The organism is Candidatus Poribacteria bacterium, assembly GCA_028820845.1.
Taxonomy (GTDB): domain Bacteria; phylum Poribacteria; class WGA-4E; order WGA-4E; family WGA-3G; genus WGA-3G.
Window position 1 is genome coordinate 1 of the sequence record JAPPII010000015.1, and the last position, 57,671, is coordinate 57,671.

A 57,671-nucleotide genomic window follows, 5' to 3' on the forward strand; every position below is an offset into this window, starting at 1 on the left:
AAGAGGGAGATTGGGTCCCTCTATTATCCTTTCATTATTTTACCGAAAACCCTCCTATATATAGGATTCGCAGAATGCTCTTTTGTAGCATAACCTGTTAGGTTGTGCATCCGAAACGCTTGTGTCTCTGAGGGGTCTCCCTCTCACAAAGTAGCCTGCCCCCAAAATTGCGTAAATCCTACTCTATACAAGATGATATGCGCAAAAATTGTATAGACAAAAATTGTCTATGTGCAAAAATTGCTTAAGACAAATAACCGCATTGTGGCATTGTGTTTTTTATTTGCATAAAAGCGCGTTTTGCAGTATCATTTCTTAATGCGGACGCGACACTTACGAAAGATACACATCTATCGCACGGCAAACAACAGAGAACCTTGCTGATAAAGCGTTTAAGGGAACAACCTATGCAGAACGGATCACAACCCATCGCCTTGCAATCACCACAGATGCAACAGATTTATCAACAGGTGCAGCAGGCGGCACCGACAAAAGCGACGGTGCTGATTACGGGGGAAACGGGGGTCGGAAAAGAGATTATCGCGAAGGACATCCATCGCACAAACTCGCGAAGCCGTTACCCTTTCAAAGTTGTCAACTGCAGCGCGTTTCCTGAAAACGGACTGCTACAGAGCGAACTCTTTGGACACGAGAAAGGTGCCTTCACGGGGGCGACAGCACAGCGAGCCGGTATGTTTGAACAGGCGGACGGTGGCACGCTTTTCCTTGATGAGATCGGTGAAATGTTTTTTGGCGTGCAGGCGATGCTCCTGCGCGTTTTAGAACACCAGCCGTTTACACGAATCGGCGGGAATAAAAACGTCAAGGTGGATGTCCGAATTATCGCAGCAACGAACAGAGACCTCAGGGCAGCGGTCAAAAACGGGACGTTCAGGCAGGACCTCTACTATCGACTCAACAGTTTTCATATCCACATCCCACCCCTACGCGAGCGGCGAGAAGATATTGCACCCCTGGTACACGCTTTTATTTCGGAACTTAGCGCGGCACATCAGAAACGGGTTACCGGGATTACATCAGCAGCCCTCTACTATCTCGAAGCAGCTGCGTGGCAGGGAAATATCCGGCAACTCAAGAATGTCATTAACAGAGCGATTCTCACCACACAAACAGAGGAATTAGGTGTTGGAGATATACCCGCGGATATTGCCCTCACCTCACCGTCAACAAAGACAGCAAGCTCGGAAAGTGGTCAGCAAAACGTCCAAAGCACACTGCCTATAGAGGTGCGTAAGATTCTGGAGCGACTCTCTGTGGTAGAGTTCATCTCGATTTTCGGGGGTATACCGGTTAACGTCTGGCAGCGGCTGCCAGCGCAGACGCAGAATAGCGTTATTCGTGAAGCCTCCTTTAAGTTGGGGGAATGCTTGGGGAGCCTCCAAGATACGATTGATATCGCAGGCAAGGATCGCCAGCAAATTCTGACAGCGGTCGCCCAGCAGCGGTTCGAGAAATATGGGAACTATACACAGACCGCAGAAACGTTAGGGATAGATCGGCGGACGCTTAAGACTTACCTGGAAAACGATGATGATAGTGGATAACGTGAGTACCTCCCCAAAGGAGGCACCCACAAAAATTGTCGCCGCCTACGCACCAAAACTCTTCTCAATATTTGATCGGAGACGGGCGATAATGTCTGCGGCTAATGCCTCGGAGAATTCGCTATCTTCTTCGGCTGTTAGCGCAGCAATGACGTTTTCAAGATCCTTCCGCTCTTCCGAACGGAAAGAGGTTTGTTTGCCCATAACCTCGCTAATTTGGGGCAGCACGTAAGCCCTGAAGCACGGCGTTGCCCACTGAAGTTCGTTTGCGATTTCGTTCAGTTCCGCAACACGCCGTTCCAATTGCGCCTCCAAGTCTTTTAGCCCGTTCGAGTCGGCAGTCGAGTCATCCGCAACTGCCCGCGCTTCAAGGACTCGATTTTCAAGGTCAACCAAGCCTCTCACCTTATCCACAACGGCATCTGCCCGTTTTTGCGCTGCTAACATTTCCTGTTCCGTCATTTCAGTCATCTTTTTGCTCCTTGATTGTAGGCGGGATTTCTAATCCCGAAACGTGCGATAAATCGCACTACTACGAACCTACCCTCACATTCAATATTGAGTTTATAGGTGATCCTGTTTGTAGTAGGGCAATTCATTGCCTGTTTATTACCGAGAGACAAACAACAATATCTGCTCAAACAAAAAAATAGCCCGCAGCACACCTGTCTCAGACAGGCTACTTGCGGGCACAAAGATAGATTAAAGGTTAAAATCAAAACAGAAAACCCCGAATTGGAATTTCCGTTTAATGCTTCGATGGACGCATGAAGCCAAACACTTAACTGATATAAAGTGGGAGGGGGGGAGGGGAGGGTGGAGCGGAAGGGGTGAGTTACGAAGCGATAATAGGATAATAGTATATAAGGGTAGTATGCTATTAGAAATGAATTTTGCTGTGTTGAGATGCCTCATAATTGAAAATTTCATTGGATGATTTATTTTATATGCGGCGGCAGCCGCAGCGAGTCTCGAACAGCCTGCTGCACTTCAGAACAGATGCGCATCGCGTGTTGCGCCTTATCAGCCGTTGCGGAATCACCCGGATAACGGGAGTCTACTGCATACTCGGTGATTATCTTAAAATCCGATTGCCACTGCTCCCAAGCCGGTAGTGTTAGCACAATCAACATCAGCAGTTCTTCAAGATCGTGCGTTCTTGGCACAGGAACGTTTGCCTCTTGAAGCCATGCCTTGAGATATTTCTCAATACACTGTTGTGCGTGGAAACAGATAGAATTATGTACAGGCTCCGGAGCTTGTTGCAGCCATTTCGCCGAATTATAATCTTCTTCAGCCTTCTCTATCCACTCCAGCACCAATGGATTCATGCAATCCCTTTCCTTTTTGACCGAACGCGGTGTCTTTTGCAGTGCTTCAAAATCGTGATACCTTTCGGATGTATGCAGGCACTCACCTTTTTCTGTGATCTCGCGGAGGAACCAATCGTTATATGAAATGCGGGACGCGATTTCTTCGGGTGAACGTACCAAAAGGTCTAAGCCAAAACGGTATGGGATACGCTGCCGGATTTCTATTGCTTTTTCGCTAAATTCTGATTTCGGAATATCCATCACCACGAGCAGATCCACGTCCGAGTCTGCTGTCGGCGTGCCATAGGCATAAGAGCCGAAAAGGATTACTTGCAGCGGTTCAAATTCGCGCACGATGTCATCAGCCATCGTCTGAATATCTTCTCGAGTCACCATCTGTTCCTCCTGATTGAAAGTATATTTAAACACATCTGAAAAAATTTGTCAAGGGTGTGTAAATATTTTGAGAACGTGATATACTAACACCACTGGAAAAATAAAAAAAAGAAGTGAGGCGGTAAAAACGCTTGATTCAACAAAAAACACCGGATAGTTTGACATGGCGCGCAGTGCTCATCGGTTTGGTGTGTGCTACTACCGAATGCCTCCTCGCGCCCTATAACGATTACGTTATCCGTAACATCTTTCTTGCCGGTGGACACTTTCCCGTCGCCCCGTTCTTTGTCCTGACGATTTTTGTGTTAGGTATTAACGTTCTCCTGAAACGGGTGCATCCCGCCTCGGCTTTTTCACCCGGCGAACTCGTCACAATCTGGTGTATTATGCTCGCGCCAGCAGGTATTCCGTCTTCAGGGATGATGCGTTATGCGCTCAGCCCGATGGTGGCGTATCAGTACCTTGCAACCCCGGAAAACGACTGGGAATCCTTATTTCACCACTATATTCCACACTGGCGAGTTGTGCAAGATGAAACTGCAGCACGTTCCTTCTTTGAAGGGCTGTTCGCAGGTGAATCCGTGCCGTGGGGTGCATGGATAACCCCGATCCTAACGTGGAGTGCCTACGTTCTCGTTGCCTATTTCGTGATGATCTGTCTCTCCGTACTACTCCGTAAGCAGTGGGTAGAGTACGAACGTTGTGCGTTTCCGCTGGTTAAGTTGCCAGTAGAAATGGCAGCACAAGGTAGCGGGAGTCTCGGTCCGATTTTTAAGAACAGTGCGCTCTGGTTCGGATTTGCGTTTCCAGTCTTCTTGCACACAATGAACGGTTTACATACGTTCTTTCCTGCCATGCCACATATCCCACGCGATTTTTGGCTCAATCCGTATCTCGTCGAACGTCCTTGGAATGCCCTCCGTCCATTCCAGATTGTTATTTTTTGGTCGATGGTCGGGTTTAGCTACCTTTTGACGCTGGAGGTGTCGTTTAGCATCTGGTTCTTCTTCATCTTTTACAAGCTGCAATGCCTCTTGGGTGTAATGATGGGGTTCCAACTCACTTCGGGCCCCGGGGTTCAGTGGACGGGTAAGTCATTCAGTGCGGCACAAGAGGCGGGTGCGTGCCTGGCGTTTATCGCTATTGCGCTCTGGAAGATGCGGCACCACATTAAAAACATGCTCCAGTTCCGTCCGTCCGATGAAGCACTCCCGCATAGCGTTACAATTTTTGGGCTGCTTGGCGGTATCTGTGTCCTCGTATTCTTCAACCATTTGATGGGTATGACCATCTTATTCGCGTTCGGTTTCGTCTTGTTTCTGCTTGCAATGTATGTCGTGTTGACGTGGCAGGTGATTAACGGGGGTATTCCGTTCATTAATCCGTCATTTTCACCACAGAGTTTCTTCCTCACGACGCTCGGCACTTCAAAAATCCATCCGTCTACGGTGACCTCAATGATGATGCATCCGGTCTGTATGACGCTGGATCTCCGTGAGTTTATGATGCCTAACATCATGAACGGATTGAAAGCGGCAGACGATGCCCGCGTCAAACGGCGGCAGCTGCTCCTTGCGATGGCGGTTGCGATGGTGATTGGACTTGCTGTCTCCTATTACTCGGCAATCAAGATTAGCTACGCACACGGCGCGCCTTATACCGGAGGTAGTTGGTTCATGCGACAACTTGAAGGCTTACTTACAAGTCCGAAGACGAGCACGAACTGGACAAACACTACATTTATACTGGTCGGCAGCGGTTTCACAGTCTTTTTAATGTGGATGCGCCAGACTTTTGTGTGGTGGCCCCTACATCCACTCGGTTATACAATGCTGAGTTCCTGGGCGACGTTTAAACTTTGGTTCTCAATATTTTTGGGTTGGGGTCTGAAGTTTAGTATTGTGAAATACGGTGGACTGAAAGCGTATCGGAGCGCGAGACCGGTCTTCCTCGGACTCGTCATCGGAGAGATGACGTGCGCTGGCCTCTGGGCAATCATCGGAATGGTTACGGGGATCAGCACAGGATATCGTATTTTGCCGGATTAGCCAATAGCCATTAGCCGTTAGCCAATAGCAGTTAGAAACGTTTTGCCTTGACACTAAGACAAATACCGCGTATCATATATAGGACTTACGCATCTCCTCTTAAAGTCCCCCTGATAAGGGGCGGGGAATGCCATAAGGCATTCATACCGTTGATTTTTTAGGGGGTTAAGTCACTGAAATAACGCCTTTTTCGGTAAAATATATTGCTTTTTTACGCAATTTGCGTAAGGCCTGATATACTAAGACCTACACAATTTTCTCACGTTAAATACAAAGAACGGAACACATCCATGAAAAAACACCTTGTTATCTTACCATTTTTATCCACCCTCTGTCTGCTATGCCTCGGATTGAATCTGGCTTTTCCCGTAGACTTTATCCAATTAGAACGCGAATTCGCCGGTAAAGGAACAACACAAGGACGGTTCAGCAAGGCTATTCATCTCGCCTTTGACCGACAACACATTTACGTCAGCGACACCGAGAATCGGCTTATCCAGAAACTATCAGCAACCGGAGAATTTTTACTTCAATTCCCGGAAGTTCCTACGTCTCCCGACAATATTTTGCGTAAACCCGGACATCTCGCTGTGGATAACACCGGGAACATCTACGTTGCCGATGAGACTGTGCATCACATCGCTGAAAGCACGGATCCGAAAGTCTATATGTTCGCGCCGTGTGTCCATAAATTCAGCGCAACAGGTGAGTTGTTAGACACTTACTTTGTTGATCCGGTGGATGTCCGTCCAAAAGTCGTCCTACCGGTAAGCCTCATCATTGACGAAGAAGGGAAAACTGCTTTCGCGATTCAACCTAAAGGTTATAACAGAGCCCTTCGTGTTGCCCTCAATGCCGAAAATGAACTCTACGTTTTGGACGCAGAACGCGGACGCATCTACAAGTTTGGTGCTGATGGAGAGAATTTGCTTGCTTTCGGTAGGTACGGTTCGGGGGACGGCGAATTCGATATGGATGCTTCAGACATCGCGATTGACGCACGCGGAAATGTCCTCATCGCAGATACTGGGAACCATCGGATTGTGAAATTTGATGCAGCGGGCAAATTTGTCCGTAGTTTCGGTAGAAAAGGACGTGGAAATGGAGAATTCACGAAACCGATGGCACTTGTCACGCTGCCTACGGGTGAGATTTTAGTTAAAGATGCCAGCCAATTCCGCAGAAAGATAGGTGGACTTCCAGAGATCATCGCGCTCTCCCCGACACTGACGCAGCTGACGGAGATTACACCGGGGCAAGCCGAACTCGCCGACACAATCGCGAATGCGACCCGTCCACAATACGGACCCTTTGCCCAGAGTCCCGCGGCTGCTGCCGATACCGCTGCCCTGAATCGACGCGTACGATTGCTGGAAGAGGCAGAATACAACCGTTACTATGCTGACGAAACTGATGAGGAAGGCAAGGCAGAACTCGCTGAAGAACTCAAGCGGGCAGACATTCGTCTTACGCTCTTCCATAACGTCATCTCACGTATTCAGAAGTTTGACAATAATGGACGGTACTTGGGACGCATCATCTACGAAACCGATCAACTCAGCGAAGAAAAACACGATCAGACCTTCTTAGACCTCGATAGCTCTGGGTATCTCTATTTGCGAGATGCCAGCGATTTTACGATTGCGCAATATTCGGTTACAGGCTTTACTGTAAGACCTTCCCACATGAACGGGTTTTACACCACTCGCGCTGCAATCCTAAACAACAATTATTTGGAAGACTATGAAGATATCGACTTTTCAACAGATGTCCAAGATGAACTCAGCCAATTAGAACTGAAAAATATGTTTGGATGGACGTACAGCCTCTCTGAACGGTGGCAGCTGACCTTCCTTGATGAACTCACCTATGGCGAGCAAGATGAACGCTATGTCACGCCGGCGAAGGTAGAGGACAGTTACGATTTCGAGACACAGGCATTAGAAAACGCATTCGCAGCGAATCTGAAGTTTATCACCAACCCAAATCCGTATCGCTATAAGGAACTAAATCTGTCTGTTGGACGTATTGACGGTACGTCTGACTTGACACAGGACGCACTCTTTCCTGAACTCAATAGACAGCACAGAGAGGACACTGGCGATGCAAGTTCTACAGTGATTGAACTGAATTGGGATATATGGTCACGCGGAAACCTATGGCTGCGGTATGCGGATTTGAATCCTGCCGAAACGAGTCGGAATTTTGTCCGCCGATTTTATGATGTTTCCGGGGACCTCTATGAAGTCTTTGGAAGTCGCAACGAAGCCCGGCAGTTTATCGGTGAACTAACTATAAAGTTTTAAATGGATAAAACCAGAATCGTAGCCTGCAACATCGGCGCAGGCGGATCTACGGCGGGTATTTTTGTTTAACCAATCCTGCTGATCGAACCGCAAGGAATAATTAAAAAATGGAATTTCGTGCGCTTTATCCTGATGAATTAGAGACGTGGTTGGACCATGTTACATCTGTCTTTACAGGGGGTCGCAAATACTTTTCAAATCACTGGCACAACGACCCGTGGCGGGACGCTGAAGGCATCCGAATTGCCCTCGACAAGGGGACTATTGTCAGCACAGTTCGCGTCTTTCTTCGGAAGATGTTTTTGCACGGCGAACCCATAACTGTCGGTGGCATTGGAGAGGTCAGCACGCGTCCAGAATATCAACGACGCGGACTCGCTACACAGCTCCTTAAAGACGCTATCAGATTCATGGAAGATCGTGAGATTGCTATGTCTTCGCTCCACGGAAGCCAACGCATCTATTCGATTGAAGGATGGGAAAAAGTGCCGCGCTATCACGCGAGACAACCTTTCAGTGCTGAAAAGCGGTCGAAATGGGAAGTCCGCCGGGTCAATTTCGATGATGAGGCTGAAGTCAAATGGATTGCTGAACTCTATGATGGATACGCACGAAAATTTAACGGGACCTTTGTCAGAGATGAATTGACTTATTGGACAGAGTGGGTGCGGACGGAGTCTCCGAACGCTTGGGTTGCCGAACGCGATGGGAACATTGAAGGCTATATTTCCCTCTACCAGGATGACAACGAACTGAATGTTGAGGAGTTTATTGCTTCAGAGCCATCTTTTGAAAAAGACAAAGGCAAAGAACTCTTTGAAAGTATGCTTTCTAATGTCATAGCACAGATGGATACAGAATCGTTTGAGGTTGTCTATCCTGCCCCAATTGCCGATGGCTTTAACGCATCAACGATTGAAGAACGCGGGAGTACGATGTATCGTATCAATCAGTCAACCGTCCTTTCGGATGCATTCAAGTCAATTCCCGATCTATTACACAACCAACCTAAACCTTTGACGCAAGACATGAAGTCTCATCACGTTTTTTGGTATACGGATGGATATTAAGGCATTTTCTGGCATTTTTTCGATAAGTTAATTTGGAATATGGCAATCTCAAGTCGCGAGGTCGTAAAAAGATTAAGGAAAGAAAAGTGGATGTTATACCATTTCTAAAAGTTTATCTCGCATTAACCGAACCCACTCACGTCACACCCGGTAGGTGCGGTTTCTAACCGCACCGAGCAGTGCTGAAAAATAGCCAACCTTTTAAGAGGAATTATCAATTAGAATTGGTATTAGTTCATGTTGTTGGGAGTCATCACCACTACAAACACCCTAACAAGCCTGGTAGAGTAACTGTTCCTCATCCCAAGAAAGACCTACGGAAACAGACTTTGCTAAGTATTTGTAGACAAGCAGGATGGAATGGTTGGGATCCAAATTGGAGAAAAAGAAAGAAAAGCACACGAGGCGTTCTATGTATAGGCATTACCCTATTGTGATTCACAAAGACTCAGATAGTGATTACTGTGTAATCGTTCCAGATCTACCCGGCTGTATAACGGCTGGAGATACATTGGAGGACGCACAAAATCAAGCCGCCGAAGCTATCCAATGCCACGTTGAAGGCATGCTACTTGATGGTGAACCAATTCCTGAAGCAAAAGAGATTGCATTCCACCAAGATAATCCAGACTATACTGATGGGGTGTGGAAATCTATAACAATAGTTCTGCCCGACATTTCCGAAATTCGGGTCTCTCGCCCTGGACGGATTCAGAAATTTTTCCGATGGTTCAGCCAAACGACGCAAATTTTGCGGTAAAATTAATTTGGACTATGAAATTATAGGATTCCAAAATATCTGTTGTTTCCGATGGATTCAACGCCTTATATCGAACAACCCGAGAAGCAATGTTGACATCAGCAACAAGTGGTGGGAGCATTGCTAAGAATCTCCATCCCGGTCTGAGACAACATCAATAAAAATTTCATTGCGGAGGGCTTTTGCCGCATAACCGAGCACGGCTCGAATGCTTTCTTCCGTTAAAAGCGGATAGTCCGCTATGATCTCTTGATTTGACATGCCGCTTGCCAATAAACCTAATATATGTTCAACGCTGAGACGGGTGCCCTCAACGATCGGCTTTCCACCAAGAATTCCGGGATTAGCAATTATTCTAACCATAATTTTTTACCTCTTCATCTAAAAAGTTGATTCCTTTGTCTATATAACCCAAGTTTTTATACACATAGCACTCCGAAATCAACGGTATGAATGCCGCATGGCATTCCCCGGGAGTGCAATTCGCTTAAATACGCCTTTCTATAGACATATCACCCCGCTGGGGTGAGGAAAAAGACGAAAAAGCTTTCTGAAATGCTCAAAATCTGTTAGTAGCAACCTGGGTTATATAGTTTATCAAACTTCTGGCGCAGCTTGCAAGCCAAAACACACGAAAACAAATTGACTTTCAATTCGACACAGGATATAATCCTTGCCGTGGTGAAATAGGAACTTGAGGTAAAGAATAGAGGAGGACACGAAAATGGCAAAATTACGCGTAGGGGTCATCGGTTGTAGTGGTATCGGCACAACACATGTATCGGGTTTAGTGGATATGCCAAACGTTGAATTAGCCGCTGGCTGTGACTTCGTTCAAAGCACATTGGATGCTTTCAAGGAAAAATATCAGGACACCTGGGACAACATCTCTCTGTATACCAACCATCAAGAGATGCTCGCCGCTGAGAATTTAGACATCGTAACAGTAGCGACCTCTGACCATCGACACGCCGATCTGGTCGTTGATGCCGCAAACGCTGGCGTGAAAGGCATCTTCTGTGAAAAACCGATGGCGACAAGTATCGCAGATGCAGACAGGATGATGGAAGCAACAGAGCGCAACGGCACTATCCTGTCGATCGATCATACCCGCCGGTGGCAGCCGCTGTGGCGGCACACGAAAGAAGTCATTGTGGGTGGTGGTCGTATCGGGGATGTTCAGTATGTTATTGGTACGTTGAGTGGTGGTCGTGCCATGCTCTTCCGCAACGGGACCCATCTCGTCGATGCTATCTGCTATTTCGCTGATTCAGAACCCGAATGGGTTTCTGCTGAGTTAGAGGACGGCTACGAAGACTACAACGAGTATAAAGGCGATGGTGGACACGTCCCGGCAACGGAACCGTCTGCACACGGTTATATCCATTTTGCGAACGGCGTGCGGGGCTATTATGCTGGCGGTCCAAAGACAACCCTCTCTGGGTTCCGTGTGGAGATTGTTGGCAACAACGGTTATATTCTTATCAGTGACCGAGGGGCAACACTCCATCAAGACGATGTTGTTGAGACGATCGAGGCACCGACATGGGACATTTTTGGTATCCCTGCTGGACCACGAGAGCTGGTAGGTCTGATTACAGAAGGTGGAGAACCCGTCTCGCCCGGCAGTGAAGGATACAAGGTCGTTCAGATTATTATCGGCTTTTTAACCTCGCAACAACGAGATAACGGAAAAGTCAAGCTGCCGCTGTCTGACGGTTAGTTCTATCGTGTTGTCTCAACACGTCAATGGGAGAAATGGCATGAAAGAAACTTTCAGAACTGAAACGTTCAAAAAGACGCTTCGGATCTATTTGGTAACGTTCGGCGTAACTTGGGGAATCCTGATTTGCTCAGGATTCGGGATCCCATTGGCATTAGAGACAATGTCCTACGCCCGTCTGGCGATTGGCAAAATTGTATCTGGCACTATTGCCATTGGCTATGTCGCAACAGGTTCGGGGTCAATAGGTATAGTTGCCTGTGGCATTCTCTCAGCTGGCATTTTTGCTGTTGGTGGCACTGCTTGTGGTATTGTGGCTATCGGAGGAGGGGCAGCCTTCGGAGTTATCGCAATTGGTATAAATGCCATAGGCGTTGTCGCTATCGGATACAATGCTATGGGTATCTACGCGTTATCTTATAAAGACCAAAAAAACAGAAGCAGATATATGTTCTCGCCGGAACGCCAAGATGCAAAAGCGGTAGGGTTGTTTACACGGTGGATGCCAAAACTGAAAAACGCGTTTGCAACAAAGCACTAATCGGCTTTTAAAACAATCGCATTTTCAGGGGTCCATTGCAGATAGACTGTATCGCCGCGTCGAAAATGATGTGTGTCTTTTGTGCCTGTATTCTGCTGGTGCGCAATAAGTGGGATTGGATAGCCGGTCTGTACGGTGTACTGTAGGGTTGTGCCGAGGTAACCTTCGTCTTGAATTGTCCCGTGTAAGAGATTCGTGGTATCAGAGGCTGGGGTTGTCGTCAAGTTGATGCGCTCTGGACGAACTGCGACGGTGACAGACGTGTTCAATGGAATATCGCTGGTCGGTAGGCAGACGATTTTAGTGGGGGGGTTTGTGGTCAGTGCGATCTCATTCTCACTGATAAGTGTTCCTTCAAGAAAGTTGGAAGTACCGATAAAGTCTGCAACAAAGCGACTCTGTGGTGAGTCGTAGATTTCAGAGGGTGTTCCTATCTGCAGGACTTTCCCATCGTTCATCACTGCAATTCGATCGGACAGTGCTAATGCTTCGCCTTGGTCGTGCGTAACGTAGACGAACGTAATGCCGACTTTACGTTGTAACGCCTTGAGTTCCAACTGCATCTGCTTTCGGAGCTTTAAGTCGAGTGCTGAGAGCGGTTCATCTAAGAGCAGGATGGTAGGTTCGTTAATTAACGCACGTGCAAGTGCGACGCGTTGTCTTTCGCCGCCGGAGAGTTCACTCGGTTTCCGATCGCCGTATCCGGGTAACTGAATCAAATCCAACGAGCGTTCAACCGCATCCGCTGTTTCTGATTTAGGAGCCTTTTGCATCTGTAGCCCGAATGCGATATTCTGCGCGACGGTTTTGTGTGGGAATAAGGCGTAGTTCTGGAAAACGGTGTTAACGGGACGGCGATAGGGTGGGATTTCCGCCATTATCTCACCGTTGATACGTACCTCCCCAGTCGTAGGATACACAAACCCGCCTATGATGCGTAATGTCGTTGTTTTTCCGCATCCACTCGGTCCAAGCAGAGAAAAGAACTCACCGCCTTCTACTTGCAGTGACACATCGTCAACTGCTACTGTGTCCCCGAATTGTTTTGTTACGGATGTGAGGGTGATTTGTCCTACAGACATGTCCGAGTTGTTCTCTGACAAACAACGATGTTTTCTTCGTGCATCGTTGTAGAGGTTTTACCTGCGATGTTGGAAGGGCTGTTTTTCTTCGGCATTCGTTTGTTCGGTATGTTTCTGACGATAGTCGCCTTATGCACAAACCCATATCGACGAAAGGCATCAACAACAAATTCGTCAGTCGGCAGCATAACATTTTTGACCTGGCGATTTCCGACAACATAGCAAACTGTAGCACGCGGTGAAAGTACCTGTGCTATTGAATTGATGCTACGCTCAAGGTCAACATAAAACGCCGATACCTCACACGCTCGTTTTTCGTCAACTGAACGGATTTTCTCAATCGCAGACGATACTGGAGCGTCTGTCAATACTTCTTTTGAATGATGCCCACCCATTGCGAGTTTGTCAACTTTGCGAGCATTGGGTAACCCTATCCATTCTGCTGAGAGACGCGAAAATTGCCCATACGCCACTGTGGTATGTGAATCCCCATAAGGTGGCGATGTAATCACTAAGTCATAGCCTCCGAGGGGGCGCGGCATCGGAAGTTCGCCTTGCACTGTGTTTGCGTCGGATACTGATGCCTCAACGCTTTTCCGTTTTTCGAGAAACGCTGCCAAACCTGCCCGATTTCTGTTTAATTTCTTGCCAAAGATGCCAAAAACGTCGGGTTTAAAGCCCTGAAGCTTCTTAGCAGGCATACGATATAATTTAAACTCCCCGTTCCGAGTATAGGAGACCTCTCGAACTGTTTCTGAAAAAGCAACAAGTATGAAGTTTCGGACACCCTCATCTGCTACGTCTTTAACCCAGTTTCGTAGATAAGCAAGAGATTTAATAACTTCTTCGGAAAACCAATACGCCAGATTCAGAATGTTAGGAACTGGGGCATCGGGTATCCTGCCTTTTCGGAATTCAATCTGAAAGAGATGATCGTTCAACCTGCTCAGTGTTTCGTCTAAATTAGACAAACAAATTGGTGTTGACTTAGCAGTGGCTATTAGGCGAACAAGTGGATTAATATCACATCCCACACTGTGCATGCCGAAAAGAGATGCCTCGACCAGAGAAGTGCCAGTACCACAATAGGGGTCAAGAAGCCATCCGCCCTCTGTACCGTATTCCTTAAGAAGTTTCCGCGCGATTTGTGGAATCATCATTGCTGGGTAGGCATGAAAGCAGTGGGTGTACTCTTTGGTATCAGAGTCTCGAAAGTCCCACGATTCGTCCTTGTATTTCAGGTTCCTTGTGCACATCTTTAAGAGTTTACCTTCAAATGTATCAAAGCGTTAGAGTTCAAGTTCTATTGCTTCTTCATCGGATAGGCGCACACCAAATTTTGTGACCGCTGGTTTGATTTCTATCACTGACTTTTTAACTTCTGCTTCTACATCAAATTCACGATTTAAGGATTTGACTTCTAATACTTCAGAATCTGTATTATTAAATGGGCTCACAACAACTTCCTTAATCAAAGAATTAATATCTACAGGACAGCGCACTCCTCCTCCAGACAAATCTGTATTCAATATCGAAGAATGTTTTTCATACGATAACTTAATACCTTTCCAAATTTGAAGAATTAAATTTTCCACCTTCGTTGTATGAGGAAAATTAGTATTATCAAAAATATATGGTAAATTAGATCTCAGCTCTGGTCCTAAGTGAAGTTGAAGGATAACTCGCAATTCTCTCTCATCTGCATATTCTAACTGTTTATGGAAATAGCGATCTGAGCCGACAGGTTCTATATAATTTCCACGTGAAACATATTTAACACTTCGCGTTTCAATGAAAACTTCGTAACCATCGGATGGATAAATACCATGGTTTTCCTGAAATATATCGGAATGTTGGTAGCCTTCAGTATCTATTCCTAAAGTGTTTTTTAATGACGATAAATCGGATTTAATCATTATGCCTTTTTCAGCATACATTTTCCACATTGGCATTGATTCTATCTCGCTTTGATGCCAACAACTCACAAAAGTAAAATCCCGTAAGAAATCATGGTAAAGCAAAGGTTCAAAAGTCTCTAAAAACTCCCTTGCTGCTGTTTTTGGTTGTTGCGGCATGGCAGATATTCGTTTCTGTCTTTCCGTTTGCTTCTCGATTAATTTATCTGTGGGGACGTGTCCTAAGGAACCTTCGTACGGATCTCCCAAATTATCATAGTGAGGGAAAAATAACGTCTTTGTAGATAACAAATCCTTATATTTTTCCATGTTCATGTATCTTGTTAATTGCATCTACAAACTCCATTGGTTAGTCACTCAAACCTGTGCTCTCGTCTATCTTATTAAATTCGGAGTTTGAAAGATTGTTGCCATCTGGCGGATTGTTATAATTTCGGGTAAACTTAGTAACGTGACTCCGCAAAAATTTGCGATAGTTGGGTTGGGCAAAAATGTTAAAATGAATTTCTAACTCATTACCTTCAGCAAAACACCATAAAGTATCGTCAATTTCAAGTGAAATTTCCACCCCCTGTATAATGTCAACCTCTAATTTGCCATCCCTATTATCAGGATATGTGATTCTGACATTTCTATTAGGTTTTTGTAGAATTAACTTAAAACTTCTCAAATTGTCTAATGTAGATCCATCGGAGCTGTCGCGCAATCGAGCATTATAAACATCTCCAGTAAATTCACTTAATTTTCTGGCAATATTACCAACAGTACTTATATCGCATCTAACATCAGGTAATAATTTAATTATTAATGCATCGCTCATTCCTTCTGATCCATTTTCCTCATATTCTAGCCCTGGATAATCTTCTAGAATTTGCTTAAGTTTCTGAACGACTTTTTGATTTTCCGACAATTTCATAATAAACTCCTCTGTAAAACATTGAGTGTTTTGTCTAAACGATAAAGAAATAGGCTGAAAGCCTTCAAACGGCGTGTACCGATGCCAAACGCGTCACTTCCGGCTAGTCCTATCGCGGGTATTCAGATTTTTGTGGTAATGCAACGCGCCAGACTTCAATCAATCTTAAATACAATTTGTTCTTCTGCAAGATGAGCCTCGGATGAAAGGATATCCTCAATAAGGCTTTTAGTTTCGGGGATACGTAGAAGTTCTTCAAGGAAATAACGAATGTTGTCCTCTGCATCTGGCTTACGGATTTCCACGATCTTATCGTAATCAATTTCTAGCAGATCACAGAACTCCCTACCTGTCATTGCCTCTTTAATATCAATTCTCTGCTTGAATCCCCTCCAAATGACTTCAGGGTCGTCTTGATTAAAGGCACAAAAGTGAGTTGAAACCCTATATGGAAGTCGTCCAGCATTTCGTTTAGCGAAGTTGTGCAAGGCTTCACGCTCACTATCGGCTTTTTTTGTATCAAAGATGTGACCATCCTTCAACTCAACAATGTGACAACGTTGGTGTCCCTCTCGTCTCTTGAAAATTATAAAATCAGGTTCTGATCCTTGAGCATTTAACTCAATACACTTCTTAATCTCTTTCTTTTTTGCCAGAAGTACACCGTCCGGCATGATGTCTTTGCGAAGAAAAGCATCCAAATCATCTATAGTTTCGACTCTTTCCGTTACAAGCCTCTCCAGTTCGCTCCCGGCGGAAATAGATGTTCCGTGCACTTTGCTCATAAGTTCGCCCAATGCTTCATTGCCGAATATACGCGCATAACCACCTGATGATTCCTTAGGAATTCTACCCCTGATTTTTGCCATCTCAACCCTCCAAATCACAGCCAATGAAATTTCGACTTTTTAAAAGTGCTGCCTCCATGACGGAAAAGGACCCTGCAGCCGGATCAATTACATAATCACCTTCATTACTAACAGCAGCAATGAGCTCAGCCTGTAAACCGATAGGTTTCTGATGTGGATGTTCTTTTGTTTTTGTACGTTCAAGCCAGACATCGCGAATGTTATGAATTTTCCAAACCCCTTTTGCCCTTCTTGGATGTTTTTGTAGAACAACACAATATTCACTCACACGTCTGGAGCGGTACCCCATGCCAAACCTGTCTTTATTCCAGACGATCAAATCCACAATGTCTAATTGCGTGTTATCAAACCACGTTTTGAACCCTTGGCAAAGATGAAATTTATCCATCCACAGAAACAGATGTCCAGACGGGATAAGCACGCTGTCAATTCCCCGAATAAATTCGCCAATTAATTCTTCGGGCATTTGCATCAATGAACATCTGCGTTTCTCTCTACTCTTTCCCTCATTGCCATAATTCATTCTGTCAAGCACACCCCGATACTGCGGATCAAGAAACGCTACAGGCACTGACTCTTTTGGAAGATGGGATAGGAGCTTCCGACCATCCATCTTCAACCTTGTATTCGGTTTCAGAAAATCAGGCAAGTCTATGGGCGGGGCTTGTACGGCCCGTTCGGTAGAGAATACTGTGCTTTTAACTTCATCCGTTGTGTCAGGGAAAAGCTTGAGAGTTTCCTTTACGGAGGCCAATTTCTTCATAAATTCTCCTCGTTTTACTTCGCGTCTTGATTCAACTGAACCTCTTAGCCATTCGAGGGCAAGACTATTGGATATCCTATTCTGCTGTCAAAACCCGCGTTAAGATCTGATTTACCAGTTGCGGGTTCGCCTTTCCACGAGTGGCACGCATCACCTGCCCGACAAGAAACCCAATCGCTTTCTTTGTGCCATCACGATAGTCTTGGGCGGGACCGGGGTTCTCCTCAACAACCTGTAAGACGATGGCTTCTATCTCCGAGGTATCTGTAATTTGTGCTAACCCTTTTTCAGCAACAATCTCCTTCGGCATTTTGCCAGTCTCAAAGGCATCGTCGAGCACAGATTTGGCGATCTTGCCGCTGATGGTCGCATTTTCAATCAACCCGATGAGTTCGCTGAGATGTGCGGGTGTGACCTTTGAATCTTGAATCTCAATCTCTGACGTGTTGAGCAGTCGAGTCAGATCACCCATAATCCAGTTTGCACAAGTCGCCGGTTCACCACTGAGTTGTGCGGCTGCGTCGAAGAATTCGGCGAGTTGCCGGGTACTGGTCAGAAATTCAGTGTTCTCAGGAGAAATGTCGTAGTCGGCGATAAAACGCTCTCGACGAGCGGCGGGGAGTTCAGGGAGTGCTGACTGAATCTCAGTGAGCCAGTCATCATCCATCTGGACGTGAACGAGATCGGGTTCAGGGAAGTAGCGATAGTCGTCCGCCTCCTCTTTGCCACGCATTGCCACAGTTCTGCCGGTATTTGCATCAAACAAGAGCGTCTCTTGGACGACCTCCTCACCCGCGTCTAAGATGCGTGCCTGTCGTTTCACCTCATATTCCATCGCATCAATCAACTCTTGGAACGAGTTTTTGTTTTTGATTTCCGTGCGCGTGCCTAACGCTTTACTGCCTTTCGGTCTGAGAGAGAGGTTCGGCTCACATCGCAGGCTTCCTTCTTCCATGTTGCAATCGCTGACATCAATATATTCTAAAATCTCCTTGACGGCACGGCAGTAGGCAATAGCTTCGTCAGGAGAATGCAGTTCGGGTTCGCTTACAATTTCAAGTAAAGGAACACCGGCGCGATTGAAATCCATAAAACTACGGGTCGGGTCACCCGTAACTTCGGCGTGAATGGATTTTCCAGCATCCTCTTCAAGATGAATTCTGCGGAGTGCAACGGTACGAGGTTCACCTTCAAATTCAAACGTTACCTGTCCACTCTGACACAACGGGATGTCGTATTGCGAAATTTGGTAGTTTTTTGGTAGGTCTGGATAGAAATAGTTCTTGCGGTCAAACTTACTGGAAGCCGTGATTTGACATTCCATCGCCAAACCGGCACGAACCGCAAACTCTAAAGCGCGTCTGTTGACAACAGGTAGTGTCCCCGGCATCCCTAAGCAGATTGGACAGGTACAGTCGTTTGCCGAGGCACCAAAGGTATAAGCGCAATTGCAGAAAAGCTTACTCTCTGTGCATAATTCTGCGTGGATTTCTAATCCGATAACTATCTCATATTTTTCCATTTTTTAACAATTCACCCAGCTAAGTCTTGTTTTAAATGGCTACCGGCAGTCAGTTAGCCGATAGCCAACCGCTTTTTAAGATAATTCGTTGACGACGGCAACATTCGCTTCCACTTCACTTTTCGAGGTCATGCCAATGGTCATAGCGTGCACACAAGGCAGACCCATCACAAATTCAATTGCTTCACGCTGGCGCTCCGCATCTTGTGCCAATTTCCCCATACCTAAAACTTTCATACCGTAGATACCCTTTCCAGCAAACGCCATCTGTTCCATTGTTCGGATAACATCAGCAGGCGATGCGTCCATACTAACCCCGGCGTGGTTAATCCGTGCCAACACAACTTCGACCCATTCTGTCATCGCGGATGTTTGGAACGCCCCGTAATCGTGACAAGATACACCATGTGCGCGAATCAATCCTTGTTCTTTACAACGTGCGAGTGCTTCCATCGCATCTGGATAGCGTTGCGGCCAGTCAACCTGTGTGAGGCAGTGGAGTAGGACAATATCTACATAGTCAGACCCGATTTCTTTGAGAAATCGCTTTACGTCTGCTTCTACGGTCTCTCGCGTTCGAGATGTAGTTTTTGTCGTGATCGTGACACTTTCCCGTGGTAGTTCTTTGAGTGCTGCCTTCACATGTGGATGGCTTCCATACTGATCGGCAGAATCCCAAAAGGTCACACCTTTTTCGTGCGAAAATAGGAGCAAATCGCGTAAGGCTTCAAATCCCAAGTCCGTCTGATTTGAGCGTCCGTTCCAGCCATTTGACCCAGTGCCAATCGAGAGTCGTGAAACATTTAAACCTGTTTTTCCGAGTGCTACAATTTCCATCAGATACCTCCTGCGTTTTTATATACACCGCACCCAAACCGAGCAATCAGTTAAGTCTGCATTAAGTGTAACACAACGACCCGAAATTAGGCAACTGATTTCTCCAACACTCACTTTTTTGTTGCTTTTTGACTCCAAATAACGTTATAGTATAAGGTAGTATTTGGGTAATTTTTGTCATTGCAATCGAACTCATGCTAATTTTCGTAAGGAGGACCGCAAAAAAGACTCGAAGTGAAAATCATGTACAAATGTTTTCTGGTCTCCATGCGGAGCCAAGATAAGTCTCCACCATCTTTCAAGGCGGACAGCAGAGACCATGCACTTGAGATAGCGAAACAAAAGGTGGGTTTAGATGAATGGGATTTGCGTTTCGATAGAGAAATGCACGGCGGAGAAGCACTGGCGGGTCTGGCTTACACATACATCAGTGACCGGTGGTGTCTTTATATACATGATGAGCGGCACGCAACAACCGCTTGAACCGAATTAACCGCGATCACCTGTGTAGTAAAGGAGTTAATTGTGAGAATTTTGATTTTACTGATGATCGTATTCGCTATTATCGGATGCGACACAGATGAACCTGTAGATGAGATTTTAGAAGTCTCGTCAGAGGTTTCAATGGCTGCGCCCGCAATGGAAATGAACTGTCCGAACTTCCTTTGGAAGAATATCTATCGGATGGCAGAGATTCCGGGAGGCAATTTCACGATGGGCAACGATGTGGTTATACCTGCTTTAGAACACATTGCTCATAAGTTTCAGGCGTATACCGTCCGATTTTACATGGATAAGTATGAGGTAAGCGTTAGTGAGTTTAGGTTTTTCGTAGAGACCAGTGGCTACCGTATGGAAAGCAATCTTTACAAACTATACGGATTTGACGAATACGCACCTAACGATCCTGCACAAGTCTCATGGCGGGATGCCAATGCCTACGCAAAATGGGTAGGCAAACGCCTGCCCACAGAAATGGAGTGGGAAAAGGCAGCACGCGGCGGCTTAGTGGATATGCCGTTCACGTGGGGCAATACGCCACCCAGTCTTGCTACGAAACAGCCGAGCGTAAAATGGGTTAGAAATACGCAACTCAACGGTCGGGTTACAACATGGCATACTGGGCGCATGGCGGCTGAAGGCGCGTTTGCGATCGGCTTCGGCGGTCGCGACTCCAATGGCGAATGGATGTCAGGCATCCCGTTGCGGATGGGTCTGGTGTTTAACCCACAGCCTATCGGGTCTTATACCCGGAATGGATACGGATTGTTCGATATGATAGGCAACGTAGATGAATGGTGTGCGGACGACTGGAATACAAACGCCTATTTGGTGTTTGCTCTTGATCCAAAAACAAGGAAGATAGAGAACGGTTCCAGTTGGAAAGTCGTCAGAGGCGGCGGGCTTCGGCACAGTGTCTTTATCGCCAGCCAGCGCGCTGAGACTATCCGAAGAAACGGACAAGTCCCCGGAGATGGATACCTTGCAAACACGATTGATGTCGGAGAACGTTCAAAACTACATGTATCTTACGGTGCTGTCAATTCCGTTCCTGTCGGTTTCCGATGCGCAATGGATATGCCGGGATACTCTTATGACTTCATAGACAATCAGTAACGCTTGCGAATTCGCAGTCAAGGCACCCATAACCTAAAGGTTAGGGCTTGTGCTTCGTAGACGACAGCGACTCTTGAGAATCGACTTACATCGTCTCCACAACGGGATCGCAAGCAGCCCGTAAGATGTTTATAGCAGCGTTTACATCTCTATCGTGGTGAGAGCCACAATTCGGACATGTCCACTGCCTATCCGAGAGAGAAAGATTTTTGTTGTGATACCCACAATTTGAACAGGGTTTTGTTGTGGCAGTCCACTGTCCAACTTTACGGTAATCGCGATTATGTTTGAAACATTTGAACGCCAAAATCTGAACAAATTGCCCGAAAGCAAGGTCAGAGACTTTGCGTCCCCAGAGGCGTTTCATGCCTTCAAGGTTCAGCGTCTCAGTGGCGATGGTATCAAACCTTCGGCACAGGTCTGTAGCAAGTTTCCACTGCCAATCTTTGCGTTGGTTGGCAACTTTGCGATAGAGCCATGCCAAATCTCTGACGGCACGCCACCAATTGCCCGACCCTTTGACTTTACGCGAAAGTGCCTTGTTGAGGGTTCGGAGGTGTTTCAAGGACTGTTTCAAGAATTGTGGGGATTGTATTTTCTCACCAGTGTTGAGCGTGAGAAAAGCGTCTTTCATTCCAAAGTCTGCCCCGACACTTTCACCCGTGGCAGGCAGGACTTCTTTGGAGGAATCATCTGTCACGACATAGAGCCAATACGTGCCAACGCTGTCGCGAAGGATTTGGATATATTTCACGTTCCCCTTCCACTCGCGGTGCAGGTGGAAAGAAAACCAACGTTTATCAAACTTCAAAGTCTGTGTGCTTTCGTCCCACGATTTGAAGGAGATACGCACACGTCCGTTTTCAAGTTTGTATCCCGTCTGGAACTTTGCGGAACGGCAGCGTCCTTTGCGTTTGAACTTTGGCATGCCGACTTTACGACCGCCATGTTTTTTGAAATCAAAAAACTTTTCCCACGCAAGATGCAGACGGATAATTACCGCGTCAAGGGTATCCCGCGGTATCCATGCCCAATGTTTCTTGGTACGTTTCAACAACTTCGTGAGGTGGGGTTGCAACCGATACCGACCGGCATATTTGCCATAACGACGATAGTAACGGTTCTCCAACTTCAAGAAGTGGTTATGCACGTCTGCAAGGTCATCAAGCATGTTGCCAAAACGTTTGTTCTTTGGATGTTCGCGTATTTGATACTTATAGGTTCTACGATGCTGTTTCTGTTTTTTCAAGGATTTTCACGGTTCACGGCTTTAACCCCCGATCAAGGTGGGTTAGGGACAGACACGCCTTGCGACGTGCTTGATCGTGTCCCTACCGTGATAAAAATAGTATAACATTTTTGACAATTTATGTCAAGAGAAAAAAAGGACGGTGTTTCCTCCCCAAGCTGAAGCATGGGGTTTCCACACCGAAGATACTCGATGAAACATATAAAATTTTTTAGCAGCAACCGCATCCAGTCCAATCAAACAGCAAACTCATATATCACATCAGATTCTATGATACTCCAGAAATTTTTTTGGGGTTTGCTGGTCTTGGCGTACAGCTGCCTTGTAATTGGGACACCGGTTTTTGCTGATAAAGAACGTAGTGCGGCATGGCAAGAAGCCTTCGCTCTGATTGATAAAAGACAGCACAAAAGCGCAGTTTTGAAACTGGAGGCTTTACTAGAAACCGGTTTGTCCGAGTCAGAGAAACTTGAGATCCATCACGCGCTCGGTTACAACTACGAGAAACTTCGGGATCGTCCGAAAGCCGTGCGTCACTATGCACGAGTCGTCTCGTTCAACTATCCATTAGCAGACTACGCAGCCTACCGCCTTGCGCGGCTCTATGAAGGTATGAAGAATGAAACACGGGCGATAAAATGGTATGCGCAGCTTGTGAGGGACTACCCAAAGAGTTTCTACTTTTTGGAGGCAAATTGGGCTTTATCGAAACTGTATCTTGATAAGAAACAGTATGAAACGGCGAGACCCCACTTAAACGAACTGGCTAAACACCGGCAATACGCGAGGAGAGCAACTTTTGAGTTAGCACGTTGTGATGAAGCACTCGGTGCCACTGCTGATGCGTTTGAAGCGCATCGTGAACTCATTCAGAAAGAACACTCAGGCAGCGTTGCCAAAAAAGCACTTGATCGCCTCAAACAACTTATGGGAAAAAATAAGTCTTTAAAACTCACCGCTGATGATCGGATTAATTCTGGCTTAGTTTTCTTTTCACATCGGGCATGGAAGTCGGCTGTAGCAGAATTGGAACGGATTCCCGAAACAGCAGATTTAAGCACGCGTGGATACGCGCTTTACCTCATGGGAAAGAGCTACCAGGGACGTAGGTGGTACAACACAGCGATTAAAAAGTTTAACGCTGTGATTGCGTTTGGGGAGAAAAGTGAATACTTAACACGGGCGACCTATCAAGCCGCACAATGTTACCGGCGGAAAGGGCACCTCAAAACTGCGGTGAGTCGACTTGAGGACTTCGTGAAAAAATACACATGGAGTGAGCTGGTAGACAATGCGCTGTACGATATTGCACAAATCCGTGAAAAACAAGGCAAATCGGAAGCAGCCCTCGACGCCTACGCCCGTTTAATAGAAATGGCTCCTAAGAGTCCTTATGCCGATGTAGCAGCATGGAGAATAGGTTGGCACCGTTTTGACGAAAAACGCTACGAAGAAAGCTACAATGCTTTCAAAGGACTAAAGGAACACTTCCCCGGCAATAGATACGCAATGGGCGCACATTTTTGGATGGCAAAGATTCGGGAACACCAAAACAAACCCGCGCAGGCACGAAAACTCTACCAAGAAGTTGCTGAAGCACACTATTGGTACTATACCGCAAGGGCAAAAACGATTCTCGGGATCACCAGATCTGAACTGGAACCGAGAGCCGTTCAGGATGCAGAATTACCGGTGCCTAAGGCGGGTCCAGAGCAGATTCCACTCCTGATGGAACTCCGGCTTTACGAAGATGCTATTGCGCAATTGAACTGGCACATTGACACGAACTCGCTTCCTGAGCGTCAGTGTTTTTACGACTTGATTACGTGTTATGAACGGCTCGCCATGTACGATAAAGCCAGGGAACTCACCGCAGCGTCGCTTGAAAGTCCAGCTTTCGCGAATGCCTCGCGCGCCGATTTAGCGAACCTCCACCAGAAACTTTATCCGCGCTATTATGCCGATGCAGTTGAGAAGTATGCCAAGATGTATAACGTTGATACTTTCTTAATTGCCGCTATGATCCTGGAAGAGAGCCGATACAATGCGGAGGCAATTAGTTGGGCAGGCGCGATTGGGTTGATGCAGATTATGCCAGCCACTGGCAGGGAACTCGCGCAACAACTCAAAATCCGGCGTTTCCGGACTTCGATGCTCAAACAAGCCGACATTAATATTCGGATGGGGACAAAGTATATATCCGACCTCAACTCGTGGTTTGATGGCAACCCAATGCTGGTCATCGGTGCGTATAACGGAGGTCCCGGGCGGATGAAGCGATGGGTGAAGTCAAAAAACATAAAGGATATCGACTTATTCGTGGAGAAGATTGGGATCCGAGAGACACGGCTTCACATCAAGAAGGTCATCAACAGTTACGATCATTACGTCCAGATTTATCGGAAAACAGATGAACCGCCCGCTGTGAATTCAACGACAGATCTAAGCGAAAAACGACTCCAAGGCTTTTAAGCTATTTAATCTGGGCACCGTTCCACTTCGTTTCACGGTGGTTCTCGACTAATTCCCAACTGCTCCTGGATCATGAAAGGTTTTTAAGCTATTTAATCTGGGCACCGTTTTACTTCATTTCAGGGAGGTTTAAGGCAACAACTTCCGGTGCTGCGTCTCGTGTGAGGAGGACGCGGCGGTACCAATCGGTATCGTTTTGGGCGGGAAAGTCGGCGCGGTAGTGTGCGCCGCGGCTCTCGGTGCGAACCAGAGCCGATTCGGTTATCATCAAAGCAACATTGAGCATATTAACCGCTTCAATTATCTCTACATCCGTTGTTTGAAGAAGGGTCTGTGAAACCGATTGTAGACTCTCCAAACTTACCGTCAAATCTTGCAATTCGGCGAGGGTTTGTTCTAAACCCTCGCCATCTCTTTCAATGCTCACATTCTCCCAAAGCACTTCCTGAATTGTGTCCTTTACTGCTTCTATAAAAGTAAGATCTGTTTCAACGGATGTCAGTCCGTTATCAACGGCAGGTATATCTGGCGGGTGGTCAGGAGACTCAGATTGGGCAAAGAGAGCAGCATTTGTCCCAGCGCGGGCACCAAAGACAAGACACTCTAAAAGGGAGTTACTTGCCAAGCGATTCGCACCGTGAACACCTGTACATGCCACTTCTCCGCATGCATAAAGCCCTTTAAGGTTAGTTTCTGTATCGGTGTTCGTACGGATACCACCCATCATAAAGTGTGCGCCGGGGCGGACGGGTATTAAGTCAATGCTAATATCTAAGCCGTACCGTTTCGTCGTATCAGAGATAGTCGGAAACCGTTCAAGTATAAATTCAGCCGGTTTGTGGGTAATATCAAGGTAAACACAGGGAAAACCGGTCAACGCCATTTCGCTTTGAATAGAACGACTGACGACATCGCGTGGTGCGAGTTCCTCTTTCTCGTGGTATTTCCTCATAAAACGCTCACCACGTATATTGATAAGTTGGCCACCTTCCCCACGGACGGCTTCAGAAATCAAGAAGTTGGGAGCACCATCTAAGTAAAGTGTTGTCGGATGGAACTGCACGAACTCCATATCGACCATCTCGCATCCCGCACGCCACGCTGCTGCAAAACCGTCTCCAGTTGCTACTTTTGGATTAGAGGTACAGGGGTAGAGTCGGCCAAGCCCACCCGTGGCAAGAATTGTGGCTTTTGCCCGGATGTAGACTAATTCCTCATCGACAACAGCGGTAACCCCGTAACAGGTGAGGGGTTCCTCAGGCCCTGTTGTAACATTTGCATCCGTCAACAAGTCAATAGCAAAAGCACTCTGGAGGACATTGATGCGTTCGGTATTTAGCACACGTTGAATGAGGACATCCGTCGTTTCACGTCCGGTTGCATCCCCTTTGTGGACGATCCGCCGCCGACTGTGGGCTGCTTCCTGTGTAAAACGGGGTAAGGTGCCTTCCCAATCAAAGTTCGCGCCCCAGTCGAGAAGTTCTGCGACCCTTGGAATGCCCTCAGATACCATCATTTCAACGGCTTGGGCATCACACAAGCCACCCCCAGCTGCGCAAGTATCTTTTATGTGCAAGGCAATCGTGTCATCAAGGTTCATAGCCACAGCAATGCCACCTTGTGCATAGTGTGTGTTGCTTTCGGTGAGCGTCGTTTTGGTGATTAACGTCACATCGGCGCGCTCGCTCGCAGCGAGCGCAGCACGCAGCCCTGCAGCACCACTACCGATGATAAGGACATCGGTATCCCAACTTGAATGCCTCTCCGGATTCATCACCAAAGTTTACGGATTGGAAGCCCCCTACTTTAGTGGGGGGAGGAAAATCCGCCCTCTTGAATTAGATCCAAGCGTTTTTTGTTGAAAAAACACTTGGCATTTTTCGTGAATTGTGGTTTAATATCTGTATCAGGTTGGCAAGCATGAACAGCATTACCGCTTGGTAATGTGCTTGCCTCCCACTGTTCAGGGGATAAACGCCTGATACCTGATATACCATGAGATTGACTTTCAAATACCCTGTGTATCCAACGAAAGCACAGGAAAACGTATTGCTTCAGTGGTTTGGCCACCTTTGTGAACTTCAGAATTCGGCGCGCAATAATCGTAAGGCTGCCTACGAAGAAGAAGGGCGTTTTGTATCTCAAGGCGAACAAGAGAAATTTTTGACGGCAGCCCGTCAGAAATATGACGACTTTCGCTCCGTGCCTCAAGATTTCCAAGTTTCTGTCCTCAAGCGTGTTGAGAAAGCATTTGATGCGTTCCGTAGACGTTGCCAAGAAGGCACTGCGAAAAAAGGGTATCCTCGCTACAAAACGCGTCTCCGTTCTCTGACATGGTGCTTGAGAAAGCACAAAGTCAAGGATGAAGCGACAGGTGGATTCAAACGTGTTCGCCAAAATCCAATAATAGAAACCGAGTTTCGTCATAATCGCTTGAAAGTGCCAAAGTTGGGTGAAGTCAAGATATACATGCACCGTCCTTTTGTCGGGGACCCAAAAGAAGTTACACTTGTCAAGAAAGCAAGCGGTTGGTATGCCCATATCTCTTGTGAACTCCCGGATACCCCGAAAATTGAACCGGCGGCTGCGATTGCCGTTGATATGGGAACCACCCACTACCTCACCACTTCTGAGGGCGAAAAAGAGGATAACCCAAGATGGTATCGCAACGCAGAAGGCTTGCTCCATAAGCACAATCAGACGCTGGCACGCCGAAAGAAAGGCAGTCAGCGTTGGTATAAAGCCGTTCATGCCGTTGCGCTGCACCATGAGCGCACCACAAACAAACGTAAAGATTTCATTGGGAAACTCGTCTACAAACTGTTTCATCATCAGAAAAATAACGTTCTCATTTCAGAATCTTTGAGAATCTCAAACATGGTTGAAAACAAACACCTCAGCAAGAGTATTAGTGATGCGTCTTGGGGAACATTCTTTGACTGGGCTGGAAACATAGCCGAAAGAGACGGTTTCCATTTCCATCAAGTTGACCCCAAAAACACTTCGCAAATCTGCTCGTGTTGCGGTCAGAAATCGCCAAAGAAACTTTCGCTGGCGATACGCACCTTTGATTGTCAGTTTTGTGGCACGTCTTTAGACCGAGACCACAACGCTGCACTTAATATACTTTTCAGGGCAGCTGCTGCCCTTCGTGGAGAGCGTTGGGTTACCGACCTCTATGAAGCGAGAAACACCCCCAATAAAGCATTCGGGTTTAAGAACCCCAACCAGTTATCGCTGTTTGATGGTTTGACACAAGCCCCCTGCTTTAGCGGGGGGTAGTTGACATCAGTCATAGTGTTCTGTCACATCTAAACTGAGAGGCAGTTTGTAGTAGGGCAATTCATTGCCCGTTCCTGACGTGCGATAAATCGCACTACTACGAACCGGGGTTTCCCTATCATTTGAAGGTTGACAGACTAATAGTTCAGACTTTTTACTCAACTGATGTCTTAGGTGCGAAACTTTCACTGACAGGCACGACCTTACCCACGCCTGTAGCGATAAGCGTCCCGTCCGTGAGCCGAACCTCCGCTTTTGCCTCCACCAACCTTCGTGAAACTTTAATACGCTCTGCAGAAACAAATAGTTTCACGCGAGTCGGTGCCGGATTACGAAAACGGACCTCAAGTTGTGCTGTTACCGCGTGCTGTCCGAACGTGCCAATCCCAATATAAGTAATCGCTTCATCCAACAAGGTGCTGAGGATACCACCGTGTAGAATGTCCGCCCAACCTTGCAAATGTTCCGAGGGCGTGCATTCAATGCGAACCGATGCCCCACCGTCTTCAATTTCGGGTTTAACCTGGAGCCCGAACGGATTTTTCATCCCACAAACAAAGCAGTGATCATTATTCAGCAAGAGACCTGTAGATGTGTCAGATTGCATATCAGCCATCATTTCCCTCTGCTGATTCGGTCAACATTCCGATGCTTCGCGCTAACTTTTCCTGTTCAACCAGTAGCCGCTCCAGTTGCGCTCTCTTTTGGGCGACGACTTTTTCGGGGGCACGTTGGATAAAATTGGGATTATCTAAAGTCTTCTGCGCTGCTGTTACGTCCTTGACTGCCTGCTGATACCGTTTACTGAGCCTTGCATGTTCAGCGTCGAGATCAATGACATCCGCAAGTGGGATGTAGATAGCAAGTTCGCCAATCACGGCTTCTGCTGAAGCAGGAGGCTTTTGTAACGTTTCAGCAATGGTGACACCTGCGACTCGCGTAAAAGCCGGCAAGTACTGCGCGAGATACCTTTCGAGGCGGTCCCGAATCTCAGCATCTGGACACTGGATGTGGACTTCTACAGATGCACCCATTGGAACATTTAACTCACCCCGAATGCTCCGTATGCTCTCAATGACTTCCATGAGCGTTGCCATAGTGGCTTCTGCCGTCGAATTTTCTCCCATCGGCTCTGGCCACGGCGCGATGGTTACCGAACTTTTATCCGCTGCGAATTCGCTTCTGCTACCGCCATGCGGGAGCTGTTGCCAAATCTCCTCACTCAGAAACGGCATGATCGGATGGATAAGCCGCATCGTCTGCTCCAAAACATCGGCAGCCACCCAGAGTGCTTCCGGTTCATCTTGAGCAATCCGTTGCTTGGTGAATTCCAAGTACCAATCACAAAATTCATGCCAGAGGAAGGCATAAAGCACCTGTGCTGCTTCATAGAATCGGAAGTTTTCGAGGGCATCCGTCGCTGTTTCAATGGTGTCGTTAAGACGGCTCCGTATCCACGCGATTTCCAGTATTTCTTGGTGAGTTTCCACCGTCCCTGTTTCAGTAGGAACAGGATGTTTCTCCAAATTCATGAGAATAAATCGGGCGGCGTTCCAGATTTTATTGGCGAACCGTCTACCCGCCTCAATCTGTGATTCGGGGAGCGCGACATAAGGGAGTGGTGTACTCACGTTTGCGAGTGCGAAACGGAAAGCGTCAGCCCCATAGGTCGCAATTGTCTCCAAGGGGTCAATGCTATTTCCCTTTGACTTGCTCATTTTCTCACCCTTTTCATCAGCGACAAGTCCGTGTAGATAGACAGTCCGGAACGGCACCTCGTCCATACAACCCAACCCCAACATTATCATCCTTGCTACCCAGAAGAAAAGAATATCCCAACCGCTCACAAGGACAGAGGTAGGGTAGAAGGTCTTTAATTCGGGTGTTTCCGCCGGCCATCCCATAGTGGAGAAGGGCCAGAGTCCAGAGCTGAACCAAGTATCCAAAACATCTTCTTCTTGTCGGAAATCCGAAGCCCCACATTCGCATTGCTGCGGTGTTTCCATCGCAGCGGTAATCGCGTCGCATGCGTTACAGTACCATATCGGAATTCGATGTCCCCACCACCGTTGGCGTGCAATGGGCCACGGTTCGATGTTCTCCATCCAATGATAGAAACGCGCTGTTTCACGCTCTGGTATAAACTGGACTTCTCCTTTTTGGGTCGCCGCTATTGCGCGCTGTGCAAGCGGTTTGACATTCATAAACCACTGCAAGGATATAGTCGGTTCAACAACTGCACCGCACCGATCATGGTGCCCAACGGCGTGCCGATGTGGCACAATTTTGACGAGGTAATCAGCGTTCTGTAAATCTTCAACAACACGCTCACGACAGTCAGACCTTGATAAGCCGACATATTTTTCTGGTGCGTTTTCGTTTATATATCCATCTCGGGTAAACACGATACACTGTTCGAGATCATGCCGCAAACCGATTTCATAGTCGTTCGTATCGTGTGCGGGTGTCACTTTCAGCGCGCCCGTACCGAACTCTCTATCAACATAAGGGTCGGCAATGATCGGAATCTCCCGATCACATAGCGGAAGGTGTACCTTTTTCCCGATGAGGTGTTGGTAGCGTTCATCGTCGGGATGCACAGCAACAGCAGTATCGCCTAACATTGTCTCCGGTCGCGTTGTCGCAATTTCAAGTACAATCTGACTATCTTTCACAGGATAACGGATGTGATAAAAGTTACCGTCTATATCAATGGGTTCCACCTCAAGATTACTGATGACAGTGTTACACTGCGGACACCAATTTGCCATATAGGTATCTTGATAGATGAGTCCCTGCTCGTAGAATTTGACGAAAGCGGTGCGGACGGCTTCAGAAAGCCCTTCATCAAGTGTGAAACGCTCGCGTTCCCAATCGCAGGAGCATCCGATTTGCTGGAGTTGAGAGACGATATAACCGGCAGACTCTGCTTTCCACTGCCACATCCGCTCAATGAATTTTTCGCGACCGAGCGCAGTTCGACTCGTGCCTTCTTCGGCGAGCTGCCGCTCCATAATAAGTTCAGTGACAATACCAGCGTGGTCGGTCCCTGGCATCCAGAGGGCGTTATAGCCTTGCATCCGTCGCCAACGAATGAGACAATCCTGAAGCGTATTGTCAAGGGCATGCCCGACATGCAGACTACCGGTGATATTCGGCGGCGGGATCACAATCGCGTATGGCGGTTTTTCGGAGGTTGCTTCGGCATGAAAGTAGTTCTTTTTTTGCCAAAATTGGTACCATTTTTCCTCAATCTCCTGAGGCGTATAGGTTTTCGGAAGATTTGTCATGTCCTTGAAGACCTTTCTTTCCAATACTGGTTTTCGAGGGGCATCCTTAAGCGAAGAGTGGCTCTACCCATCCGTATGTCCCTTTTGCCATTTCATAAAGCAGATTTACCTGACGCGTCTCGGCGTTCAGAAACAGAAGAAACCCTGCATTTGAGGCTTGAAGTTCTGTTGCAGCCTCCGCAACAGTGAGCGGTTTAGCAGCAAACTTCTCTTGCGTTGCCACAATCGCCGGCGTTTCTTCAGACACATCAACTTCCAAAGGCATTTCTTCACCATTTGGATTGAGCCGCGCGACGACTTCTCGGTGTGGTGCGATATTTCTTCGGTCCTTTACTCTGTCCCTATAACGACGAATTTGGCTAACAATCTTATCTGCTGCGCTATCGATTGCCGAGACGACTTCATCCGTATGGCTCTTCGCATAGAACGATACACGTGGGGCTGTGACCATCATCTCAGCGTCAAACCGATGCTTTTCTGCCTTAAGGACAACATTTAACTCGTGCATGCCTCCAAAACGGGTTTCAATTTTATCGGCGCGTTTCAGGATATGCGCATGAAGATCGTCGGTAATTTTTAAATTGTGTCCGGAATAAGTTACTTTCATTTTCAGCCTCCTATTTTCTATTAGGGTCAATTAAACCGAGAAACACCACGGGCAGAAGACCTTGCACGCGATGTGGGGATACCCAATTCGTCGCGGTATTTCTGAATCGTCCGCCTCGCGATTCGGATCCCTTTTGCTTTCAAAATATTACTGATTGCCTGATCACTGAGAGGTTTTGCGGGGGCTTCTTCACGAATCATTTCTTGAATCAGACCTTTCACCTGCTTGGCAGAAACACCTTCGCCTTGGGTCGTTGAGAGTTCGTTGCTGAAGAAAAATCGCAATGGATACATACCGTGTGGGGTTTGCACATACTTATTGCTCGTTACACGGCTGACTGTTGACTCATGGATGCCGAGTTTTTCAGCGATTGTTCTCAGCGTTAGCGGTTTAATACCCTTAACGCCTTGCGTTAGGAATTCGGTTTGTATCTCAAAGATGGTTTCAGTGACGCGAGCGATTGTGCTGCCACGTTGTGAAAGGCTGCTGAGCAAATTTGCTGCGTCACGATACCGTTTTTCTATCCATTCCTTTGCCTCAGCATCTAACGTCTCTTGGTGCTTTTGCAGGATATTCAGATAGTACGGATTTATCTGGAGTCTCGGGACGTAATTATCCACGGACACAGCCTGATATTTTCCATCAAGGTATTGTATCTCCACATCGGGTGTAACGGTTTCGGTGAGGGGCCCCTTTTTCAGCGTGCGCGTCGCTGGATCCGCGAAGTAGCGACCTGGGTATGGCGATAAGGTTCGTATCCACTGTGCGGCTTCGTCAATCTCTGTGATGTCAACTTTCAGTGCCTCCGCAATATCGTCCCATCGCTGATTAAGAAAAGCGTCAAATTGTTTTTCAACGATCTCTTGGGCAAGATGGTAGGTGGGTCCATCTTTATGCAAAAAATTTGGCACCTCTTCCGTATGCGCTGAAGGGAGAAACACGCCATTCCCTTGTGCATTTCGGTGTCCACCGCCTTGAAGGTTGCGAATCTGGATGAGCAGTGCTTCCCGGACATCCCGATAGGCAATACCGAGGGGTTCAAAGGTATCTTGTATTTTACGAAGGACCGCCTCAACCAATGCTCTCTCACAGCCGACCTCCTCAGCAATATCATCTAAGGTCAATTGATAGAAGTTTAGAACAAGTTTTTCGCTACAGAGCGGTCGCTCGTATAAAATCGTATATGTTTTTTGGTTGTCGTGATCAGTGATTTTCCATGCCCGCTTGATATACCCACCACTATTCTCGACAGAAGGACATGCCGTCTTTTTTTCTGTAATTGTAGCAGTTTTCGAGAATTGGAAGTCACTGCTATCGGTTGTCTTTTGCAAGTTTTTCTGAATAAGGCTATGTAACTCGGCTGAGAGGTCTCCATTAGCGAGTTCTGTTATGAATTCGCACGGCATTTGAAAGAGTTTCAGCTCTAACTGACCATCATCATTTAAATTTCCGAGAATGTATTCACCAATAGTTCGTTCTGTTTCGGAGGTTATAATTTGCGGGTAGGCGAGTTGAAGTTGTTCAGCAAGGTGTTCGTGCAACAAACGCTCTTCGGGCACATCCAGTGAAAGTTCGTCAGCGTCCGAGTATCTGGAATTTGACCGTTCACTGAGTGAGACCCGATCCTCAAGGACAGCCTCCCAATCAATATCGATCTCAGTATCCTCTCGATCGGTATTTTCTTCAGTTTCATTCCATTCAAGTGCCGGGTCTATGTCTTCAAGGGGCGGATCCGTCTCTTCTTCAAGTTCCAAGAGGGGGTTCTGTTCTAATTCTTGCGTGATGAACTGCGTCAGTTCCTGCAGGGGCATATTGAGTACTTTAAGCGCCTGTTGCAGCCTCGGTGTAATAGACATCTTTTGTGTCAACTGGGGAGTCTGGGTAATTTGCGCTTTGTACATTTTTTCCCTCTACTAAATATGCGTGCTGTGTTCAGGACTATGGTAGATCTTAGAATTATAGGACTTACGCATTCCACTGGTAGGTGCGGTTTCTAACCGCACCGGCTACGTAACACATTCCACTGGTAGGTGCGGTTTCTAACCGCACCGGCTACGTAACACATTCCACTGGTAGGTGCGGTTTCTAACCGCACCGGCTGCGTCGGAATGGGTGAATCTCTTTGATTCTGAGTAAGTCCTGAATTAATTGGACACGCTGCACTGTCTTGGAAACCGCACCTACCGGGCTTGGGGCTAATCCCCAGGTGGCACAATAGTTTCTGGCATCTGATAGGAAAAGTTGTGCCCGAAATAAAGATCTCTCGCCGTCTCATTGTTGATGAGTTCTTCGGGTGTTCCAGCAAGTGTGATTTTTCCATCAACAATGATGTATGCCCTGTCAACGATGTCGAGCGTTTCGACAGCATTATGATCTGTAATAAGCACGCCGAGATTTCGATCGCGTAGATGCGAGATGAGCTGCTTAATGTCAGCGACAGCAATCGGGTCTATCCCAGAGAGCGGTTCGTCAAGTAGAATGAAATCGGGTTGTGCCGCAAGGGCTCGTGCTATTTCTGCGCGACGACACTCACCGCCTGAGAGCGTATACGCCTTGCGCAGTAAGAGATTTGAAATGCCGAGTTCATCCGTCAGTTCGCGAATACGGGGTTCACGCTCAGATTTCGGCACCCCTTGCGCTTCAAGAATCGCTTCAATATTCTGTTGCACTGTCAATTTTCGGAAAATTGAGGTCTCCTGTGCAAGATAGCCAATGCCGAGCCGCGCACGTTTGTACATCGGATAGAACGTAATATCCTCATTGCCGTATGTAATTCTGCCAGCATTGGGACGAATCAACCCGACAACCATGTAAAAGGTCGTCGATTTTCCCGCGCCGTTGGGACCTAAGAGCCCTACGATTTCACCTTGCCTGAGTGACAGGTTCACCTCATTGACAACGATAGGTCCACGGCGTGTATACCGTTTTACGAGTCTGTGTGCTTGAAGTTCTATTGTCATGACTTCTAATTTACGATTCCTCACTATTAGTCTGTCACATCTAAACTAACAGGTGGTTCGTAGTAGGGCAATTCATTGCCCGTTTCTGACGTGCGATAAATCGCACTACTACGAACTGGGGTTTCACCATCATTTGAAAGTTGACAGAACACTACGATTGACATCCTTGGTCAATCTGCATCAGTTTCTTCCGCGGCATCCGCACTTTCAGCGTCTTCAGCATCTACCGGAAGTTCTTCTTCTGTGGTGCCATCTGTATTAGATGTTTCAGTATCTGCATCAGTTTGGTCAGAAGTATCTGTGGAAGCCCCTTCCTCATCTGTACTTGCGTCGCCTTCAGCGTCCTCACTCGCCTCTGCCGCTACCGGTGCTGCTTGCGTAACGGTGACTTTAAATTTGACACCGCCCTCACCGGTCTGCCTTCCGGTTGTCCTATTAAAAGTAAAGAGCTTCGTTTCGAGCCGATCCTTCTCCTGTAAGACCACGACATTCTCTTTAAGCACAACAGTATTCGTCAAGTTGTTCATGATAGCATGGTCACAGGTAGCAAAGATATCTTGATCTCGGATCTCCACATTGCCTACAGCAATAACTTCCGTTGTTGTACCCGTTTCTGGATCGGCTTTGAGGGTGATTTTATCAGCATTGAGAAACCCAACTTCAACACCCTGTTCGTCATACCGGATAGTCTTGGCTTCATCAATAAGAATCGTTATGCCCTCTTTCTCGAACCTCTCCATTCTTTTTGAGGTACCGGTAATGGTTTCCGTAGTAGGTTCAGCGGCACTTGCGCCATTCGCATTTTCAGTACCCTCTGCCGCCTGCACACTGTTCTCTGTGGCTGAGGCGACACCATCCGCGCTCGGCGTGGGCGTTTCGATTTCCGTCTCAGCTGCGGTGAGGACTAAAGGAACAATACAGACAAAAAGTAAGAGGCAGCCGGCATAAACACAAAAATCACACAATGTGTCAAGGTGAAATGGAAATCTATGTCTATTCCGGCACAACAGAGGTTTTGTGATATTCATCAGTTTTCTCATCTTTTGGATAAAGTTTAAATTGATTGTTTTTCATTTTTACGGTTTCAAGCGTCGGATTCGCATACATTTCCGTTCCGACCCAGGTGGAATCTCCACGTACAAGCGTCACTTCGTCTGGCGCATACAACCGACCCGCCCGGTTCTGCCAATGGAGAAGCTCACTATACAAAGTACCATCTTTACTGACACCGACGACTTCTCCTGAAAGATGCAGGTTATCTTTCTCACTCCCGGTCAAAAACTGCTTACCCTTCTTACTATTCAAAGTGAGAGAAACAACACCGTCTTCAAAAATCTCAACTGTCGGATTTTCCACTTCAACATAACTGCCGCGGAATGTTGAGGTATCCCCGATAAGCGTCCATTTAAGGACACCCGCTTCCGTGTGCTGTGTAGCGAACCGTTCGAGTTGCTGCGTCGGAACCGCCTCTATGGATTCGTCAGTCGTACCGACTGGGGTTTCTGCACTTTTACAACCGGTCACGCAAAGCAACAAACACAGACCCAAACACGTGAGAATGCAACTAAGGTCGGGTTTTCCACCGTTGATGCATCCAAATCCACTGCGCCGGGTATTGCCGAATGTAGGATTCGATAATTTTTGTGAATTTTTGTGTATTAATAACAAGGTCCTTCTCTTTTCCGTCGGTCCGTTGGAACACCAAGGGTGGTTCAATAATTGCGCGGTGTGAACCATCGGGTTGACGGATAATAAATGTTGGGAGTACGGCCGCCCCTGTTTTAAGGGCAATAGCGACAGGACTATACGGTGTATAGGCAGGTCTACCGAAAAAATCGACGAAAACCCCACTCACACTTGTGTCCACATCGGCGACAATACCCAGCAGTTCATTACGTTTGAGGCATCGAAGTGCCTGACGAATCCCTGTATCCCGATCAATCGTCGTATAACCCGCTTGCGATCGGTAACTCGAAACCAAGGCGTTTAAACGGGGGGAACGCAATTCGCGAACAATAGGGGTCAGTGGCGCAATTGTAGCAGAAATGCTTGCTGCCAGCAGCTCCCAATTCCCGAAATGGCCCGTTAGAATGATGGCACCTTTCCCGTGCGCGAGTGCTTGTTTTACATACTCAGTGCCTTCAAAACTAACATATTGCTGAATTTGCTTTGAATTCATACGCGGAAATTGCATAAATTCAAAGATATTCTTGCCTAAATTTTCAAAGCACTGCTTGGCTATCGACCGAATCTGGCGTTCATCCGTCCAGTCCAAGCTGCGCCGCAGATGCTCACACGCTAACGCTCTTTGCTGCGGTGCCAGCCGGAATATGAGAGCACCTAACTGACCTCCAATCGTTAACGTCACCGAACGTGGCAGTCGGCATACGAAAAATCCGATTAATTTGGCAGTAAACTCGTAACACCAATGCTTCATCATTAATTAGTATACTAAATTTTTACCAAAATTACAAAGAAATTCTTCATTTCTTCTCTTTAGTTACGAAGCGTTTCGGTTATCTTCAAAAAAATAGAACTTGATTTTCATCGCAGTTACCGGTAAACTCTAAAGCAGATATAGAACGGAAACCCCTATGCATACCTCTGAAAACGTCAATAAGCAGATTGTTAATCTTACGATCCCGAACATTATTAGCAATTTCTCCATCCCCCTTTTAGGTGCCGTGGATACTGCTTTGATGGGACGGTTAGAATCCGAACACTATCTGGGTGCAGTCGGCATCGGCGGCATTCTTTTCAGCTTTATCTATTGGGGTTTCGGTTTCCTCCGAATGGCAACCACAGGACTCACAGCACAGGCTTTCGGAGAAAAAAACCTCCAAGAATGCGGACGTTTACTGCTAAGAGCGGTATACATCGGCATCACAGCAAGCTTACTCCTCCTTATTTTTCAACGGCAGTTCGCGGATGTTAGTTTTTCGCTCATTGATGCGAGTCCTGAAGTCGAACACCTTGCCCGTGTTTACTTCCATATCCGTATCTATGCCGCCCCTGCGACCTTATGCCTCTACGCCTTCCACGGGGTCTTCTTAGGCTTACAGAACGCCCATTACCCGATGCTGTTGACGATTGTGGTGAATCTCATTAATATCATTCTGAATTTGGTGTTTGTGAAGTTGCTCGGCATGAAGGTGGCAGGTGTCGCATTAGCAACGGCTATTGCACAATATATCGGATTGCTTTTGGCAATTCTACTTTTCTTCAAACGCTATCGAAGCCTTCTAACGACTTGGAATATTCAAGAAATTTTGGCATTCTCTAAACTTAAACGATTTCTAAGTATTAGTGGCGACATTTTCATTCGCACCCTCTGTTTGGTGTTCAGCCACGCCTATTTCACAGCAAAATCCGCCGCCATGGGGGATACCTTCTTGGCAATCAACACGATTCTACTACAGTACATTAACCTAATGTCTTATGCGATTGACGGTTTCGCTTTTGCAGCAGAGAGCATGATTGGCAAATACAAAGGGGCAAGAGATATGCAAAATCTCAAACGGACGACGCGTCAAATCTTCCTTTGGGCGTTCCTGTTTGGCATTGCGATTACGTTAGTTTTCGCGGTCCTTGGAAAGCAAATGCTATATCTTTTTACAAATCAGATGCCCCTTATTGAAGGGGCGAAGCCTTATCTTATCTGGATAATCATCGCACCAGTCGTCAATGTTGCTGCCTACATTTGGGACGGTATTTTTCTGGGTGCAACTGCTTCTAAGGCACTGCGCGATTCAGCGATTGTGTCAACACTCATCTATCTAAGTGCTGTCTATCTGTTGATGCCTCACGGTAATCATGGGTTGTGGTGCGCGCTAACACTCCTCTTGGTCGCGCGTGGCATCTCGCTGACGCTACTCGCACCGAAATACCTTTTTAGAAGGGATTTGTAGCATAACCTGTTAAGTTGTGCCCTTATAGTTGTCTAAAGTTGTGAATTTTAGAGATTTTTCATCGCTCTCTTTGTAACCGATCCGAATTGCTTTTGCTCTTATAACGGTTTCACCTTTCGGTAAACGCAAAGGTTCTGTATACAACTGCCATCGGACATCTTCACCTTGTTCGGTTGTATACGCAATTGAGGCACCTTGTGTTGAACAGTAGAGTTGCAGCAGCAGCGGTGCGTCCCATTCTCCATCTTCATGCGCAGGCACCGTGCCGGGGTTAGAGGCGTTAATCGGAATGAAAAGGGGTGATGCCGTTTGGGGTTGTATGCCATTAGGATACCACTTCGCTACCATTTCTTCTTCAGATATATGCCCCATATCCCCGAATTTCGATTGCCACCCTGTCAACGTTTCTCGCATCCGTTTAAGTACATTTGCGTGTGCTGCGTTTTCTGCTAAATTGTTGAGTTCATACGTGTCATTTTCCAGATCGTAGAGTTCTTCAGCGGGGCGCGGTGATTGGAACATGGCCAATTGATCGCCCTCTAATTTGCCTTCGGTATGAAGTCGCCACATCTCCTGCATCACGGGATGGTCATTACGGTAAGGATCCCAGAGGAGATACGGCTGTTCGGGATAATAATTTCGGATGTATTTATACCTTTTATCACGTACAGCACGCAACATCTGATACGATAAATCAAGGCGGTCGCGCGTCGCAAAAATATATTCACGTTCCACTTTTTCTGGTCCAAGGAAGGGCTGTCCGTGTAGGTGCTGCGGTGCTTGAACCCCACATAACGAAAGCACAGTGGGACCGAGATCAATCAAACTCACCAATTGATCGCTTTCACTCCCTGGATGAAGCACTTCGTGCCAACGCACAATCAACGGAATTCGGATCCCCGCATCATAGGGCCACCGTTTACCGCGCGGGAGTCCTTCACCGTGATCGCTCCAGAGAAAAACAATGGTATTCTCTGCGAGTCCATCTGCTTCGAGTTGATCTAACAACTCGCCGACCCGTGCATCGGCAGTGGCGAGGTTATCGTACTGTCGCGCCAATGCGGCGCGGGCTTTCGGTGTATTTGGTAAATAAGGCGGTAATTCCACGTCATCTGGATTCGTGGTCAGTGGACGATCTTCCTTTTCCCACATACCACTTTCGTGTGTAACGATTGGGTTAAAAACGGAAAAGAAGGGTTGCCCGTCCGAACGATTTCGCCAGTGCCCTTGATTGCTATTGTCATCCCACGCTGTGATAGGGGGTGTAAACTGATAGTCTGTTTTGCTATTGTTGGTGCAATAATAGCCTGCCCCTCTCAGGTATTCGGTGAATGTTTTCACATAAGGAGGCGGCACAACAGAATACGGCGTAGGTAGGTCCGGTGTACTTTCGTGTGTATGCGTTGTCCGATGGTGATGTGTGCCGATGGAAGTCTGATACATACCGGTGATAATAGCGGAACGACTCGGTGCACAGACCCCAGCCGTCGAAAACGCGTTCGGAAACCGACATCCGCCAGCAGCGAGCCGGTCAATATTGGGTGTACGGGCGATCGGGTCCCCGTAACAGCCGAAACGGGGCGTTGTATCCTCTACAGAGATCCAAAGGATATTCGGGCGATCTGTTGTGTTCATTGTAACTCCCTTTTTTCAGGGCTATTTAGTTTTAAGGGATAAGTTTACTTATGTGAAGGAGATATCTTGATGGATGCCCGAATTTATTCGGGATAGCACACTTTTCCCCAACAAGTTCGGGCTTCCGGACGTAAATTATTGGAAAACTGAATGACCCTGCCCTTTTTTTGGAATGATTGTATGTCAAAGAACGATTTAAGTCAATCTGCTTTTGGAACCTTCGGAAAAGCGTTGCAGCTCCCTTACAGTTATGACAAAAAAGTTGAAAACGCTTTTGAATTTATGCTACACTGCAGAGATAGTACATGCAATAAGGAGAACAACATAAAATGCCAAAATTTGGTGTAAATTTATTACTCTGGGCAGATAAGTTTGATAGAGAAACCGTAGACCTCATTCCCAAAGTCGCGGAGATGGGATTCGAGGGCGTTGAAATCCCAATCTTCGATCCAGACACGGTAGATATGCCACACACACAAGCAGCACTCAAAGCAACGGGTTTGGAACCCATCGGTTGTAACATCATGGGACCCGATAGGAATCCAATCGACGAGGATCCTGCTATCCGTGAAACCGGGAAGGTCTACCTCAAGCGCGCCATCGAGATTATCGCTGAGTTGGGCGGAGATACCTTCGTCGGTCCCATGTATAGCGCAGTCGGTAAACTCGTCGGCAGAGGCAGAAATCAACAAGAATGGGACTGGTGCGTTGAAGGACTACAAGAGATCGCTGAATTCGCAGGACAGCACGGTGTCACGCTCGCCAGCGAACCGCTCAACCGATTTGAAACCTACTTCGTCAACATTGCCGAAGATGCCGTCAAACTCGCGCAAGCCGTGGATAGCCCATATTTCAAGGTTCACCTCGATACGTTCCACATGAACATCGAAGAAAAAAATCAGGCGGACGCCATTATTGCCACCGGCGATTTCTTGCATCACGTTCACTGTTGTGAGAATGACCGCGGCACCCCTGGCACAGGACCTGTGGATTGGGACGGCGTATTTGGTGCACTCGCCACAGTGAACTACGACAGATGGCTTGTGATTGAATCGTTTACACCAGCAGTCAAAGAAATTGCTGCTGCGACGTGTATTTGGCGCGACATCGCACCCAGTGCCGAGAGCCTGGCTACCGACGGACTCGCCTTCCTAAAAGAAAAAGCAGCGCAATACCTATAACATCAGCCCGTTTGTAGTATAGTAGTGCTTCGTCAACTTTGAGTTTGAGGGCAAGTTCGTAGTAGTGCGATTTATCGCACGTCCATTAGCGTAACTCAAGTTGCTACCTACAAGACTTTCAGACATGCAGACCTTGTCTTTCACTCAAACGGCTCGGATTGTTTTACACTTTGTAGCGCAAACTGTATGAAGATTAATTATTTAAATCGGTAATTCCAATTTTCCACAAACTCAGTAGGTGCGGTTTGTAACCGCACCGGACATTACCGAAATATTTTCTAAAACTTCATTTAGTTTGCGGACTTATCGGCACAATCTAACACATTATGCTACAAGCGTGGAACTTTAGGGTAGAAGACTATACCAAAAATCGGAGGGATTGAAATGCGTTGCATCAAATCAATCGGACTGCTCTGTGCGATACTCCTTGTCGTTTCCTTAACGGGCGATGTCGCGACACAGCACACCGACGCAAATGAAATAGAGACCCATGCTGCTGCGGAACCCCAATTTCTCAGCAATATCCGACAACTCACTTATGACGGAAAGCGCGCTGGCGAAGGTTATTTTTCCGAAGACGGTAACGCACTCATCTTCCAAAGTGAACGTGAACCTGATAACCCCTTTTATCAGATCTATTTTTTAGACCTACTGACCGGTGATACACATCGCGTCTCCTCCGGTATTGGTAAGACAACCTGTGCCTTTTTCCGCCCAGGGACCGACGAAGTGCTTTACGCTTCAACGCATCACGACCCTTTCGCGAAGGCGAAACAAGAAGAAGAGCTAAAATTTCGAGCATCCGGAAAAGAACGTCGCTACAGTTGGGATTACGATGCAGCGATGGACATTTTCTCGGCAAATCGAGATGGCAGTAACCTCAAGCAGCTAACAAACGCACCCGGCTACGACGCTGAAGCATCGTATTCGCCTGATGGTGAACGTATCGTTTTCTGTTCACTTCGGGACGCATATCCGAAAAGCCAACTTTCTCCGAAAGAACTGAAGCAACTGGAAGTTGATCCCGCATATTTCGGTGAAATTTATATTATGAATGCCGATGGCTCAAATCAGACACGCTTAACAGACGCACCCGGATACGATGGCGGTCCCTTCTTCACACCCGATGGTCAACATATCGTCTGGCGACACTTCACACCCGATGGAAGTCAGGCAGACATCTACACGATGCGGATAGACGGCTCAAACGTCCAACGGCTGACGGATTTCGAGAGTATGTCCTGGGCACCTTACTTCCATCCGAGCGGCGCCTACGTTATTTTCGCATCTAACAAACTCGGTTTTTCCAATTTTGAATTATATCTCGTTGACGCGAGCGGCAGGCACGAACCCATCCGAGTCACTTCAACCGATGGATTTGACGGACTCCCCGTTTTCTCACCAGACGGGAAGCGTCTCTGTTGGACCTCCAATCGAAACAGCCAAGAGGTTTCGCAGCTTTATCTCGCAGCATGGAATCACGAAGCTGCAGTGGCGGCAATTACCGCAGCACCCAAACGCCAAAATTCACTTGTGCACACGATAGGAAAACGAGTTTCCAACCCTAAACCCTCCAACAAAACAAACATCCGACAGCATATTGAATTCCTTGCGGATGATGCGCTGGAAGGCAGGATGACGGGTTCAGAGGGTGCGAAGCGCGCAGCGGAACACATCGCCACCCAGTTTGAAGCACTCAATCTCAAACCTATTGCCGACGAACAGAGCTACTTTCAAAAGTTCGAGTTCACTGCGGGTAGGCGGATTATCGCCGAAGAGAACCGATTTCATATCACACGCCAGATGCACGGTTCCGAACAGGTGATAGAATTCAGCGTGGAACAAGATTTTCAGCCGCTTTCTTTTTCGCGGAACGGGGTTGTTGAAGGTGAGGTGGTCTTTGTTGGGTATGGATTAACCGTCCCTGGCGAGTTAGGTGAAGGTTATGACGCTTACGCCGGACTGGATGTCCAAGACAAAATCGTTGTTGCCTTTCGTTATGTTCCTGAAGGGGTTGCACCGGAACGTCGTCAACAATTGAATCGCTATGCCGGACTCCGCTATAAAGCGATGCAGGCGCGGGAGCAGGGAGCAAAAGCATTTCTCGTCGTTGCCGGTCCGAATTCGCCAAACGCTGGCAAATTGATCCCACTCGATTTTGACAGTAGCCTCGCAGATTCCGGCATTGTTGCCGCCTCAATAAGCGATACCGTCGCGAAGGCACTCTTTGCACTCTCTGGTAAAGACCTAAAAGAAATTCAGTCGGGGCTTGATGTGGAAAACCCACATTTCGTTGGGCAGTTTCCGTTACCCGATGTCAACGTGAAAATCGTCGTTTCGGTTGAGAAAGTGAAGAAAACCGATCAGAACGTGGTTGCACTCCTCCCACCATCAGAATCTACAGATAACACCGAGTACGTCATCGTTGGTGCTCACTATGACCATATCGGTCACGGTGAAATCGGTTCACTTGCGCGGAAAGGCGAGGAAGGGCAAATTCACAACGGCGCAGATGACAACGCTTCCGGCACGGCTGTCGTCTTAGAATTGGCAGCAACGCTCAGTGAGGCGTACCAAGAACACCCAGAGAAGTTTCGTAGAGGCATTATCTTCGCACTCTGGTCGGGAGAGGAACTCGGACTTATTGGCTCTACGCACTTTGTCAACCATCCAACGGTCCCTTTAGAAAAAGTCGCGGCGTATCTCAACTTTGATATGGTCGGACGGCTCCGTGACAATAAACTTATCTTGCAAGGGGTCGGTTCATCTTCGGTGTGGACGAAACTGATTGAAAAGCGTAATATTCCGATAGGCTTCAACTTGACCCTACAAGCGGATCCGTATTTGCCGACAGATGTGACGGCGTTCTATCCCAAAGAGGTGCCGGTGCTCAGTTTCTTCACGGGTGGGCACGAGGACTACAACCGTCCAACCGATGACATAGAAACACTTAATTATGAAGGGCTTGATCGGATATCTAAATTGGCACACGGCATCATTTCAGATTTAATCAGTGCCACTGAACGTCCTGAATACGTTCGAGTTGAGCGGAGTCAATCAGAGGAAGGGAGCCGGGACACACTGCGTGCATATCTTGGCACAATCCCTGACTACACAACCGAAGGCACTGGTGTCAAACTCTCCGGTGTCCGTGTAGGAGGTCCCGCCGATAAAGCCGGTCTAAAGGGTGGTGACATCATCGTTGAATTCGGTGGACAGGCAATTACCAACATCTACGACTACACTTATGCACTTGACGCTGTGAAAATTGGTGTCCCGATCGAAGTTGTTGTCCTACGAGACGGAACACGGATGAAGTTGACAGTTACACCTGAAGCGCGGAATTAATTTTCCCCGAAAGACCGCTTTTATTATCAAAGTTTTATCAAACTGGCGTTTTTTTAGGGAACCCGACCATCTTCGATTACTCAAACGCGAACTGTGCAACGACCCCCGCATGATCGGAGGGCCATAACCCAGAGGCTAACCGATCAGAAGGTTTATCCCCTATAGTATGTGTCATAACAGAAGCAGGCAGCTCCAAATTACGGACGAAAATCTGGTCAATTCGGACAGAGTGGTCACTTACTTCATTCAGGAGGTTGTCGTCCTGACAACAAGTGTTGCCAGTTCCCTCGGAATCCATCTGCCAAATATCAATATATCCCGCCGATAGCAAAATTTGATAAGCAGCGCCGTTAGGTGCTCTTGTATTGAAGTCCCCTAATACAATAACCGGTAAGGTTTCGTCGCTCAGGATATCCACGAGTTCTTGCATTTGCGCAACTCGCAATTCCGGTGAGAACGCCTCTAAGTGTGTGTTTACAAAACGATACGTGACCCCGTTAACGGTCGCATCTACGGCAGCGTACCCTCTTGGAATTTCAAGAGCGAGCATCTCAATTGTCAGCGTGCTGGTATAATTTGCAGCGACAGGACGCGATACAGCAACATCACCGCGCGCCAAAATTACATCAGAATCGGTTAAGCGAGCATCTACAATGCCGGTCTCCGCGAACATTGGCATTTCAACATCAACGTTTTGGACCTGGGCAGCGATTTTATAGTCTAAACCTTCTGCTTGAAGTGCATCCATCAAGACTTGTAGAAAGTCTATGACGACATCTTCAGCAGGAACCGTCCCACCGGCAATCCGATCACCTGGGTTTTGCGTGCGAATGAGCGAGACCTCTTGTAAGCCGATAAGGTGCGGCCGATACGGTTTTATAGATTTGGCGATCGCTGCGGCGCGTCCTGGAAAATCGGAGGCTATGACGCTATCGTACACGTTCGCAACTTCTGTCGGAACCTGTAATAGATTCTGCACGGACAAAACCGTCCCTACACTGCCGCCGACATAAACGTTGTAGGTCATCACTGTGAGTGGTTCTGCATCTGGGCCCCTGGCATCTGGTATCATCGGCATCTGTACTTTTTCACAACTTGAAAAACTCAACAGGATTGTAAATGACAGAATCAAGATTCCGATGAAATGGACAGGTCTTGAAAATCTATTATAAAGACTCATTTTTTTTGACATATTCATCTCCAACACTTCAATTTTATAGTAAAACTACTTTGCTAATAAGCGATCTTTCAATCGCCGATGGTATCAACTCTTTATCTTCCATGAAGAAACTCATGCGAAAAAGAAGATACCACAAACCTGCTTATATGTCAACCCAAATTGTCCTGTTACTTCTGCTTGACATTTGCCTGCTATTCCACTATACTTAAGGCAGTTTTAAAAAATTTACGGAGGTAGTGTAATGAAATTCTATTATCAATCCTGCTTGCATTATTGGAAGTTAGCACTTATAGGCACACTTATGACAACAGTATTCCTTATTGGATGCAGTCAAAAAACGAGTGCGCCGGAGTCCTCTCAACTGACATCGCTCACTGCGATAATTACCGAAATTGATGACCACGGTAACGCTGTGACTGATTTGGTAATCGCGCCGTTTACCGAACGCGGCTGGAAACTTGGAGACACGCTTGAAGCAGCGTTTGCAACAGGGCAGAAGATTCAGATAAAATACGTTGAAAACTATGGAGACGTTCCTGAAGGGGATTATCTGGGACGGTTCTCGACCTCAACACAACGTTTCAAAATCGCGATTAACATGGGAAACATCGCGAAAACCTTGGAGTTAAGTAATCCTAGCAAGGTAACCCTCCAGAAAGTGGAAACATCTGGAACAGACTGAGAGGATAAATATTAGAAAATGCTCTTGACCCTCAAACAGGCAAGTAAATGGGCTTCCGAACACCTGAAGAAAAACGTTACTCCGTCAAATATCTCCTATTTAATCCAATATGGGAGAATTGAGTCGGTTGTTAGCAATGGCGTAACGTTGATTCATAAGCAAAGTCTGGTAGATTACTACAGCTGGAATCATAGAGAGGCGCGATGGAAAGATGAACTCGGTGACGATTTAAATTGGACGTTGGCTTTTGAAAAGGTTAAAGAGGCAGAAACAACAAAACACGTTCACAGGCTGCATCCGTATAAAGGCAAATTTATCCCCCAATTGGTTGCCTATTTTTTAGACCGACACACCGACAACTTTAAGCGAGATGTTTATTTTCAACCGGGCGATATCGTGCTTGATCCATTTTGCGGGAGCGGGACGACCTTAGTCCAAGCAAACGAATTGGGTATGCACGCAATTGGCATTGACGTTTCCGCTTTTAACGCTTTCATTAGCAATGGCAAGGTGGCAGTGTATGATTTTACCCACTTGTATGAAGAAAGCCAAAAAATTACGACAGCCCTTAAAAATCTCGTTGCTACATCTGGGGTGGTCGAATTTGAATCTAAACTCGCAGCACTGCTGACGGACTTCAATAATCAATATTTTCCAATCTCTTTCAAACGCCAAGTCAGGTCGGGTGAAATCAACCAGAAGCAGTACGGGGCTGAGAAAGAAGCTGCTTTTTTGGAAATATATCATAAACTCGTCGCTGAGTATAAAATCGATACACAGATGCCAAGCGACTCCGCCCGCTTTATGAAACAGTGGTATCTCCCCGGAGTCAGGGCGGAGATTGATTTTGTCTACAACGAAATTCGCAAAGTGGAAGATCCCTCAACACAAAGAGCCTTGATGCTCATCTTAAGCCGGACGATTCGTTCTGGCAGAGCCACAACACACGCAGATTTAGGCACATTGCGAAAACCGGTAACAACTACCTACTATTGCCGAAAACATGGGAAAGTCTGCAAACCACTATTTTCTATCTTAGGATGGTGGGATCGATATTGCAAAGATAGTGTCCAAAGATGGATTGCATTCAGCAAATTAAAAACAGATACTTTTCAATATTGTATAACTGGGGACTCGCGGACGACTGACATCCCTATAATGTTGAGACAGGAAAATCCACAATTCGCAGAGATTGTCCAAAAACAACGAATCAAGGGTATCTTCACAAGTCCACCGTATGTTGGACTCATTAACTACCACGAGCAGCACGCCTACGCCTATGATCTCTTTGGGTTCAAACGTTTAGATGAATTAGAAATCGGCCCCCTATTTAGAGGAAAAGGACGAGAAGCAAGAGAATCATACACTCTCGGTGTGGCAGAAGTCTTCAAAAACTGTAAGCGGTTTTTAGTTGACGATTACGATGTTTTTGTTGTCGCAAATGATAAGTTTAATATGTATCCCACTATCGCTGAAATCGCTGGAATGCACATCGTCAACCAACACAAGCGACCCGTCTTGAATCGAACCGAAAAAAATCGAGAGGCAGCGTATTCTGAGACGATATTCCACTTCAAAGAGAAAAGGAATGGACTGCTGCTGAATTAGCACGAGATCCAAAGGTAGATGTAAATAACGTGAACTTGAAAATAAAATCGTAGGTGTTTTTGCTTGGGTGTTTCCCCCAGGTAGAGCGGTAAATATACACGAAAAACCTTATAACTTGGACAAATATGTCGTTTTTTAAGGCATTTGCTGCCTAAATAGCAGTAGCGAAACCCGACATCCTACTTTTATTAAACTCACGTTAAATACAATAATTGGTCTTCCTTACAATCTGTATGAGCCAGAACCATACAAACGGTGGACGCTGAGAGGAATGTTCGATCTACAGTATGACATTCTGATAGCAGAAGAACTTTGGAATTTTATCGGAGGAGAAGGAACCTACACAGACCTATTGGATGCCTTTGAAATAGCAGGTATTGAGTTAAGACCGGAAATTGACAGTTATTTCGAGAAATTTAGATATGAAAGTTGACAACGCCTTCAATAAAACAGAATTACTACAAAACCTCAGCACCGCTTATGGTTTACCTTTACATTCGATAACCTTTTTCCCGGAAGGCGAAGACAGTTACGGCTATATTACTGTGGCTGAGACAGGCGAAAAATACTTCGCTAAAGCCTCAACTTCGGTGCCAAATAGTCGTTTGCACGTAGCGTCCCTCTTACGGCACAGATGTAATATACTTGGTGTTGTCGCGCCTCTGAAGACGCAGGAAGGTGAACTCAGTATTCCGTGGCACAATTTCCGTGTTTCGCTATTCCCATTCATTGAAGGTAAAAGCCGTTGGGACTTGTGGAAAGTCGGAAAAGATTTTACTGATGCAGAATTATCAGAAACAGGAGCACTACTCGCGACAATTCACGGATGTCCAGAGACAATTGCATCCAATCACCTCACAATCGCAAAGTATGATTTACCCGCGCGGCATGAACTCAACACAGTCCTTGAAGCACCTGCGAAAAAGATATCGCCCCAGAATCAATATCAGAAGCAGCTCCTCAAAGCACTCACACAGCATAAATCAGAGATTCTACAAGCAATTGAAAGATACGATAGCCTCGGACGTTCATCAGAGACACTACAAACGCCATTTGTCATTACACACGGCGATCCGACACCTGGCAACCTCATTCTGGATACTGACAATCAACTCTATCTGATTGATTGGGATGGAGTCTCCTTAGGTCCACCTGAAAAAGATTTAGTCTCTTTCACCGGTGAACGGTTTGAGGTGGTTCTGGAACGGTATCTCACAAAAAGAAAGAACGACGTTGCCCTACACGCAGATATTTTCGGCTTCTATATCTATGAATGGGCAATCAATGAAATCCGAGATTACGGCACCAAAATTCTTTTCAAAAACGACGACGCGACACAGAACGAATACGACTGGGAAAGCCTACAAGACTATCTTCCACCAAACCGAGCGTATATGGAAGACGGAATTGCGGCTATCCGAAGAACATTGGCACAATATCAAAATTCTTAGCACACTTGAGATTTATAGTAAAACCAAAAAATAAAGAGACACTCTCCGCTCCCCTGGTAGGCGAGGTTTCTAACCTCGCCTCTTCTCCCCTGGTAGGCGAGGTTTCTAACCTCGCCGGTGCAGAGTGTCTAATTAATTCTAAACATTACTATAAATAGAAGTAGTGTAACGGTAGGAAAATTATTTTTTTCTACATATCCAACCAAATATGGAGGTCAGTTAGACAATGTCTGAAATCAAATCCGTGTTACTTTGGGAAAACCAACGGCGTTATGTCCGTGAGGCGATCGATGCGGGTACCCTTAAAGGCGCGATTATCCCCACAGGAAGTACGGAACAACACAACGAACACTTAGCGATGTATCATGATACACAAAGCGCAGTGTATGTCTCCAAATTAGCCGCCGAAAAGTTGTTCCCACAAGTTATCGTAACAACCCCTTTAGCGATCGGTGTATCCGAACACTGGATGGATCATAAGGGGACTCTCACGCTCCGTCCGGAAGTCTTTGGCGAGGTACTATACGATGTCGCCGATAGCATGCGTCGGCACGGCATTGACAACATCCTGATTGTCAACGGGCATGCAGGCAACTCAGGTCCAGTACATGAGCGATTAGACGGCTATCGGGAAAAACTGGGCATTAATATCGCGTTCCACTCCTATTGGGAAGCATACACCGAAGAACTGGTCAAAGCGCAGATGGAATCGGGAATCTGTCCCGGACACGCAGCGGAGTTTGAGACGGCGTTTGCACTTGCCGCTTTTGTCGAAAATGTTGATTGGAACGGTGTAGATTACGACAGCGCGAAGCTCACCATCTCTAACGAAGGACAAGCGAAAGCCGATCGGGAATATCACCATCAAGCCAAGTTAGCGACTGTTGAGAAAGGACAAGCGATGATTGATGTCGCTGTAGATTGGGTCGCAGAAAAAATGCAAGCAATGCTTTAGTAGCCGTCAGCGGTCAGCAGTCAGGAAAGGTTGCTACGCAACCCTTTCAGCGGTCAGCAGTCAGTAAAGAGACTGTCCTTTAAAGAAAAATCTCTTGGTATTGCTGAAAGTGGAGCGCAGCGGAACACCTACGCAAGTCGCGTGTGGACTTGCGGGACAATGCTGAAAGCGAAGCGACCTGACGACTGCTCTAATGTCCCTCAATAGCCTTCCGTAACCCGTCACCATTCTCTCGCCACCAACTGTAGAGAATGGAAATATCCGTGCCGATGCAGAAATGTCGGACTCCCATATCAAGATAGCGTTTCGCGTCGTCAGCACTTCCGATCTCAGCCCGCGGTGGCACCCCCATCTTTACAGCCGTTTTAAACACTTTATCGTGTGCGTCCTGAATTTCAGGGGCACCGCGCTGACCGACTTTCCCGATACTCATAGAATAATCTGAACCGCCCCACTGAATCATATCAACGCCTTCAACAGACAGTACCTCTTCCAGATTTTCGACGGTGCCTTTTTTCTCTATCATAATGACATTGACAACATCACGGAGGGCTTGGACGTATTCTGGCCCCCCGCCATAGCCCATATAGGAAAATCGGCGGGTCGCCACACCATAACTGCCGCCATCTTCAGGTGTATCGGCGCGCGTGATGCGAACGCATTCTTTGACATCTTCAACATTCTGACAATCTGCATAAAGGACGCTCTGGAAGCCAGAGCCGATTGCCCGCTGTGCGATGAAGCCGCGCGGCTCTTGATCAACCTTAATCATGGTCGAGATGTTGTGAAGCTCAGCTGCCCGGCACAAGTTATCCAGATCGTGTAAATCAAATGGACCGTACTCCCCTACAAATTCGACATAATCGTACAACCCTGTATGCCCAATCGCCTCAACAATGGAGGGCCAAGTGGTATGGATATGGGTGCCAACAGTGGGTTTATCAGCGTTGAGTAGTTCTCGAAAGGTATTTTTTCTCATCAATTTCCCCTCATCTGTTTGTAGTCGGGCGATTCATCGCCCGTAGTATATCTATATTATCAACAACCTGTACTTTTTGCAAATGCAAAATAGTGTTTGCTTATGAACACAATTTTTGTTAAAATTAAATTGTCTAAATCATTCCCTCTTAATGCGGAAAACGTAACGGCAACTTGCAACTCCGTCTGTCCCACTAAACACCCCTATGAAACGGAGGTAACCCATGGAACACCTTATTACACTACCAACAAATTTTGCTGATTATTTGACAATTGAAAATGCTAACCTCCGATTCACAGAAGCGACTGATGTTGCCGAGCGCGTCACCGGAGCAGGCGTAGAAATTCATCCGAACATGGATCATGCCGCGATTTTCTGTGATCCCCCCCACCTCGTTGCCGACGGTCTGAAACGACTCGGTTATGTCAATGGCTGGGATGCACGGTGTTATCCATCCCCCGTTGACGGTTACGATTACATTAACGTCTCGGCGCAATTACCCGCAGATAGCCCCGCACACAGCGAAGGGTGGTTCGACTACGTCGCCGTTGTGCATCCTGTTGACAAACCAGCACTCCAACACATGCTTAGCCAAGGCTATGGGAACCCATTTATCCATCACTTGACATGGGGACTCGTGCCACCTGAGCGCACGACTGCTGATGACTTTGAATATGCTAATTGTGTTGTGCCGTTTATGGTGGCGAAACGTGAGGTCATCGGCGATGCAATCGGTGACGATCCCGGTACCCTGATTATCGCGTTACCAGAGGATGTCCTCTCGCATCCGAAATTTGAGGAATCTCTACCGTCATGGCTCGGAGACCTTGACGAAGAAGAATATCAGGTTGAATCGATGCAGGGAGGTGGTTTCCTGATCCAATTCTTTGTGTTGACAGGTGGCAGGATTGAGGTTGCTCTGCGCGTTGATACAACACAGACCTTCAACCCGAAAAGCGTTCACAAGATTTCGGAAGATGAAATCAGTGCTGTGCAGGATGAATAGAGCACCATTCTATTTTTCATGAATTCTGATGTTAATAGTGGTATAATATTCATGGAAAGTCTATGGAGGAACCGATAAAATTTATCTCATTCAAGGAATTAATCATGAATTGGGTTTGCCTACACCTGAATTAACAACCCCTTTGGATTATTTTGGAGGTACTGACTAAAATGGGAAGCAAGAAGATTATGGAATGCAGTATAATGGAAGAAGTTCGCGAAATGCGGCGAAAAATCTCCGAAGAATTTGGACATGATCTTGGCCGATTGGTCGCGTATTATCAAGAACTGGAAACCGAAATGCGGAAATCAGGTAAATACAAGTTCGTGGACCCGCCGAGCGAAAAACCAGGATCCGAAGAAGTCGTTTTTGATTCCCTCGTTTCTGTTCAATTGGATTCTGAAGAATTTGAGGTTATCAAAACACTTGCCAAGTCGCGCGGAATATCTCCGGCCAATCTAATTCGGGAGTGGGTTGTCCAACGTATTGATCAAACTCATGTCAGAAATTAGGTTTTTTAGACATTTCGTTGAAAGGAGAAAGTAAAATGGATACGAAATGGATCCAATCGCATCCATCTATCATGATGGGAAAACCTGTTATTACTGGAACTCGTATCCCTGTTGAGTTGATTTTGGAGAAGTTCGCGGCAGGTGAAACGATCGAGCAATTGCTTGAGGCGTATCCGCGCTTAACAGAGGAAGGTATCCGTGCAGCTTTTCGTTTTGCGGCGCAAGCCCTTCGCGCTGATGTCGTTTATCCTATTTCAGAACAAACGCCATGAATCTCATTGTAGATGAAAACGTTGACAAACTTATTGTAGACACACTTCGACAGGATGGACATAACGTTTTATACGTTGCTGAGTTTGCACCAAGTATTGACGATGAAACTGTATTAGCACAAGCCAACCAAAATGAGGCGTTACTGATTACAGAAGATAAAGACTTCGGTGAGATTGTCTTCCGTCAGGGACGTATCCATGCAGGAGTCGTTCTCATTCGCCTTGATGGTTTATCCAAGCATGCAAAAGCGAGAAGCATTTCAACCATTTTTGCGAATCAAGGCACCCAATTGCTGGAGGCTTTCAGTGTTATCTCTCCTGGGCGGGTTAGGATTCGTCGATCACAGTAATCAAATCAAACCCAGAGGTATTCGCGCCATTAGAATGAGGATGAAATGCGGATTACCTCGTTACAGATGCACTGTGGGATATACGCATGTCCCATCAGATTATTATAGTAGATTCCAAAAATAAGTTTACACTACAAGCCAAAACCCGTGCTTCGCTGCTCAGAGAGGGCATAGACCTACGTTCAGGAATGCCGAATTACTATTATACACAAGTCGATGCGCTAAAGAGTCAGTTGCTGATAGCAGCGATGCAGGATGCGCGGGAACGTGCCAAAACGTTAGCTGAAGGGAGCGGCGTGAACTCGGGCCGCTCCGTGCGGCGCGTCAGGGCGTTTTCAGCGTGCGCGCTGGAGATGCAAGTGGTATTTCCGAACAGAGTACGGATAATCTTTCCGCCGTATCTAAGAAGGTTACGGCTTTGGTAAGAGTAGATTACGCGACGAAATACATGAAGCAAGAGACCGCATCGGTCATTTTATGAATCTCTGTCGTTTTATGAGCGTTGACAAAAAAGAGCCTCTCATGTCAAGAAACCCAAAAATCAGAGGCGTTCTCGCTTTTACGCTCGTGTTTACCCGCACAGTCGTTGGACTTCTGATTTCCAGACGAACGCCACCAGCGACGGTGAAAATCTACAAGACGACAACATCGGCACTCAAATGGAGGGTAGGATGCTTTTTATGATTTTTCTCTGCTTTCTCATGGTCTGTGTTGTTTCCGAGAGTGAAGCCTATCAAGTGAAAGTTGTTTATTTTCAACCTGCCGACAGCGAAAATAGATCGGATCTGTTGGACTTTGACGAGCTGATGAAGTCTATTCAAGAGACATACCGCTCTGAAATAGAACGTCATGGATTTGGCCCGAAAACGTTTAAATTGGAACTGGATCGAACAGGTAAAGTTGTTGTTCATCATATAAAGGGCCGACACAATAAAGCGCGTTATGCAACGGAATCGGTGTTGGACCTCTTAATCCCTGAATTAGAGCGTAAGGGGTTCGAGGATAAGCAAACGATCTATGCTGTTGTGCTCGCGGGGGTGGAACTGATGCGCGGTGGGGCAACGGGTCTTGCAGTGCCAAGACCTTTTGCGGGATTTCACGGGAATGGGCATCCAGAGTATTCGGGGTATGCGATGAGTGTTGAGTTGCGGAGAAACCGGGTAGAAAATATTTTGCGGCATGAATTAGGACATACTTTTGGATTGTCACATCTGCTTTTTGAACGAGGCGTGCGTTATACCCCTGGTGCTTACATAATGAATAATAGCGGCAACGGGGATGATCTTGTTGCGGCAGAGGCACGCTGGTTATCAAAACTCCGTCATTTCAATGTGGGTGCAGGGTTTCGGAATAATTTTGCACCGCGACTCACGACATTTCGTGGCGCGAAACGTCTGGAAAATAACGACATCGAATTTCGCGCATCTGTGAGAGACCCTGATAACGATGGCGTTGCATCTGTCTATGCTGAAGTGGATTCGTGGGTTATTGGTTGGCAGTTTTTTGATGGAGATTCCCATATTGAAGATGTTGTTTTTACAGATATTCCTGAAGATGTTTTAAGAGGCAAGCGTATTGGATATTACTTCATGGATGTTCACGGTAATTGGATGTATGATTTCCCAAATAAACCTTTTACACTTCCTCCTAAACACAAAGAGAGCGTATTGCACGATGAGAGTCAAAAGATAGATGCGGATGTCAACGCTGCCTCGGATTTGGTGGCATACTACCCCTTTGACAGGAACTCAGAGGATGCCTCTGGAAATGGCAACCACGGTCAAATAATAGGTACAACAAACTATGTTGAAGGCAAATTTGGAGATGCAATAGCACTCAATAACGGTGCCTATGTCAAAATGAATGCCTCCGACTCACTCCACGGCGACCTTTTCAAAGCGGACCCATTCACACTTGCTGTTTGGGTTTATCCAAAAACTGGAACTAATTACGGATACGTTTGGCGGAGTTTACCGACGGGAGCCGCGGCGGGAGCCGGCACTAACACCTTATTCATTATTGAAGACGCAGGAATCATCTCTTGGCGTGGACGAATCGATGGGGTATGGTCATGGGGAGACCTCTGTGAGACCGAGCCCGGCCTCTTTGAAGTCGATACATGGTTACACGTAGCCGTCACAAACGATGGTGATAAATTTAGGATCTATGTTGATGGAGAGAAGGTCACTGAGACAGATTTTCAAGAAACGGATGGCGGGAACACCGCTTACCTCATTGGTAGTAGGTTCACCACTGATCACAACTTTTTCGGTTTAATAGACGATTACGCAGTCTTCTCCAAGGCATTGAACAAAGCTGAAATCAATTTGATAATGAAAACAAGCGTTGCAACGTTCTTACAAACGACACAATCCGCTAACGATACAGGAAACCGATCAGATATGGTGAGTCTTTTGCCTATGCGTGTGCCGTCTCCCAATATTGGTCAACGGCTCAAGTTGTCCCTAAAAATTGCTAACGGCGAAAATGTCGCAGGTTACCAAGCAACTGTGCAGTTCGACGACACGGCGCTCCGTTATGTCGAAAGTCTTAACAGTGATTATCTGCCTGATGGCGCATTCTTTGTCCCTCCGATTTTGGAAGGGAATCTTGTGAAACTCAACGCCGTATCTCTGGCAGGCGAAAGCAACGGTGACGGCACCCTCGCTACGCTCACCTTTGAAGTCATCGCAGTGCAGGCATCTACTTTGACAGTATCTGATGTCCTTCTCACCAACAGCACAGGCGAAACATTCGCGCCTCAGATTGAAAACGCTGAAATAACCGAACCCACTAAACTCAAAGCAGATGTCAACAGTGATGGCACTGTTAACATTGCGGATTTGGTATTAGTTGCTTCAAACCTTGGCAAGACAGGACAGAATGCTGCAGATGTGAACGGTGATGGACAGGTCAATATTGCGGATCTCGTCTTGGTCGCTGGAGCATTGGGGACAAGTGCCTCCGCCCCTTCTCTACATCTGCAAGCTTTAGAAATGCTCACTGCTACAGAGGTCAAACAGTGGTTATCCGCCGCGCAGCGATTGAATCTCACGGATATGCATTCACAACGCGGTATCCTATTTTTACAACAACTCCTCGTAGCGTTGATACCTAAAAAGACTGCCCTTTTGCCAAACTTTCCCAATCCGTTCAATCCTGAAACGTGGATACCCTATCAACTCTCAGTCCCCGCAGATGTTTCCGTAACGATCTATGCGGTGGACGGCACACGTGTTCGGAATTTAGCGTTAGGACACAAGCCTATGGGTATCTATCAAGACAAAAGGCGTGCGGCATATTGGGATGGTAAAAATGAAATTGGCGAACACGTCAGTAGCGGAATTTACTTTTATACGCTTACCGCAAAAGATTTTTCCGCTACTCGCAAAATGCTGATCGTAAAATAGTATCAAATGACCAGAGGATGGCTGGTGCGGTTTAGCAAATGATGAGAGAATATAAGTTAGATTCCCATTAGATTTTTCCGAAATTGTATC

General features: G+C 46.8%; 51 protein-coding genes and 1 pseudogene. 27 read left to right on the top strand and 25 right to left on the bottom strand.

Annotated features, from left to right (window positions below; translation table 11 throughout):
- The first annotated feature begins 407 nt into the window (after nucleotides 1-407).
- Nucleotides 408-1,565 (top strand): sigma-54 dependent transcriptional regulator, encoded by a 1,158-nt coding sequence (locus OXN25_03835; protein ID MDE0423985.1) that lies wholly within the window; start codon nucleotides 408-410, stop codon nucleotides 1,563-1,565.
- A 45-nt stretch (nucleotides 1,566-1,610) separates the two neighbouring features.
- On the opposite strand, the gene OXN25_03840 is transcribed toward OXN25_03835, so the two are convergent.
- On the bottom strand, nucleotides 1,611-2,036 hold the full coding sequence (locus OXN25_03840; GenBank protein ID MDE0423986.1) for a hypothetical protein: 426 nt from the start codon (nucleotides 2,034-2,036) through the stop codon (nucleotides 1,611-1,613).
- Between the two features lie 467 nt (nucleotides 2,037-2,503).
- Nucleotides 2,504-3,274, bottom strand: a complete 771-nt coding sequence (locus OXN25_03845; GenBank protein ID MDE0423987.1) for a HEPN domain-containing protein — start codon at nucleotides 3,272-3,274, stop codon at nucleotides 2,504-2,506.
- A 131-nt stretch (nucleotides 3,275-3,405) separates the two neighbouring features.
- Here OXN25_03845 and OXN25_03850 point away from each other — a divergent pair, with 131 nt between their 5' ends.
- The 5 genes and pseudogenes from OXN25_03850 to OXN25_03870 all read left to right on the top strand — a co-directional run bounded on the left by OXN25_03850 (nucleotide 3,406) and on the right by OXN25_03870 (nucleotide 9,458).
- Nucleotides 3,406-5,322 carry a hypothetical protein gene (locus OXN25_03850; GenBank protein MDE0423988.1) on the top strand — a complete coding sequence of 639 codons (1,917 nt, stop codon included), beginning with the start codon at nucleotides 3,406-3,408 and terminating at the stop codon, nucleotides 5,320-5,322.
- Between the two features lie 290 nt (nucleotides 5,323-5,612).
- Nucleotides 5,613-7,628, top strand: coding sequence for an NHL repeat-containing protein (locus OXN25_03855; protein ID MDE0423989.1), 2,016 nt, complete (start codon nucleotides 5,613-5,615; stop codon nucleotides 7,626-7,628).
- A gap of 107 nt (nucleotides 7,629-7,735) precedes the next feature.
- On the top strand, nucleotides 7,736-8,698 hold the full coding sequence (locus OXN25_03860) for a GNAT family N-acetyltransferase (protein MDE0423990.1): 963 nt from the start codon (nucleotides 7,736-7,738) through the stop codon (nucleotides 8,696-8,698).
- 224 nt (nucleotides 8,699-8,922) lie between these two features.
- A pseudogene (locus OXN25_03865) lies at nucleotides 8,923-9,051 on the top strand (type II toxin-antitoxin system HicA family toxin).
- 59 nt (nucleotides 9,052-9,110) lie between these two features.
- The gene (locus OXN25_03870; protein MDE0423991.1) at nucleotides 9,111-9,458 is read left to right on the top strand and encodes a type II toxin-antitoxin system HicB family antitoxin; all 348 of its coding nucleotides are present in this window, start codon (nucleotides 9,111-9,113) and stop codon (nucleotides 9,456-9,458) included.
- 123 nt (nucleotides 9,459-9,581) lie between these two features.
- On the opposite strand, the gene OXN25_03875 is transcribed toward OXN25_03870, so the two are convergent.
- Nucleotides 9,582-9,821 carry a DUF433 domain-containing protein gene (locus OXN25_03875; GenBank protein MDE0423992.1) on the bottom strand — a complete coding sequence of 80 codons (240 nt, stop codon included), beginning with the start codon at nucleotides 9,819-9,821 and terminating at the stop codon, nucleotides 9,582-9,584.
- Between the two features lie 361 nt (nucleotides 9,822-10,182).
- Here OXN25_03875 and OXN25_03880 point away from each other — a divergent pair, with 361 nt between their 5' ends.
- Nucleotides 10,183-11,181 (top strand): Gfo/Idh/MocA family oxidoreductase, encoded by a 999-nt coding sequence (locus OXN25_03880; GenBank protein ID MDE0423993.1) that lies wholly within the window; start codon nucleotides 10,183-10,185, stop codon nucleotides 11,179-11,181.
- Nucleotides 11,182-11,221: 40 nt separating this feature from the next.
- Entirely contained in the window at nucleotides 11,222-11,722 is a 501-nt protein-coding gene (locus tag OXN25_03885) for a hypothetical protein (GenBank protein MDE0423994.1), read from the top strand.
- Here the strand turns inward: OXN25_03885 and OXN25_03890 are convergent.
- The 8 genes from OXN25_03890 to OXN25_03925 all read right to left on the bottom strand — a co-directional run bounded on the left by OXN25_03890 (nucleotide 11,719) and on the right by OXN25_03925 (nucleotide 19,627).
- Entirely contained in the window at nucleotides 11,719-12,804 is a 1,086-nt protein-coding gene (locus OXN25_03890) for an ABC transporter ATP-binding protein (protein ID MDE0423995.1), read from the bottom strand. The two genes, OXN25_03885 and OXN25_03890, sit on opposite strands and share 4 nt — an antisense overlap.
- Complete coding sequence (locus tag OXN25_03895) at nucleotides 12,795-14,060, bottom strand: DNA methyltransferase (GenBank protein MDE0423996.1); 1,266 nt, start codon at nucleotides 14,058-14,060, stop codon at nucleotides 12,795-12,797. The genes OXN25_03890 and OXN25_03895 overlap by 10 nt, the downstream gene beginning before the upstream one ends.
- A 33-nt stretch (nucleotides 14,061-14,093) precedes the next feature.
- A complete protein-coding gene (locus tag OXN25_03900; protein ID MDE0423997.1) occupies nucleotides 14,094-15,053 on the bottom strand; it encodes a hypothetical protein in 960 nt (319 codons plus the stop codon).
- A gap of 16 nt (nucleotides 15,054-15,069) precedes the next feature.
- Nucleotides 15,070-15,636: a hypothetical protein gene (locus OXN25_03905; protein ID MDE0423998.1), complete on the bottom strand. Its 567-nt coding sequence runs from the start codon at nucleotides 15,634-15,636 to the stop codon at nucleotides 15,070-15,072.
- A 155-nt stretch (nucleotides 15,637-15,791) separates the two neighbouring features.
- Nucleotides 15,792-16,505, bottom strand: a complete 714-nt coding sequence (locus tag OXN25_03910; protein MDE0423999.1) for a restriction endonuclease — start codon at nucleotides 16,503-16,505, stop codon at nucleotides 15,792-15,794.
- Nucleotide 16,506: 1 nt separating this feature from the next.
- Nucleotides 16,507-17,268 carry a site-specific DNA-methyltransferase gene (locus OXN25_03915; GenBank protein MDE0424000.1) on the bottom strand — a complete coding sequence of 254 codons (762 nt, stop codon included), beginning with the start codon at nucleotides 17,266-17,268 and terminating at the stop codon, nucleotides 16,507-16,509.
- A 76-nt stretch (nucleotides 17,269-17,344) separates the two neighbouring features.
- Nucleotides 17,345-18,790, bottom strand: coding sequence for an Asp-tRNA(Asn)/Glu-tRNA(Gln) amidotransferase subunit GatB (gatB, locus tag OXN25_03920; GenBank protein MDE0424001.1), 1,446 nt, complete (start codon nucleotides 18,788-18,790; stop codon nucleotides 17,345-17,347).
- Nucleotides 18,791-18,865: 75 nt separating this feature from the next.
- Nucleotides 18,866-19,627, bottom strand: a complete 762-nt coding sequence (locus OXN25_03925; GenBank protein MDE0424002.1) for an aldo/keto reductase — start codon at nucleotides 19,625-19,627, stop codon at nucleotides 18,866-18,868.
- 243 nt (nucleotides 19,628-19,870) lie between these two features.
- Between OXN25_03925 and OXN25_03930 the strand changes: the two genes are divergently transcribed.
- Both OXN25_03930 and OXN25_03935 read left to right on the top strand, forming a co-directional pair.
- Nucleotides 19,871-20,110, top strand: coding sequence for a hypothetical protein (locus tag OXN25_03930; protein ID MDE0424003.1), 240 nt, complete (start codon nucleotides 19,871-19,873; stop codon nucleotides 20,108-20,110).
- Nucleotides 20,111-20,152: 42 nt separating this feature from the next.
- Nucleotides 20,153-21,244 carry an SUMF1/EgtB/PvdO family nonheme iron enzyme gene (locus tag OXN25_03935; protein ID MDE0424004.1) on the top strand — a complete coding sequence of 364 codons (1,092 nt, stop codon included), beginning with the start codon at nucleotides 20,153-20,155 and terminating at the stop codon, nucleotides 21,242-21,244.
- 85 nt (nucleotides 21,245-21,329) lie between these two features.
- Here OXN25_03935 and OXN25_03940 read toward each other — a convergent pair whose 3' ends face one another.
- A complete protein-coding gene (locus OXN25_03940) occupies nucleotides 21,330-22,493 on the bottom strand; it encodes an RNA-guided endonuclease TnpB family protein (protein ID MDE0424005.1) in 1,164 nt (387 codons plus the stop codon).
- 270 nt (nucleotides 22,494-22,763) lie between these two features.
- On the opposite strand from OXN25_03940, the gene OXN25_03945 reads away from it, so the two are divergent.
- The gene (locus tag OXN25_03945; GenBank protein ID MDE0424006.1) at nucleotides 22,764-24,965 is read left to right on the top strand and encodes a transglycosylase SLT domain-containing protein; all 2,202 of its coding nucleotides are present in this window, start codon (nucleotides 22,764-22,766) and stop codon (nucleotides 24,963-24,965) included.
- Between the two features lie 109 nt (nucleotides 24,966-25,074).
- Here the strand turns inward: OXN25_03945 and nadB are convergent, their stop codons facing one another.
- Nucleotides 25,075-26,739, bottom strand: coding sequence for an L-aspartate oxidase (gene nadB, locus OXN25_03950; GenBank protein MDE0424007.1), 1,665 nt, complete (start codon nucleotides 26,737-26,739; stop codon nucleotides 25,075-25,077).
- 221 nt (nucleotides 26,740-26,960) lie between these two features.
- Here nadB and OXN25_03955 point away from each other — a divergent pair, with 221 nt between their 5' ends.
- Nucleotides 26,961-28,247, top strand: a complete 1,287-nt coding sequence (locus OXN25_03955) for an RNA-guided endonuclease TnpB family protein (protein ID MDE0424008.1) — start codon at nucleotides 26,961-26,963, stop codon at nucleotides 28,245-28,247.
- A gap of 154 nt (nucleotides 28,248-28,401) precedes the next feature.
- Here OXN25_03955 and OXN25_03960 read toward each other — a convergent pair whose 3' ends face one another.
- From OXN25_03960 to OXN25_04000, 9 genes are all read right to left on the bottom strand, one after another.
- Complete coding sequence (locus OXN25_03960) at nucleotides 28,402-28,866, bottom strand: PaaI family thioesterase (GenBank protein ID MDE0424009.1); 465 nt, start codon at nucleotides 28,864-28,866, stop codon at nucleotides 28,402-28,404.
- Complete coding sequence (locus OXN25_03965) at nucleotides 28,856-31,537, bottom strand: valine--tRNA ligase (GenBank protein ID MDE0424010.1); 2,682 nt, start codon at nucleotides 31,535-31,537, stop codon at nucleotides 28,856-28,858. Before OXN25_03965 ends, OXN25_03960 begins: the two co-directional genes overlap by 11 nt.
- A 46-nt stretch (nucleotides 31,538-31,583) precedes the next feature.
- Nucleotides 31,584-32,144, bottom strand: coding sequence for a ribosome-associated translation inhibitor RaiA (gene raiA / locus OXN25_03970; protein MDE0424011.1), 561 nt, complete (start codon nucleotides 32,142-32,144; stop codon nucleotides 31,584-31,586).
- 26 nt (nucleotides 32,145-32,170) lie between these two features.
- Entirely contained in the window at nucleotides 32,171-34,045 is a 1,875-nt protein-coding gene (rpoN, locus tag OXN25_03975) for an RNA polymerase factor sigma-54 (protein ID MDE0424012.1), read from the bottom strand.
- A 294-nt stretch (nucleotides 34,046-34,339) separates the two neighbouring features.
- The gene (lptB, locus tag OXN25_03980) at nucleotides 34,340-35,104 is read right to left on the bottom strand and encodes an LPS export ABC transporter ATP-binding protein (protein ID MDE0424013.1); all 765 of its coding nucleotides are present in this window, start codon (nucleotides 35,102-35,104) and stop codon (nucleotides 34,340-34,342) included.
- 26 nt (nucleotides 35,105-35,130) lie between these two features.
- Complete coding sequence (locus OXN25_03985; GenBank protein ID MDE0424014.1) at nucleotides 35,131-35,268, bottom strand: hypothetical protein; 138 nt, start codon at nucleotides 35,266-35,268, stop codon at nucleotides 35,131-35,133.
- A gap of 6 nt (nucleotides 35,269-35,274) precedes the next feature.
- Entirely contained in the window at nucleotides 35,275-36,132 is an 858-nt protein-coding gene (gene lptC / locus OXN25_03990) for an LPS export ABC transporter periplasmic protein LptC (protein ID MDE0424015.1), read from the bottom strand.
- Nucleotides 36,098-36,772: an LPS export ABC transporter periplasmic protein LptC gene (lptC, locus tag OXN25_03995; protein ID MDE0424016.1), complete on the bottom strand. Its 675-nt coding sequence runs from the start codon at nucleotides 36,770-36,772 to the stop codon at nucleotides 36,098-36,100. The genes lptC (OXN25_03990) and lptC (OXN25_03995) overlap by 35 nt, the downstream gene beginning before the upstream one ends.
- The gene (locus tag OXN25_04000) at nucleotides 36,669-37,544 is read right to left on the bottom strand and encodes a lysophospholipid acyltransferase family protein (protein MDE0424017.1); all 876 of its coding nucleotides are present in this window, start codon (nucleotides 37,542-37,544) and stop codon (nucleotides 36,669-36,671) included. The genes lptC (OXN25_03995) and OXN25_04000 overlap by 104 nt, the downstream gene beginning before the upstream one ends.
- 154 nt (nucleotides 37,545-37,698) lie before the next feature.
- On the opposite strand from OXN25_04000, the gene OXN25_04005 reads away from it, so the two are divergent.
- A complete protein-coding gene (locus OXN25_04005) occupies nucleotides 37,699-39,012 on the top strand; it encodes an MATE family efflux transporter (GenBank protein ID MDE0424018.1) in 1,314 nt (437 codons plus the stop codon).
- Nucleotides 39,013-39,021: 9 nt separating this feature from the next.
- Here the strand turns inward: OXN25_04005 and OXN25_04010 are convergent, their stop codons facing one another.
- Nucleotides 39,022-40,647, bottom strand: a complete 1,626-nt coding sequence (locus OXN25_04010) for a sulfatase-like hydrolase/transferase (GenBank protein ID MDE0424019.1) — start codon at nucleotides 40,645-40,647, stop codon at nucleotides 39,022-39,024.
- A 329-nt stretch (nucleotides 40,648-40,976) separates the two neighbouring features.
- Between OXN25_04010 and OXN25_04015 the strand changes: the two genes are divergently transcribed.
- Together OXN25_04015 and OXN25_04020 are read left to right on the top strand one after the other, a co-directional pair.
- Nucleotides 40,977-41,828 carry a sugar phosphate isomerase/epimerase gene (locus OXN25_04015; GenBank protein ID MDE0424020.1) on the top strand — a complete coding sequence of 284 codons (852 nt, stop codon included), beginning with the start codon at nucleotides 40,977-40,979 and terminating at the stop codon, nucleotides 41,826-41,828.
- A 384-nt stretch (nucleotides 41,829-42,212) separates the two neighbouring features.
- Nucleotides 42,213-45,176, top strand: a complete 2,964-nt coding sequence (locus OXN25_04020) for a M28 family peptidase (protein ID MDE0424021.1) — start codon at nucleotides 42,213-42,215, stop codon at nucleotides 45,174-45,176.
- Nucleotides 45,177-45,252: 76 nt separating this feature from the next.
- Here the strand turns inward: OXN25_04020 and OXN25_04025 are convergent, their stop codons facing one another.
- A complete protein-coding gene (locus tag OXN25_04025) occupies nucleotides 45,253-46,368 on the bottom strand; it encodes an endonuclease/exonuclease/phosphatase family protein (GenBank protein ID MDE0424022.1) in 1,116 nt (371 codons plus the stop codon).
- Nucleotides 46,369-46,597: 229 nt separating this feature from the next.
- On the opposite strand from OXN25_04025, the gene OXN25_04030 reads away from it, so the two are divergent.
- From OXN25_04030 to OXN25_04050, 5 genes are all read left to right on the top strand, one after another.
- Nucleotides 46,598-47,038 carry an SAM-dependent chlorinase/fluorinase gene (locus OXN25_04030; protein ID MDE0424023.1) on the top strand — a complete coding sequence of 147 codons (441 nt, stop codon included), beginning with the start codon at nucleotides 46,598-46,600 and terminating at the stop codon, nucleotides 47,036-47,038.
- An 18-nt stretch (nucleotides 47,039-47,056) separates the two neighbouring features.
- Entirely contained in the window at nucleotides 47,057-48,646 is a 1,590-nt protein-coding gene (locus tag OXN25_04035) for a DNA methyltransferase (GenBank protein MDE0424024.1), read from the top strand.
- Nucleotides 48,647-48,857: 211 nt separating this feature from the next.
- A complete protein-coding gene (locus OXN25_04040; protein MDE0424025.1) occupies nucleotides 48,858-49,079 on the top strand; it encodes a TdeIII family type II restriction endonuclease in 222 nt (73 codons plus the stop codon).
- Nucleotides 49,069-50,097 carry an aminoglycoside phosphotransferase family protein gene (locus OXN25_04045; protein MDE0424026.1) on the top strand — a complete coding sequence of 343 codons (1,029 nt, stop codon included), beginning with the start codon at nucleotides 49,069-49,071 and terminating at the stop codon, nucleotides 50,095-50,097. The genes OXN25_04040 and OXN25_04045 overlap by 11 nt, the downstream gene beginning before the upstream one ends.
- A gap of 226 nt (nucleotides 50,098-50,323) precedes the next feature.
- The gene (locus OXN25_04050; GenBank protein MDE0424027.1) at nucleotides 50,324-51,052 is read left to right on the top strand and encodes a creatininase family protein; all 729 of its coding nucleotides are present in this window, start codon (nucleotides 50,324-50,326) and stop codon (nucleotides 51,050-51,052) included.
- Between the two features lie 190 nt (nucleotides 51,053-51,242).
- On the opposite strand, the gene OXN25_04055 is transcribed toward OXN25_04050, so the two are convergent.
- Nucleotides 51,243-52,031 (bottom strand): aldolase/citrate lyase family protein, encoded by a 789-nt coding sequence (locus OXN25_04055; protein ID MDE0424028.1) that lies wholly within the window; start codon nucleotides 52,029-52,031, stop codon nucleotides 51,243-51,245.
- A 223-nt stretch (nucleotides 52,032-52,254) separates the two neighbouring features.
- Between OXN25_04055 and OXN25_04060 the strand changes: the two genes are divergently transcribed.
- From OXN25_04060 to OXN25_04090, 7 genes are all read left to right on the top strand, one after another.
- Nucleotides 52,255-53,037 (top strand): hypothetical protein, encoded by a 783-nt coding sequence (locus tag OXN25_04060; protein MDE0424029.1) that lies wholly within the window; start codon nucleotides 52,255-52,257, stop codon nucleotides 53,035-53,037.
- A 170-nt stretch (nucleotides 53,038-53,207) separates the two neighbouring features.
- Complete coding sequence (locus OXN25_04065; GenBank protein ID MDE0424030.1) at nucleotides 53,208-53,549, top strand: hypothetical protein; 342 nt, start codon at nucleotides 53,208-53,210, stop codon at nucleotides 53,547-53,549.
- 35 nt (nucleotides 53,550-53,584) lie between these two features.
- Nucleotides 53,585-53,821 (top strand): DUF433 domain-containing protein, encoded by a 237-nt coding sequence (locus OXN25_04070; GenBank protein ID MDE0424031.1) that lies wholly within the window; start codon nucleotides 53,585-53,587, stop codon nucleotides 53,819-53,821.
- On the top strand, nucleotides 53,818-54,171 hold the full coding sequence (locus OXN25_04075) for a DUF5615 family PIN-like protein (protein ID MDE0424032.1): 354 nt from the start codon (nucleotides 53,818-53,820) through the stop codon (nucleotides 54,169-54,171). The genes OXN25_04070 and OXN25_04075 overlap by 4 nt, the downstream gene beginning before the upstream one ends.
- 86 nt (nucleotides 54,172-54,257) lie before the next feature.
- A complete protein-coding gene (locus tag OXN25_04080; protein MDE0424033.1) occupies nucleotides 54,258-54,596 on the top strand; it encodes a hypothetical protein in 339 nt (112 codons plus the stop codon).
- Between the two features lie 97 nt (nucleotides 54,597-54,693).
- Entirely contained in the window at nucleotides 54,694-54,855 is a 162-nt protein-coding gene (locus OXN25_04085) for a hypothetical protein (protein MDE0424034.1), read from the top strand.
- Entirely contained in the window at nucleotides 54,843-57,581 is a 2,739-nt protein-coding gene (locus tag OXN25_04090; protein MDE0424035.1) for a dockerin type I domain-containing protein, read from the top strand. The genes OXN25_04085 and OXN25_04090 overlap by 13 nt, the downstream gene beginning before the upstream one ends.
- Nucleotides 57,582-57,671 lie beyond the last annotated feature (90 nt).

Coding starts and splice junctions, on each gene's coding strand:
- OXN25_03835 (MDE0423985.1), top strand. CDS start 408: ATGCAGAACGGATCACAACCCATCGCCTTGCAATCACCACAGATGCAA.
- OXN25_03840 (MDE0423986.1), bottom strand. CDS start 2,036: ATGACTGAAATGACGGAACAGGAAATGTTAGCAGCGCAAAAACGGGCA.
- OXN25_03845 (MDE0423987.1), bottom strand. CDS start 3,274: ATGGTGACTCGAGAAGATATTCAGACGATGGCTGATGACATCGTGCGC.
- OXN25_03855 (MDE0423989.1), top strand. CDS start 5,613: ATGAAAAAACACCTTGTTATCTTACCATTTTTATCCACCCTCTGTCTG.
- OXN25_03860 (MDE0423990.1), top strand. CDS start 7,736: ATGGAATTTCGTGCGCTTTATCCTGATGAATTAGAGACGTGGTTGGAC.
- OXN25_03870 (MDE0423991.1), top strand. CDS start 9,111: ATGTATAGGCATTACCCTATTGTGATTCACAAAGACTCAGATAGTGAT.
- OXN25_03875 (MDE0423992.1), bottom strand. CDS start 9,821: ATGGTTAGAATAATTGCTAATCCCGGAATTCTTGGTGGAAAGCCGATC.
- OXN25_03880 (MDE0423993.1), top strand. CDS start 10,183: ATGGCAAAATTACGCGTAGGGGTCATCGGTTGTAGTGGTATCGGCACA.
- OXN25_03885 (MDE0423994.1), top strand. CDS start 11,222: ATGAAAGAAACTTTCAGAACTGAAACGTTCAAAAAGACGCTTCGGATC.
- OXN25_03890 (MDE0423995.1), bottom strand. CDS start 12,804: ATGTCTGTAGGACAAATCACCCTCACATCCGTAACAAAACAATTCGGG.
- OXN25_03895 (MDE0423996.1), bottom strand. CDS start 14,060: ATGTGCACAAGGAACCTGAAATACAAGGACGAATCGTGGGACTTTCGA.
- OXN25_03900 (MDE0423997.1), bottom strand. CDS start 15,053: ATGCAATTAACAAGATACATGAACATGGAAAAATATAAGGATTTGTTA.
- OXN25_03905 (MDE0423998.1), bottom strand. CDS start 15,636: ATGAAATTGTCGGAAAATCAAAAAGTCGTTCAGAAACTTAAGCAAATT.
- OXN25_03910 (MDE0423999.1), bottom strand. CDS start 16,505: ATGGCAAAAATCAGGGGTAGAATTCCTAAGGAATCATCAGGTGGTTAT.
- OXN25_03915 (MDE0424000.1), bottom strand. CDS start 17,268: ATGAAGAAATTGGCCTCCGTAAAGGAAACTCTCAAGCTTTTCCCTGAC.
- gatB (MDE0424001.1), bottom strand. CDS start 18,790: ATGGAAAAATATGAGATAGTTATCGGATTAGAAATCCACGCAGAATTA.
- OXN25_03925 (MDE0424002.1), bottom strand. CDS start 19,627: ATGGAAATTGTAGCACTCGGAAAAACAGGTTTAAATGTTTCACGACTC.
- OXN25_03930 (MDE0424003.1), top strand. CDS start 19,871: ATGTACAAATGTTTTCTGGTCTCCATGCGGAGCCAAGATAAGTCTCCA.
- OXN25_03945 (MDE0424006.1), top strand. CDS start 22,764: ATGATACTCCAGAAATTTTTTTGGGGTTTGCTGGTCTTGGCGTACAGC.
- nadB (MDE0424007.1), bottom strand. CDS start 26,739: ATGAATCCGGAGAGGCATTCAAGTTGGGATACCGATGTCCTTATCATC.
- OXN25_03955 (MDE0424008.1), top strand. CDS start 26,961: ATGAGATTGACTTTCAAATACCCTGTGTATCCAACGAAAGCACAGGAA.
- OXN25_03960 (MDE0424009.1), bottom strand. CDS start 28,866: ATGATGGCTGATATGCAATCTGACACATCTACAGGTCTCTTGCTGAAT.
- OXN25_03965 (MDE0424010.1), bottom strand. CDS start 31,537: ATGACAAATCTTCCGAAAACCTATACGCCTCAGGAGATTGAGGAAAAA.
- raiA (MDE0424011.1), bottom strand. CDS start 32,144: ATGAAAGTAACTTATTCCGGACACAATTTAAAAATTACCGACGATCTT.
- rpoN (MDE0424012.1), bottom strand. CDS start 34,045: ATGTACAAAGCGCAAATTACCCAGACTCCCCAGTTGACACAAAAGATG.
- lptB (MDE0424013.1), bottom strand. CDS start 35,104: ATGACAATAGAACTTCAAGCACACAGACTCGTAAAACGGTATACACGC.
- OXN25_03985 (MDE0424014.1), bottom strand. CDS start 35,268: ATGTCAATCGTAGTGTTCTGTCAACTTTCAAATGATGGTGAAACCCCA.
- lptC (MDE0424015.1), bottom strand. CDS start 36,132: ATGAATATCACAAAACCTCTGTTGTGCCGGAATAGACATAGATTTCCA.
- OXN25_04000 (MDE0424017.1), bottom strand. CDS start 37,544: ATGATGAAGCATTGGTGTTACGAGTTTACTGCCAAATTAATCGGATTT.
- OXN25_04005 (MDE0424018.1), top strand. CDS start 37,699: ATGCATACCTCTGAAAACGTCAATAAGCAGATTGTTAATCTTACGATC.
- OXN25_04010 (MDE0424019.1), bottom strand. CDS start 40,647: ATGAACACAACAGATCGCCCGAATATCCTTTGGATCTCTGTAGAGGAT.
- OXN25_04015 (MDE0424020.1), top strand. CDS start 40,977: ATGCCAAAATTTGGTGTAAATTTATTACTCTGGGCAGATAAGTTTGAT.
- OXN25_04020 (MDE0424021.1), top strand. CDS start 42,213: ATGCGTTGCATCAAATCAATCGGACTGCTCTGTGCGATACTCCTTGTC.
- OXN25_04025 (MDE0424022.1), bottom strand. CDS start 46,368: ATGTCAAAAAAAATGAGTCTTTATAATAGATTTTCAAGACCTGTCCAT.
- OXN25_04030 (MDE0424023.1), top strand. CDS start 46,598: ATGAAATTCTATTATCAATCCTGCTTGCATTATTGGAAGTTAGCACTT.
- OXN25_04035 (MDE0424024.1), top strand. CDS start 47,057: ATGCTCTTGACCCTCAAACAGGCAAGTAAATGGGCTTCCGAACACCTG.
- OXN25_04045 (MDE0424026.1), top strand. CDS start 49,069: ATGAAAGTTGACAACGCCTTCAATAAAACAGAATTACTACAAAACCTC.
- OXN25_04050 (MDE0424027.1), top strand. CDS start 50,324: ATGTCTGAAATCAAATCCGTGTTACTTTGGGAAAACCAACGGCGTTAT.
- OXN25_04055 (MDE0424028.1), bottom strand. CDS start 52,031: ATGAGAAAAAATACCTTTCGAGAACTACTCAACGCTGATAAACCCACT.
- OXN25_04060 (MDE0424029.1), top strand. CDS start 52,255: ATGGAACACCTTATTACACTACCAACAAATTTTGCTGATTATTTGACA.
- OXN25_04065 (MDE0424030.1), top strand. CDS start 53,208: ATGGGAAGCAAGAAGATTATGGAATGCAGTATAATGGAAGAAGTTCGC.
- OXN25_04070 (MDE0424031.1), top strand. CDS start 53,585: ATGGATACGAAATGGATCCAATCGCATCCATCTATCATGATGGGAAAA.
- OXN25_04075 (MDE0424032.1), top strand. CDS start 53,818: ATGAATCTCATTGTAGATGAAAACGTTGACAAACTTATTGTAGACACA.
- OXN25_04080 (MDE0424033.1), top strand. CDS start 54,258: ATGTCCCATCAGATTATTATAGTAGATTCCAAAAATAAGTTTACACTA.
- OXN25_04085 (MDE0424034.1), top strand. CDS start 54,694: ATGTCAAGAAACCCAAAAATCAGAGGCGTTCTCGCTTTTACGCTCGTG.
- OXN25_04090 (MDE0424035.1), top strand. CDS start 54,843: ATGCTTTTTATGATTTTTCTCTGCTTTCTCATGGTCTGTGTTGTTTCC.